Here is a 55,478-nt window from a genome sequence, read left to right on the forward strand (position 1 = left end):
CGGCGTGCGCGTCGAGAGCGGCGGCGCGGGTGACGGTCAGCTCGGTGATCCGCAGCGAGAGGCCGGTGCCAGGGGGAGGCGCCAGCAGGTGCCGGCCCGGCCACTCCTGCACCCGGACGAGCGCCGGCCCGAGCACGACGAGGAAGGCGGCGGAGAGCACGCCGGACAGCGCCACGACCAACGCGCCGGTGAGGTCCGTGACCTTCGAGAAGATGTTCCAGAAGAGGAAGGTGGGAGTGTTGTCCGAGGGTGGCAGCACGTAGTACCAGAACGGGTAGGTCGTGTTCTGCAGCATCGTGGCCGGCAGCGCGATCGCGACGAACCCGATGGCCAAACCGGCTGTGGCGTGCAGCGGCAGCCAGGCCAGCTCACGTCGCACGGCCACGTCGCGCAGCGCGGCGCGCGTCTGCTGCGGCACCGCGTCGGGGGCGAGAACGTCGAGCCGGACCCGTTCCCGGTTCGCGACCGACCGCAGCGTGCGCAGGGCGGAGGGCACCAGGAGAATGCCGGCACCGACGCAGCTGAGCAGCCCGACCACGCCGATCCAGACGAGGACGGCCAGTGCGAGCAACGCCGTGCCGAAGCCGCCGAGGAGGCGCGCGATGGCATCGAGTGTCGACCGCAGTCGTTCCCGCACCTGTGCCATGCCACCTCCCTGCCGGACCTTATCCGATCGACACAGCCGAAGTCGGATTCAGGTCGACCTGCTGTTGTGGACGATCCGCTGGGGCGTGAGCAGCTCGGTCACCGGGGTGGCACCGCTACTTCTGTTGTCCAGCAGGCTGGATTGTCGACCTGGATGGGGGTGAACAGACTGAGGCCGTTCGATGTGCGCAGGATCGACATCCGCGCGGAATCTAGGAGTGGCTGCCTTGTTCAAATCCTCTTCCCAGCGAGATCGGCCTTTTTCGCCGCGGTATCGCCGTGTGACCACCGTGGCGGCAGTCGCGGTCGCGGCGGGCAGTCTCGCGTTCGTCGGCCCGGCCCCGATCACCCAGGCCGAACCTCGCCGCGATGCGATTCAGCAGGGCTTGGACAAGATCGTCGGTACCGACCGGCACCCTGGAGCGCTGGCCGCTGTCCGGGACCAGCACGGCCGGACCCGCCACTACACGGCCGGGGTCGGTGATCTGCGGACCGGTAGCAAGGTACCGGCGAACGGCAGGGTGCGAATCGGCAGCGCCAGCAAGATGTTCGCCTCTGTGGTCGTACTGCAGTTGGTGGGGGAGGGCAAGGTGGAGCTCGACGCATCGATCGAGAAGTACCTGCCGGGCCTGGTGCGGGCCAAGGGCGTGGACGCGAACAAGGTCACGGTCCGCCAGCTGCTGCAGCACAACAGCGGCCTGCCCGAGTACACCGAGTCGTTGTTTCCGGAAATGGGCGACTTGCTTCCGTACCAGCACGTCTACCTCGAACCGCGGGAACTGCTCGACCTGGCGAACGCCAGGGTGGACGGCAAGCCCGCCGGCAGCGGCTGGTCCTACAGCAACACGAACTACGTCCTGGCCGGGATGATCGCCCAGCGGGTCACCGGTCGCCCGTTCAACGAGCTGGTGACCACCAGGGTGATCGAGCGGATCGGTCTGCGCGACACGTACGCGCCCGAGGTCGGCGAGCAGGACATCCGCGGCCGGCACCCCCAGGGCTACCAGCGCAATCCGGTGACCGACGAGCTGCTCGACTTCACGCAGATGGACCCGAGCTGGGGCTGGGGGGCCGGCCAGCTGATCTCCACGCCTGGTGATGTCACCACCTTCCTGAGTGCGCTGCTGGGCGGGAAGCTTCTCGAACCGGCCCAGCTGGCCCAGCTGCGCACCACCATCCCGACGGACGCGACGGACCCGAAGTCGGGCCAGGGCTACGGACTCGGCATCTTCAGCATCCCGTTGAGCTGTGGAAAGGTCGCGTGGGGCCACGGCGGCGTCATCCCGGGTTACGCGAACGACAACGCGGTCACCGATGACGGCCGCGCGGTAACCATCGTGGTCACCGCGACGCAAGGATCGGTGAAGGACAAATCCGTCGCCGCGGACCGGGCCGCGCTCTTCGACGCCGCACTCTGCGCGAACTGACCCCTGGGCAGAGCACAGGCAGCTTCCGCACTGGGAAGCCACACAACGGCAAGGGCTCGGGTGGGTGCTCAACGCATCCGCCCGAGCCCTTGCCGCACGTGCGTCTCCGCGGGATCCGGCCGGCCGGGGCGTCGATGGAGGTGGTGCTGGCTGTACCAGAGTTGTGCAGCGCGGGGGATCGTCGGGAGCCGGGGGCCGCGGCAACACTATGGGTGTCAGCGCGAACGTCCAATTTGGAGAGTGTCTTTTGTTACAAGGTCTGAGTCGCCCGGCCGGAACCAGCCCGGGCCCAGCGCGTCGTCGTCGTGGTGTGGTCGTGGCGGCAATCGCGGCGGTGGCGGTTGCCGGTATCGCGGTGAGCTCGGCGGCCTCGGCGGCCTCGGCGGATGCGTTGAAGGAGAAGTCGACGCCGGTTCGCGACAAGTCGCTGCAGGCGGGCCTGGAGGAGTTGGTCAAGGACGGAACTCTGCCGGGGGCGCTGATGTCGGTGCGGAACCGGGACGGCCGGGTGGTGAACTACACCGCCGGGGTGGGGGACATTCGGACGAAGTCGAAGGTGCCGACGGACGGCTACGTGCGAATCGCCAGCAGCACCAAGATGTTCACCGCGGTGGCGATCCTGCAACTGGCCGGAGACGGCAAGCTCGCGCTGGACGACACGGTGGAGAAGATTCTGCCGGGTGTGGTGCGGGGTACCGGTGACGGTGCGGCGGTCGATGGCCGGAACATCACCATCAGGCAGCTGCTGAACCACACCAGCGGGATGACCCAGGCAATGCCCCTCATGCCCAGGGGAATCCTGCCGATCAAGGACCGGTACTTCGACGCCAGGGAGTTGCTCGACGCGGCGTTGACGCAAGCACCGGCGGTCGCTCCGGGACAGGACCGGGCGTTCAAGTACAGCAACGCCGGCTACGTGCTGCTGGGCCTGGTGGCGCAGAAGGCGGCGGGACGGCCGCTCGCCGAGGTGATCACGGATCAGATCATCAACCGGATCGGGCTGAAGGAGACGTACTACCCGGGACCGGGCGACCGCGAGATCCGTGCGCCACACCCGCAGGGTTACCTGCCGCCCACGGACGACGAGGGCAAGGAGATCCCCGGTGAACTGATCGACATCACCCGGTTCGACCCGTCGATCGCCGGCGCTGCGGGGCAGATCATCGCCACCCCGAGCGACGTGAACAAGTTCCTCGTCGCCCTGCAGACGGGCCGGCTGCTCAAGCCCCGCGAGATGGCGGAGATGCGTCAGACGGTCGATGCGTCCGCCATTCTCCCGGGATGGCGCTACGGTCTGGGTCTCACCGAGATCCCGCTCAGCTGCGGAGGCGTGGTGCGCGGCCACGGCGGCGACGCCGACGGTTTCCAGAGCCGCTCCGCGATCACCCCCGATGGCAGGGCGGTCACCATCGTCGCGACGAACGACGGAGCTCGCATCATGGAAGTTCTCACCTTCTTCGACAAGGTCCTGTGCGCCACGAAGTAGAAGCCGTCCTACCTGAACACCCTCACCGGCCGATGCGATGGAGGAACCACCGCACCGGCCGGTGAGCTTTGTCGGAACGACCCGACGACGCTCATTCGGACCGGGACGACGCGCGTCGGCTCGACTCCTGCTCAGCTGCGACCGCAAACCTCGTGCTCAAACGCCTCGACGAAGCCGCGCTGTCCACGCTGCTGATCGCCATGCCCGAGGGCGACGGCCACTACCTCCTCGACATGGTCGAACAGCTCCAGGCCCTCCTGGACATCGCCAACTGGAGCACAACTGGAGCACGGTCCGGCGCTGGGTGAAATAGGGTCTTGGGTTTGCTCCAGGTCCGGCGAGTTGACCGACCCGACGGGCGCGGTGGTGACTGAGATCGCCCCTGCGAACCGGACACCCTGATCCCGGACACTGCTCTGGGGAAGGGTGTCCTGGTGTCACGTTCGTCGAAGTTTCCCGAGCAGTTCCGCGAGGACGCGGTCGAGCCGGCCCGGTCCTCGGACCGGCCGTTGCGGCACGTCGCCCGGCGTCTCCGCGAGCGAACAGGAGGAGTTGCGGGTGCTGCGCAAGCGTGTAGCCGAGCTGGAGAAGGAGATCCTCCGCAAGGCAGCCGCCTATTTCGTCAAGGAGATGGGTCGTTGACCCGCAGCTACCGGTTCATCTCCGAACACCGCGCCGTCTTCGGCGTCGCCCGGCTGTGCCGAGTCCTGGACGTGCGTCGTCCTGGCTTCTACGAGTGGCTGGCCGCCGCGCCCGCGCCCGCGCGCGCCGAGCAGGCTGCCGACGAGCGGCTCGTCGGGGACATCACCGAGGTCCACGCCGGGCACCGCGGTGCCTACGCTCGGCCGAGGATCACCGCCACGCTGCGCCGCCGCGACCGGCGGGTCAACTTCCGAACCACGATCACCGATCTCGGCGCGCGACCGTCGGTAGGCCGAGTCGGTTCGTGCTACGACAACGCAGTCGCCGAGTCGTTCTTCGCCACGCTCAAAGCCGAGATCGGCACCACCGTGTGGGCCACTCGCGCCGACGCCCGCAGCGACGTGTTCTCTACCTCGGCTACTACGACCCCGACCGTCTACAGTCGACACTCGACCACCGAACACCCCACGAAACCCGCGTCAGCTGTCGTCAAGGCCCGCCCTCGTGGCATGACCCCGGTGTCCGGTCTTTGGGGGCAACCTCACGAACCAGTATGCCGCCACCACACCTGTACAGCCGACAGGGACAACCACCCCATGCTTCAACGGACGAGTCAAGCCCGTCTCTCCCTGTGTACGACCAAGGCAACTCCGCTCATCGGCATGGTCGGATGTTCGTCCAGCGCGTACTTATCTTGGGTGGGTGAGCCGGAAACGGGCGCCGCCGAGGTGGTCTGTGGCACGTGGATGGCTTTGGCCAGTTGGCCGGCGCGGCGGGGACAGCAGCGGAGTTTGCGGAGGATGCGCCAGGCCTTGAGCTGGGCGTTGGCGCGTTCGCCGGGGCCGCGGAGGCGGGCGTGACAGGTACGCGGTGCCCAGAGCTGCACTCGAACGTGTGATTTTCGCCGATCAGTACATGCGTGGTTCCTTCGGCGGTACCCCGGAGTTTCTGAAAACGATCGTCCGGAGGAGATGACATGGATACCGCGAAGCGACTCGTGGCTGTTCTCGTTCTCGGCGCAGCCCTCGCCGGAGTCCCAGTGGTTTCGGCGCTCGCCGACGGCGCTGCGCCGCGCGCTACGACGGTGGTGACGGCTCAGGACGACAACAACGACGACGACAGCAGCGGCAACTGGGGTTTGCTGGGCCTCCTCGGTCTGCTGGGCTTGGCAGGCCTGGCGGGACGGAAGCGGAACCAGGTCACCGATCGCACCATGGGCCGGTGACCCGAGCGGAGCCAGTGGAAGCGAGAGTCGGTCATGCGCTTCGGCAACACCCAGGTCGAGTTCTTGGGTGGCCGCGCGGGATGCCTGACGACGCTGATCATCTCCGTGGTGCTGTCGGTCCTGCTCACCGTTCTGCTGAACGCCGTGCTGTGACGGGTGATCCGAGGTGGGCGGCGTGCCTTCCACCCTTGGGCGCCTGCCCGTCGCGGTCACCCACCCGATCCGGCGTCTGACGGTGAGGCCTCGGGCGGAGCGGAGTGGCATGCGCGGTTGACGCGGAAGCCCACCGGCGGGATCAGCAGCTCGGACCCTTGAGCAGCCACAACGGAGTTCTCATGCTGTGTGGTCAGGTCCACGATTCATACAGCACACGAATCGCCCGCCTACCTGCGCAGACAGGTAGGCGGGCGATTCGTGTTTTGTCTGTCCGGCGAGAACTGTCGTGGCCCGACGTGAGCAAGGCGCGGAGGCCGCGAGGCTCATCTTGGTTCTGCGCCGGCTTGGCTCAAGGCTCGTGAGGTGTACGACGTGACGTCCAGACCAATAGCGGATCCGGCTGACGACGGTGCGGCCGAGGACGTGAAGGTCGGCGAGAAGGCGAAGTGGCCGACGCCGAAGGACGGAGGCGGCTGCACGCTGATGATCCTCGACGTCAACGCCGTGCTGATCTTCGAGAGCAAGCCCTCGTACAAGCCAGCGCCGAGATCGGAGCCGTGTCGGGGGCCGCTGCGTGAGCTCGCGAAGTCGTTCTACGACGCGGTGCGGACGCGGTAGCACGCCAGGGCTGGTGCGTGCGCGACCGAGGGGCCGGGGATGACCCGGAACGTCGGGCTCGAAGCGTTGGACCCTGATCAGGCGGAGCTGGGTGATCTGCTGGCCTGGCACGCGTTCGCGATGGCGGTGCGGAAGGCCGAGAAGCCCGATCGGGAGGCGATTCCGTTCGACGGGTGGGTCGCCGACCTGCGCCTGCCCGATGCGGGATACGGCCCGCGTGAGTTCTGGGGTGTGCGCCGGGACGGTGAGTTTCTGGCGACGGTTCAGGTGTACCTGTTGGAAGGCGAGAACGACCAGGTTGCTCGGACGAGCATCACGGTCGCCCCTGGCTGGCGGCGTGCGGGCGTTGGCACTGCCGTCCTGCATCTGCTGCCGCTGTTGGAGGCGCGCGGCAGGACTGTTGTCGAGGGGTGGGACGTGCCCGTCCCCGCCGGGTACCGGGTGGTGGAGTGGTCCGGTGAGGTGCCGGAGGAGTTGGTGGGCTCGTTCGCCCGCGCTCTCACCGCCATGCGTGACGCGCCGATCGGTGAGTCTGGTGTGGTGTTTCCGGTGTGGACTGCCGTCGGGGTCCGGGAGGCGGAGGCGGAGCTGCGCGCCAGCGGTATCGGTCGGCGCGGTGTGCTTGCGGTGAACGAGGCCACGGGTGAAGTTGCCGCGTTGACCCTGTTGGACTTTTATCCGACGTTGCCCAGTCGGGGTGTTCAGCGGGACACCGTGGTGGTCCCCTCCGAGCGCGGTCGTGGGCTCGGGTTGTGCGTCAAGGCCCGGATGCTGCGGTGGCTGCGGGAACAACGGCCGGAGATCGACCGCGTGCACACCGGGACCGGCAGCGACAACGAGCACATGATCAGGATCAACCACCTGCTCGGCTACCGGACGCCCCAGGTCTCCGTCGCCGTCAACGCGAAGATCTCCGACCTGCATAGCGCGAGACCGCAGTTCTGATGGCGGCGGCATTTCGATACTTCGTTGATGTATTTCTTTGATGGATCGGTCGGTGGTCGATTAGTTATGGAACAAACCGGCTGGTCGAGTTTGCTGGTCGGCGTGGAATGCTTCACTCGATCGTGTGACACCGGCGTGTTCATGGGGTGGCGGGGGATAAGAAGTAACGACGGCGGGTGCCCTTTCGATGTGGGTGACTGCACGATTGGGTGGTCAGTGTGGCCGGTTACCCGTTCTGTGATGTCGAATTGACTCGGAGTGACTTCTGATACGCGATCATCTGGCTGCGTTCGGAATGTTGCCTTCGCGGTCGGCCGGGTCTTTATCCGGTCACCGTCGAGATTTTCCGGATGATCGGCGAAGGGGTGCTGGAGATCGCCTCGCCGGACGTGTCGTTCAGCTTTTCGCGTGAGGGCTGGCTTCGTTGCGCCCTCGGGCAGAACTGTCGGAGGCAGGGCGCTCCGTATGAACCGTTCAGCCTTTCCTGAACAGGAAGGAACAGCAGTGGACTACGACGCCCTGGTCGCCGAGTTGCGGCAGCTCCGGGAGAACGTCGCCGGGGTCACCGACACGGTGATAGCCGCGTCCGACGGTATTCCGATCATTTCCGACGTGGCGAAGAGCGTCGACCCCGCGCACATCTCCGCGCTCGCGGCCGCCGATCTCGGCATCGCGCGCCAGGCTGCGGAGGTGATGGGTCTGGGCAAGCTCAGCCAGACCGTGGTGTTCGGCAACAAGGGCTACATGGCCGTGTACGCCATCGGCCGGATGTCGTTGATGGTCGCGCTGGGGGACAAGGGGCTGAACCTCGGGCGCCTGCTCCACGAGTCCCGGCCCGCGATCGAGCGGATCGAGTCGATCCTGACGCCTTAGCGCGCCGTCCGCCGAACGAAGTAGTGGTCGCAGCACATGTCCATCCTCGGTTCATTGCGCTCGTCAATGACGTCTTTGTGGGGACTTGTCCGAACGCGGCCGGGGCACGAGCGGTCCGCCGTGTCGCCTCGGCCACCAGTTGACGTAGGGAAGTGGAATTTGATGAACATCGATACCGCGCTCAAAGAGGCCATGTCGATCGGCGGCGCTGTCGGTGTCGCGCTGGTCGACTACGACAGCGGCATGTCCCTCGGCCACGCGGGCGGAGGTGACTGGCTGAACCTGGAGATCGCCGCGGCCGGCAACACCGAGGTCGTGCGGTCGAAGCTCCGCGTCATCCAGACCCTCGGGCTCAGCGACAGCATCGAGGACATCCTGATCACGTTGCACCGCCAGTACCACCTCATCCGGCTGGTCGCGGCCGGGACCGCCACCCCGGGCCGCGCTGTACGCGCGGTCGCACGGCCTGGTGTGACCAGGCCGGGAGGTAGTGTCGTCCGGTGGGAAAGATCGTCCGCATCGGCGTGTTCTACGACGGAACGTGGTTCGCGTACCTCAGCGACTTCTACGCGACCGCGCACCGCAGGGCCGCGCGGATCGCGTTGGACGGCCTGCACGACGCGCTGCGCTGGTACGTGCACCGGGAGACCGGGCTGCCGCTCGACGAGTGCGTGGTCGCCGAGGCGCACTACGCGCGGGGCCGCATCGAGACGCCTGCCGTGTCCTTCGACGCGGCGCTGACCGCGGCCGGGATCATCCGCCACGACCTGCCTCTCGTCGGGGGCAAGGAGAAGGGCGTCGACGTCCACCTCGCGCTGGAGGCGTGGGACCGGGCCATGTCGGTGCCGCTGGACTGGGTCGTCCTGCTGACCGGGGACGCCGACTTCACCCCGCTCGTGACACGGCTGACCGAGCGCGGTGTGCACGTGGTCGTGCCGGTCGTCGACGTGCGGGTCGTCGACAAGCCGCCGGCCTGGACCCCGCGGACCGCGGCGCCGTTGCGGGCCGCCACGCCGTTCACGCCGGGGTTCGACGCGCTGTTCGACCCCGCGGACAGGGCCGGCTACCCGTTGCGGCGCGCGTTCGTGCGGTCCGCCGAGGCCGTGGCGTCGCCGGTGGGATCACCTCGCGGACGCCGGCGAGGAACGGTCGCCAGCTGGAAGTCGGGTCAGGCGCACGGGTTCATCACCGACAGTCGCGGTGGTTCCTGGTTCGTTTCCCGCGACGATCTCCCACAAGGGCTGACGCTGTTGTTGGCGGGCACTCCCGTGTCGTTCACGGGGTCGCCCGTTCCGTTGGCCGGCAGGAAGTACCCGAGGGCCCAGGCCGTTCGCCTGGACGACTTTCCGCGCGCCTGACAAACCGGTGGCGGCCGGTGTCAGCGGAATGTCAGCGCCGGTCGCGATCCTTCATCTCACAACGAAGGATCTCCCTGCACGAGTAAGGGCTCACGGGTGCTGAAGAAATCTGTTTTTGTGGTGATGATGGGTGCGCTGATCAGCGCATCTTTCGGTGCGGGGGCGGCCAACGCGGCGACTGCGCGCAACGGTGCCTGCGAGTCGGGTGAGTTCTGCCTGTACTACAACAGCGACCAGGCCGGTTCGGTGTCCGACTTCGACACGTCGATCTCCGACTACGGCGACGACCAGCCCAGCTGCTACGAGTTCAAGAGCGCCGGCAACGGCCAGGGCCTGTGCGTGAAGAACAACGCCGCCGCCGTCTGGAACCGCACCAGCAGCTCGGTGACCGTGTACTTCAACAGCGGCTACGCCGGTCCGCACCAGACGGTCGCGGCCGGTGCCAAGGCCAACCTGAACTCGGACCTCAAGAACGAGAACGCGTCCCACAAGTTCGCCGACAACGGTGGTGGCGGCGGTGGTGGCGGCACGTACGCCGCTCCGCCCAGCAACCCGAACCCGTCCGCGGCCGCCCGCGCGCCGCAGGCCACGGCCCGCACGCAGTTCGTCGACGACCAGATCGCCCGCCTGACCGGCGAGAAGGACTGCTGGGTCGGCGACTACCGCAGCTACGAGCCGTCGACGAGCAACCACAACACCGGCAACGCGCTCGACTGCACCATCTCCAACGCGATCGGGTCCTACCCGTCGGCGTCGCAGAAGGAACAGGGCTGGAAGCTCGCGCGCTGGGTGCAGAAGTACGCGTCGCAGCTCGACGTCCGGTACGTGATCTGGCAGGGCAAGATCTGGAGCGTCGCCCGTTCGTCCGAGGGCTGGCGCGATTACACCGCGGGCAGCGGTGTGACCGGCGGTCACTACGACCACGTGCACGTCTCGATGCAGAACCCGTACGGCGACTGATCGACATCGTGTGATCGAAGGTGGGCAGCGAATTCGCTGCCCACCTTTCGTCGTTTCCGGCGTTCACCTTCGTCGGTGGAACGAGCGACTTCCGCGGCTCACCTGACGCCCCGATCGCGATGTCCTTGCTGGGAAACGAATGGGGTTCGTTGTGAGGAAACTGTGGCTGGTGCCCGTTGTGGCGGCTTTGGTCATATCGGGCGGAACTGCCGCCGGCGCTGCGGACAAATCGGTCGTGCGGACCGAATTCGGTGCCGTGCGGGGAGAAGTCAGCGGCGGTACGAGGGTGTTCGAGGGAATTCGTTACGCGGCGCCCCTGGAATGCCAGCGTGACCCGTCGACTACCGGCTGCGGATCTTCGGGTTCTTCGGGATGCCGGGTCTCGCGGGCTCCGGGACGTTCGGGCTGTGAGACCAGCAGGCGGCGTTGCGGTGGGTGCGCTCCACCATCGGCGCTTTCGGCGGGGACCCGCACAACATGACGCTGGCGGGTCAGTCCGCCGGTGCGATGAGCGTCTGCGCGCAGCTCACCCCGCCCTCTGCGGCCGGGCTGTTCGGCAGGGCCGTGATGCGGAGCGGGTCGTGCGGGACCGCGGCTCTCACCGGTACCGCCCGCGATGCCGCCGGGTGCACGCGTCGGACCTGTGGGACTTCTACGACCTCGGCGGCAACGCGCCGAAGTTCAGCCCCGCCCAGCGACGGCTGTCGGAGTGGATGATCGACCGCTGGGCCGCGTTCGCCCGCGGCGGGGATCCGGGCTGGCCCGGATCCACCACGGGACGGCCGCACGTCCAGTCGCTCGCACCGGACGCCGTGGGACCGTCGGCCTGGCGGCGGAGCACCACTGCGGGTTCTGGGCTCAGGAACGCAGGTCGTGAACCATCAGTGAGGCCGCGAGCAGCCGGACGTCCGCGGGGTCGGCGGGGTTGTAGCCGGTGAGCTCCGTGACGCGGCGCAGGCGGTAGTTCAGCGTGTTGCGGTGCAGGTGCAGCTTCTCGGCGGTGCGGTGGCGGTTGTGGTCGTTGTCGAGGAACTCCCGCAGCGTGTGCAGCAGGTCGGGGTGCTCCGCCAGCTTGTCCATCACGCGGGCCAGGCGCTTGCGGCCGGGGCCGGGGCGGCACAGCTGGTACTCGAGCAGCACGTCGTCGAGGACGTACGCGCCGGGCGGGCGGCCGAGCCGCTGGACCAGCTCGGCGATGTCGGCGGCCTGCCTGGCCGCGGTGGGGACGTCCTCGCGGCTCTCCGCGGCGGCGATCCCGCCGACCAGACCGGTGCCCGCCGCCGTGTGCAGCCTGCGGACCAGGTCGGCGGCGTCGGCCAGCTCCTGCTCCACGGTCTCGGCCGACGTGGGCAGCAGCACGGTGCCGCCGTCGTGGTCCAGCGCGGACAGCGCGTGCTTCGGCAGCTCCGCCCGCAGCCGCCGGACCAGCGCGTGGGCGGCGAACCTCGCGTCCGCGGCCTCGGCGGGCGGGGGCAGGGCGACCCGCACGGCGAGGACCACGTGGTGGTTGGACAGCTCGAGACCGATCCGCTCGGCCAGCGGCTCGGCCTCCCTGCCGGTCAGCAGCGCCGCGACCAGCGCACGGCCCGCCTCCCGTCGTTCGGCGTGCAGGGCCTGCTGTTCGGTGAGGTAGGACGCGGCGACGGCGGGCACCGCGACGCTCAGGTACTGCAGCAGCGCGGGCACGGTCGCCAGAAGGTCGTCCACCTCGTCCTTTTCCGCGACGTCCGCCATCGCCGACCACCCGACGAGCGCGGCGACGTGGTACGTGCTGAGCACGACGTCGAGCGGCACGCCCTGCTGCGCCCTGCGCACCGCCGTGGCGATCTGGTCGGCGAGCTCGTCGGCCGCCGGTGGCCGCTGTTCCCGCAGCGCCCGCAGGAACACCTGCAGGTTGCGGGTCACCGCCTCGGTGATCTCCCGGTCCACGAGCTGGTGCGGCAGCTGCCGGTAGGCGGCGGACCTGGTGAAGAACGCCTCCAGCACCTTCTCGGCGATGCCGGGGATCTGCGTCGCGGCGCGCTCGTACAGCGGTGCCAGCGGGTCAGGGGTTCGAATGTCGACCACCGGCAGAGGTTGGCGCACGGGGGCGGCGCGGTGCCATCGCCCGAAGCGGTCGTCTTCGGTGAGCGGTGTGCACGAAAAGAGCGACTCCGCGTTGTGCACCTGCCCGAAAAGTTTGACCTGATCGAGTGACGGACGGCGAGCGCGTCATCCCCGTTCGTCAGAATCGGCAGCTCACCAGGTAGGGGCGGAGTGACTTGGCACACCACGCGAGCAGCGTCCAAGAATGCATGAAGTCGTTGTTACGACGGGGCTTTCAGCGGTCCGTCGTGCAAGACCGGATGACGTGCGTCAACGCCGTCATGTTCCGCAGGGTGTGGCAGGGCACCAACGAGACGGTGCTCGCCTACTCGGAGTCGGAGGCGCTGGCCTACCGGGTCCGCCAGGAGGACGTGGACCCGGCGGACCCGTTCGTCGTCGATCCCGACCACGCGTTGTGGCAGCGCGGCGGTGAGTTCCTCGACGTCGCGGGGGAGCTCCTCGAGCTCCCCCCGACCCCGGAGCACTCCCGGTTCGCGACGGGCTGAGATCAGCCGGTCAGGAACTGGTCGGGGCGCAGCGCCCTGCCGACGACGCGCGTGTCCCCGATCGAGCCGTAGAAGCCCTGGCCGTACTTCAGCGCGAACCCGGTCGCACCGATCACGAACGGTTTGCCCTGGGTCGTGATGCCCCTGGACTCCTCCGCGGCGTTGCGCGCGATCTTGGCGCCGTCGACGTACATCGTGGTCCGCCGTCCGTCGTTGACCACCGCGACGTGCGTCCACCGGCCGACGGGGATCGCGTGGCTCCACGAGGTGGGGTCGGCGTCGCCGGGCACGGGGTAGACGACGAACTGCAGGAACCGCTCACCGGACACGTTCAGGCTGCAGGTCGGCTCGTCGTCGGACCAGCCGCTGTGCTTGCCCGCGTCACCGGCGCGGCCCTCCCAGCTCAGCACGCCCATGAACGCGTGGTCGCCGACGAACGGGCTGGGCAGCTTGAGGAACGTCTCGATGGTGTAGCCGGACTCGAACTTCGCGCTGGTGATCGGCGCCGCGGCCGACGTGCGCAGGATCGCGCCGCGGTCGGGGCCCTTGCCGCCGCCGAAGAACAGGCTGGCGTGCGCCGGCTGGTCGTCGTGGTGGTCGCGCGACCAGGTCAGCACGTCCGGAGCGCTGGAGTGCAGGTGCTCGACGGTGAGGTCGTTGCCCTTGCCGGTGAGGTCGCGGACGACCGCGCCGGGTGCGACGGGGCCCTCGGCGGCGGACGGCAGGCCCTCGGCGTCGAAACGCCAGTACGCCACCGTGTCCCTGGTCAGGACGGCACGCGCGGGACGGGGTGCGGGCAGGGGCCGCGGGAACCGGGTGCGGAAGTCGATCTCGACGGTGAACCTGTCGATCTCACCGCTGAGCTCAGCGGTCTCGGCCTCCGGCAGGGTGTTCCGCCTGGTCAGCAGCCACGGTGAGAACGTCTCGACGTCGATCACGCCGCGCGCCAGGTCGAACGAGTAGAACCGGACCATGCCCGCGCCGCCGTAGTAGCGCTCCTGGTAGTTCGTGATGTGCAGGTGCACGGGGTTGCCGTGGTCGTTGGTCAGCGTCGTGCGCCCGGACGGCCAGTAGTGCCCGTTGAGCGTGAGGAAGATCTGGTCGTTGTGCCGGATCAGCCTGTCCCAGAGGAACTGCCCGTGGCCGGACAGCACGGCCTGCGGGCTGTCGCTGACGAGGTCGTGCGTGGTGAGGATCGTCGGCAGGTCCTTGTGCTGGTCGAGCACGCCCTGCGCCCACTCGACGCCCTTGTCCGACACCCGCCAGTCCAGGGCCAGCAGCAGCCACTCGCGGCCGCCCGCCTTGATCACGTGGAAGGTGTTGTAGCCGCCGGGGGAGGCGCCGCCGAACGTCTTCATCCGCCTGAACCGGTCCGGTCCGAACGTCCGCGAGTACGGCGTGGGCCCGCGCTGGTCGTCGGTGCCGCCCGGCACGTCGTGGTTGCCGGCCAGCACGCTGTACGGGAGCTGGCCGCCGATCACGCCGAACACCGAGTCGGCGGTCCGCATCTCCTGCTCGGTGCCGTGCTCGGTCACGTCCCCGAGGTGGGCCAGGAAGACGATGTTCGCCTCGCGCCGCCGCTTCACCAGCGACCGCAGGGCCTCCCGGACGGGTTCGGGGTCCGAGCCGCCCTCGTCGAGCAGGTACTGGGTGTCCGGCAGCACCGCGATCGTGAACCGCTGGTCGTCCGGGCCTGGACCCGGCGTGGCCCCGGCGGTTCCGGTGCTGCCCAGGAGCGCGGCGGTGGCGGGTGCGGCGAACGCGGCCTGCAGCAGCGTGCGGCGCCCGATCTCTGACTGTTCGGCCATGCGGGCAGCATGTCCGGCCACATCGGACTGGAGGTTGACGGGAACGGGAACACGCGCTGAACACTGCGAGAGCGCTCTCAGCTCTGCCTGCGCACCATGTCGCGGATCCAGATCGGGGCGAACGGCGACGTGCAGTTCGGCGGCGTCGGGTAGTCCTCGAGGACCTCCAGCCGTTCGCCGATGCCGATCGCACGGGCACGCAGGTCCGGGTGCTCGATGCCGATCTGCGCCAGGCAGTGGTTCATCGCCCACTGCAGGCGTTCGGGAGCGTCCTTCATCTCCTCCTCGATCTGGTCGAGCAGTCCCGGCAGGTCGAGACCGTCGGGCTTCTTGGCCACGCGGTCGATCGTCAACGCCCACCCGGCGCTCGCGACCACCGGGTCGGGGTCGGAGAACCACGTCCGGCGGAGGTCTTCGGCGTGCGCGCTCTTCTTCACGACGTAGTTCACGAGCCAGTCGTGGACCTTGGGACGGCGGGCCTCGCGCAGCATCACGTCGAGCTCGTCGCGCGTGAACGCCTTCGGGCGGCAGATCAGCAACGCCAGCAGGCGGGCCGCGGTGTCACCGGTCGCCCACAGCCCGGCCGCCAGGTCCTGCTGGGTCTTGAGGCGCTTGGCGACAGCGCGCAGCTTGCCCAGGTTCACGCCGTGGTCGTCGCCGTGCTTCTCGTTGACCGCGCGTGCTCTCGGGTCCTCCAGCGCGGCCAGTTCGGCCATCACCTCGGCCACCGCGGTGTCTGCCACCTGTCCGACCTCCCGTTCGCCACCGGCAGCCTACGAGTCGTTCAGTGCGGCGACCACGGGACACTGCTCCTGAACGCCGTTGGTGGCGACGTCGAGCAACGCCAGCCGCACGCGTTCCAGGTCGTGCATCCGCTGCTCGATCTCGGCGACCTTGCCGGTGATCACGTCACCGAGGTCGCCGGGTGCCGTGGACGCGGACAGGATCTGCTCCACCTCGGTGAGGGTGAAGCCGAGCCGTTGGGCGCGGCGGATGAACTTCAGGCGCCGCAGCGCTTCCCGGTCGTAGTGGCGGTAACCGCCGCGGGTGCGGGCGGTCGGGACGACGAGGCCGCGGCGCTCGTAGAACCGCACGGTGCTGATGCCCACCCCGGCGGCACGGGCCAGTTCGGATATGCGCACCACGGCAAGCTACCTCCGGACCAGCGCGCGCAGCTGGGCCGCGCCCCAGAACAGCTCCAGCACCAGGAACGCCACCAGGACCTCCGGCTGCCCGCTCTGCAACGCCCAGACGAACCACAGGCTGAACAGCGCCCTGCCGGCCGTGTCGATGCCGATCAGCAACGGCTCCGGGCGCCGCCAGCGGGCGATCGACCACATCACCACCACCGTGCCGAACAACGTGGCGAACAGGAGTGCCGGTGTGTCCCCGTTCACCCCCAGCAGGTCCATCGCCGGCCCGGCGGTCCACGGCGTCACGAACGCGATGCTCGCCACGAAGTCGTACAGCGCACCTGCTCTGCCCCACCGGGTCACGGCGGACTGGTCTCTCGTCATGGCCGTCACGATGGGCCCTGCACCGTGGTGCAGGGTCAAGCTGACATTTGTCACGCCGGCCCGGTGACTGCGCCTCACTACTGGCGACCGGCCCGTTCGACCAGGCTCAACGCATGGAAACGGTGCTCGAAGTGCGCGGGGCGCGGCACAGCTACGGTGCCACGCGAGCGTTGGACGGGGTCGACCTCGACGTCGGCGCGGGGGAGTGCGTGGCGCTGCTCGGGCCGAACGGCGCGGGCAAGACGACGCTGGTGAACATGGTGATCGGGCTGCTCCCGGCCGGGGAGGGCACGGTTCGCGTCTGCGGTGGCGATCCGCGCGTCGCGGCGACCCGCCGGCAGCTGGGGGTGGTGCAGCAGTCGCTCGGGTTCCCGAACACGGTGAGGGTGGGCGAGCTCGTCACCGGTGCCGCGGTGCGTGCGGGAGTGCCGAGGTCGGCGGCCGGGCCGGTGATGGCCGAGCTGGATCTCACGGACCTGGCCGGGCGTCGGGCGTCGAAGCTCTCCGGCGGTCAGAAGCAACGGCTGCAGCTCGCCATGGCGCTGGTGGCCGATCCGCGGCTGCTGGTGCTCGACGAACCGACCGCGGGCCTGGACCTGCCGGCCCGCAGGAGGTTCTGGCAGCTGCTCGCGGAACGGCGTGAGCGGGGGACCGGCGTGCTGATCACCACGCACCTCATCGAGGAGTCGTCGGCCGTCGCCGACCGCGTGGTGGTCGTGGAGAGCGGGCGCGTGCGGGCCAGTGGCACGCCGGACGAGCTGGTGGCGCGGCTGCCCGACCGCACGGTGATCGCGCGGACGGCGTGGGACAGGGCGCGGCTCGAAGCGCTTCCCGGCGTGGTGTCGGTGCGGATCGACGGCGAGCACGTGCACCTGGGCACCCGCACGCCCGAGGCGTTGCTGCGGGTCTGGCTCGCGCAGGACCCCGGACTGACCGGCCTGCGGGTCGAGAGCGCCGGGCTGGAAGAGGCAGTGGCCGGTCTGATGGAGAGGGGTGCGGCGTGAACGCGAAGGTCTTCGGCGTGGAGCTCGCGGACGAGCTGAGGGGCATCATGCGCGAACCGGCCGCGTTGTTCTTCTCGATCATCATGCCGGTGGCGTTCTTCGCGCTGTTCGTCTCGCTGTTCGGGAAGTTCAGCAGCGGCGGGGTGTCGGCGGGGACCACGATGCTCGCCACGTTCGGCGCGTTCGGCGTGATCTCGGTCGTGCTGATGAACCCCGGCATCGGCGTCGCGGCCGATCGCGAACGCGGCTGGTTGCGGGCCAAGCAGGTCTCAGCGGTGCCGATCGGCGTGACGCTGGCGGCGAAGGTGGTGGCGGCGCTGCCCTACGCGGTGGGCGTGCTGCTCGCGATGACGGCGACGGCAGCGGTCACGGGGGCGCTCGACGCGCCGTTGCCCGCGGTGCTGCGGGTCCTCGCCGTGCTGATGCTCGGCGCGTTGCCGTTCGCGTTGCTGAGCCTCGCGATCGGGTTCCAGGTGGGGTCGGGCGCCGCCGCCGCGGTGCTCAACGCGATCCTGATCCCGTCGGCCGTCCTGTCCGGGCTGTGGATGCCGCTGGAGATCATGCCGGCGTTCTTCGCCGACGTGGCGCGGTTCCTGCCCACCTACCACCTGGCACGGCTGGCGCTCGCCCAGCTGACCGGCGCGCCCGCGCTGACGCACGTGCTCTTCCTGTCGGGCACCGCGATCGTGGCCGCGGCGCTGGCCGCGGTGTCGTATCGTCACGCGCGGTCATGAAAAACGTCACCGGTATCTCCCGCTGGTTCCACCTGCTGTACCTGGGGAACCTGTTGTGGTCGCCGATCTTCGACCCCGGCACCGACTGGGTGGACTGGGCGCTCGTCGCCGTCGTGGTCGCGGTGTTCGTCCCGATGTACGTGCTGTCGTGGCAGCGACCGTCGCTGGTCCGCTGGTGGTGCCTGGTGCCCACGGTGGTGCTGGGCGCGCTCGTGACGCCGTTCAACACCGGTGCCGCGGTGCTCTTCGTCTACGCGGCGGCGTTCGCGGGCCTGGCGGAGTCGCGGCGGGCGGCGATGCGGTGGTTCGTCGGCCTGTCCGCGTTGATCTGCCTGTTCACCGTGGTGTCGACGGTGCCGATGCCGTACCGGCTGTGGGGGCTGCTGCCGTCGCTGGTCTTCCTGTGGCTGGTGGGCGTCGTGCAGGTCGAGTGGTCCGAACGGGAACGCGACGCGGCCGAGCTGCGCATCCGCACCGCCCGCGTCGAGCACCTCGCCACCCTCGCCGAACGGGAACGCATCGCGCGTGACCTGCACGACCTGCTGGGCCACACGCTGACCGCGATCATCGTGCGCGCCCAGCTGGTCGCCGCCGACCCGGCTCGCGCGGCCGAGGAGGCGACGGAGATCGAACGCACGGCCCGCCTCGCGCTGGGGGAGATCCGCGACGCCGTCAGCGGGTGGCGCAGTGCGAGCCTGGAGACGGAGCTGGAGGCGGCTCGGGCGGCGTTGACGAGCCTGGGGGTCGAGGTGGTCGTGCGGCGGGACGAGGGCCTGGTGATCGTCGGCTCCACCGAGCACGAGCTGGCGCTGGCGTTGCGGGAGGCCGTGACGAACGTGGCCCGGCACGCGCACGCGTCGACCTGTCACATCGGGATCGAGGCTCGTGAGGGTGAGCTGCGGGTGGTGGTGGCGGATGACGGGATCGGCAGCCGCGGGCCCGAGGGCAACGGGCTGACCGGGATGCGCGAACGGATCGCGGCGCTCGGGGGCCTGGTGCGGCGGACCGGGTCGGCCGGCACGACGGTGACGATCGCGGTGCCGTTGCGGGTGGCGACGTGATCAGGGTCGTGCTCGCCGAGGACCAGGCGATGGTGCGCGGCGCCTTCGCCCAGCTGCTCGACCTCCAGCCCGACGTCACGGTCGTCGCGACCGCGGGCGACGGCGTCGAAGCCCTCGCGGCCGTCGCGGAACACCGGCCGGACGTGCTGCTCACCGACATCGAGATGCCGGGCAGGACCGGTCTCGACGTCGCCCAGGAGCTCCGCGGCCGGGGCGACGCCACGCGCGTCCTGATCATCACCACGTTCGCCCGCAGCGGGTACCTGCGCCGAGCGATGGACTCGGGCGTGGCGGGGTACGTGCTCAAGGACGCGCCGATCGCGGACCTGGTCTCGGCGTTGCGCCGGGTGCACGCGGGCGAACGGGTCGTGGCGCCGGAGCTCGCGATGGCGGCCTGGGACAGCGCGGACCCGCTCACTCCGAGGGAGCGCGAGCTGCTGCGCGAGGTCACGACCGGTGCGAGCAACGCCGACATCGCCGTCAGGCTGAACCTCGCCGAGGGCACGGTCCGCAACTACCTGTCGACGGCGATGGCGAAGCTGGGCGCGCGCAACCGGTCCGAGGCAGCGAACACCGCCCGGGACCGCGGCTGGCTCTAGACAGCGGCGCGGCGAGCGGCCCGGCGGCGGGCGATCGTCGGCAGGAACCACATGTAGACGCCGGTTCCCATGAGGACGAACAGCGGCAGCAGCGGCACGTACGACACCCACACCACCGAGCTGTCCACGGTCAGCGCGACCGCCGTGAACACGACCGTGGCCATGAACACCATGCTCACCACGCGGTGGAACTGGCGGATCCCCTTGGTGCTGCTCATCTTCCTGTCCTCACTGTCGTCCTGGCGATGAGGACGACGGTAGGAGCGGGAACCCCGGCGGTGCTTCTCGATTCCTGACCGGTCCGGCACCGCCGGGAGTCATGCCTGAAGATCTCCTGACGTGAGGTGTCGATTCCCGGCGCCTCCCGTTCGACGCACTGATGACAGCAAGCGCGAACACCGAGGAGAACCAGATGCGCACCCTCATCGCCACCGCCTTCGTCTCCCTCGACGGCGTCGTCGAAGCGCCCGGTGGCGAACCGGGTCACCGCAGCGCCGGCTGGACCTTCAAGGACATCGAGTTCGACGAGGCGGCCTACGAGATCAAGGGCCGCGAGCAGGAAGAGGCCGCGGCCATGATGATGGGCCGGGTCAGCTACGAGGCGTTCTCCCCGGTGTGGCCGACGCTCGACTACTTCCCGCGGTACAACGTGATGCCGAAGTACGTCGTGTCCACCACGCTGGAGGAGGACCAGCTCGTCGACAACTGGGGCGACATCACGATCCTGCGCTCGCTCGACGACGTGGCCGCGCTGAAGGAGACCGAGGGCGGCCCGATCTCGGTCCACGGCAGCGCGACGCTCAACCGCGACCTGTCCGACGCCGGCTTGATCGACCGCTACCACCTGCTGGTGTTCCCGGTGCTGCTCGGCGCGGGCAAGCGGATGTTCAGCCAGACCGACAAGGACAAGCAGATGCTGAAGGTCGTCGAGAGCGAGACCTACGCGAACGGCGTCCAGAAGCTCGTCTACGACGTCGTGCGCTGAAGCTCCGGCTCCGCCACGGCTTTCCGCACCGGTGTCAGCTGCACCAGCACGATCGCTCCGATGAGGACCGCGGCGCCGACGAACTGGAGCAACGACAACGTCTGGCCGAGGAACACGTACCCGAGGACCGTCGCGACGATCGGGCTGCAGAAGCCGAGGAACGACAACCCGATCGCGGGCACCCTGTCCGTGCCGCGGAACCAGACCGAGTAGCCGAAGAGCGAGCCGAGCACGATCAGGTAGCCGAAGCCCAGCGCGTTGGTGCCGGTGATCGTGCTCGGCAGGCCTTCGAGCAGGAACAGCGCGGGCAGCAGCACGAGACCGCCGGCGGTGAGCTGCCAGCCGGTGAACAGCAGGACGTTGACCGGGCGCTGCCACCGTTTCGTGAGCACGATCCCGGACGCCATGCAGATCGCGCCCCCGACCGAGGCGAGCACGCCGACGAGGTCCAGCTGCGCGGTGGCCTTGAGGACCAGCAACGCGACACCCGCGGTGGCGGCGACGCAGGCGAGGACGTGGGGCAGCCGGATCCTGTCGCCGAGCACCAGCGCGGCCAGCACCAGCGTGATCACCGGCTGGACCGAGCCGACGAGGGCCGCCACACCGCCGGGGAGGTGGTAGGCGGAGACGAAGAGCAGGAAGAAGAACGCGCCGATGTTGAGCGTGCCCAGCACCAGGGCCCGCCACCACCAGATCCCCTTCGGGAGGACCCGTCCGAACAGCAGCAGGACCAGGCCCGCGGGCAACGCGCGGACGACCGCGGCGAGCAGGGGCCGGTCCGGCGGCAGCAGCTGCGTCGTGACGAGGTAGGTGCTGCCCCAGATCATCGGCGCCAGCGCGGTGACCGCCGAGTCGGCCAGCACCCGGTTGCCCCTCATGGCTTCCCCCGTCACTCGTCGGTGCCGAAGAACCGGTCGCCGAAGTCGCCGATGCCGGGCAGCATGTAGGCGTCCGGGGTGAGCCCTTCCTCGATCGCGGACGTCACGATCCGCACCAGCGGGTAGCGCGAGCACACCGCCTCGATGCCCTCCGCCACCGTGATGAGGGTGACGAAGACGATGTTCTCCTCCAGCACTCCCCGGTCGAGCAGCACCTGGATCGCCGCGTTGGCAGTGCCGCCGGTGGCCAGCATCGGGTCGAGCAGCAGCACCTGCCGTGACGCGATGTCGTGCGGCAGGTTCGAGTAGTAGAGCTTCGGCTGCTTGGTGTCCTTGTCCCGCTGGATGAGGATCTTGCCGATCCGAACTCCCGGGACCACCGCCCGCAGGCCGCCCTCCATGCTCTCGCCCGCCCTGATGACCGGGACGGCGACGAGCTTGTCCGCGAACCTCAGGCCGTGGTAGGTCGCGCCGATCGGGGTGGTGACGTCGTGCTCCTCGAACGGCAGCAGGTCCAGGCCTGCCTCGACGAGCAGCCGGATTATTCGTTCGGTGTAGAAGACGAAGTCCTCCCGCGAGGCGTCGCGGTCGCGGACGACGGTGTGCAGTGCGCGTAGCTGTCTGGTCTGCGGCAACAGGTGCACGTTCTTCTCGAGGTACGCGTCGATCGAGGTCACGAGCACTCCTTCACGGCCGCCACGACCCCGGCGAACGAGTCGACGAGCCAGGTGGGGTTGGCGCTGAGCAGCTGGTCGACGCTGTGCACGCCGTAGGTCACGCCGACCGACGACATCCCGGCGCCGTGCGCCATCAGCACGTCGTGCGTGGTGTCGCCGACCATCACGGCGTTCCGCGCGGCCACACCGAGCTTCTCCAGCACCACGAGGCCGGACTCGGGGTCGGGCTTGGGCTTCGAGACCTGGTCCGCGCCGACGACCACCGCGAACTCCTCGCGCAGGCCGGCCGCGGTGAGCAGCGCCTCGGCGTTGCGGATGAACTTGCTCGTCGCGACGGCCAGCAGGAAACCGTCCTCCCGCAACGACTGCAGCCCGTCGAACACGCCGGGGAACACCAGCTGCGTCGCCATCGGCAGCACGATCTTGCGGAACGTCGACTGGTACAGCTCGACGCACGTCGTGACCGCCGGCTCGTCCTCGGAGGCGCCGAGCACCTTCGCGAACGCCGCCGGCAGCGGCAGCCCGATGGTCCCGCGGATCGTGCCGGAGTCCGCCGTGGGCAGGTCGAGCTGGGCGAACACCGCGGCGAACGTCGTGATGATCCCGCGCGGGGAGTCGACGAGCGTGCCGTCCAGGTCGAAGATCACGCACCGGCTGCTCATGAGGAGTACTCCTTCGCGTGCGCGACGGCGAGCTCGGCGGCCACCTCGGCGGTGCTGACCAGCACCGCCTGGTTGGCCTTCGCGGACCGTCCCTCCGTGGCCCTGTCGACGGCGCGCATCAGGTACTTCGTGATCGCCTGACCGCTCACGCCCTCGCGTTCCGCGCGCCCGACCGCCTCGGTGATCACGGACTCGACCTCGTCGCCGTCGATCGCGTCCGCGAGCCTGGTCGGGGTGGTGACGAGGAACGAGCCGGGGTTGCCGACCGCCCAGTGGTTCTCGATCGCCCTGGCGAGCACCGAGGCGTCGTCCACGCGGTGCGGGCTGCGGAAACCGCTGGAGACGCAGTAGAACGCGGGGAAGTCGTCCGACCGGTAGGCGACGACCGGAACGCAGTGCGTCTCCAGGAACTCCAGCGTGAGCCCGAGGTCGAGGATGTTCTTCGCCCCCGCGCACACCACGGCGACCTTGGACCGGGTGAACTGCACCAGGTCCGACGAGACGTCCATCGTGCGCTCGGCGCCGCGGTGCACGCCGCCGATTCCCGCTGAGGAGAAGAACTTCAGCCCCGCGAGCTCGGCGGCGATCACCGACGACGCGACCGTCGTGGCGCCCATCCCACCGCGTGCCAGCACGATCGGCAGGTCCCGGCTGCTGACCTTCGGGATGCCCGGTGTCGTCGCGAACCTCTCGATGTCGTTCTCCGAGAGGCCGACCAGGATCCTGCCGTTGTCGATGCCGATCGTGGCCGGCACCGCGCCACCCGCGCGGACCGCGTCCTCGACCCGGCGCGCCGTCTCGGCGTTGTCGGGGTAGTCGAGGCCGTGCGTGATGACGTTGGACTCCAGCGCCACGACCGGTTGCCCGGCCGTGATCGCCTCGCCCACTTCCTCGCTGTACACCAGGGGAATGTTCATCTGCGCCTCAGTAGTCCGGGGTCTTGTGCAGGAGTTCCTTGCGTCCCACGATCTCCGGCCCGTAGACCCGGTCCTGCCACTCCTCCTGCGCGACCGGCTCGACGGCGATCGACACCACGCCCTCGTCGCAGCCGAACGCCTTCGTCACCGCCTCGGTGATGCCGGCGACCAGCTCGGCCGACTGCTCGCCGGTGAGCTGCTTCGGGAAGTGCTTGATGGTCACGTGTGGCACGGGAGCCTCCTCACGACTGGTTCGCCGCGATGGCGAGGGTGACGGCCTTGGTGACGGCGGCGATCAGTTCGGACATCTGCTCGTCGGACAGCAGCACCGGCACGCGGGCGACTTCCTGCTGCACCGCTCCGCGCCGGTCCATCGACGCCAGCAGCTCGTCGATGTCGGGCTCGCGCAGGAGGCTGTAGTGGTCGGCCTCCAGCTCGACGACGACCGGGTCGGTGACGGAGAAGCCCTCGCTGCCCTCGATGAACGAGTAGTCGTCGCCCCGCGCCTTGAAGATGGTGAGAGGCGCCTTGATCGTGCGCTCGGCCAGCTCGCTGAAGGTGTACTTGAACGAGAACGTCTCCGTGACGATCCGGATGATCCGCCGCACGAGCTCGCTGTCGAGGTCGCGGAACTCGCTGCTGATGAACGCCGCGAAGCTGTCCTCGTCCTTCGCGATCTCCAGGCACCGGGCGAGCTTCGGGTCCGTGATGCTGCCCGCGAACACCGAGAACAGGATCGTGACGAACGCGCTGTTGTCGTACGACGCCTCGTCGCTCGCCCGGTCCGAGCGCACCTTCGGCGATCCCGGGGCGATCAGGAACAGGTTCGCGACCTCGTGACCGGCCTGTTCGAGCTGGTAGGCGGTCTCGAACGCGACCCGCGCGCCGAAGGAGTAGCCCCACAGCGTGTACGGGCCCTCCGGCTGGATCTCCCTGATGGCGTCGAGGTCCGCCTCGGCCATCTCGCGGATCGTGCGGTACGGCGTCTCGCCCTCGTTGATGCCGTGGGCCTGCACGCCGTAGAACGGGCGCTCGGACCGGCTCGCCAGCGTGCGCAGGTTCATCGGGTAGCCGCCCAGGCCGGGCCAGCAGAACACCGGCGTCGCGTCGCCGCCTGGCTGCAACGGGACCAGCCGCGAGACCGGCCCGTCGTGCAGGCCGTCGACGCGGCGGGCGAGCTGCTCGATCGTCGGCGACTCGAAGAGGACCTGCAGCGGGAGGCTGGTGCCGAAGTCCTTGTTGATGCGGTTGACCAGGCCGACCGCGATCAGCGAGTTGCCGCCGGTCTCGAAGAAGTCGTCGTGCGTCGAGACGGTCTCGCGCTTCATCAGCTTCTTCCACATCTCGCTGATGCGGCGCTCGGTGATGGTGCGCGGCGCGATGAACGGCCGGTCCTGGTCGTCGACGTCGGTCTTGTCCGACGCCTCCAGGGCCTTGACGTCGATCTTGCCGTTGGCCGTGACCGGGAGCCTGTCGAGCACCACGACCTTGTTCGGGATCATGTAGTCCGGCAGGAAGTTGACCAGGTCGTCGCGGATCAGCTCGGCAGGGCCCTTCATGTGGACGACGTCTTCCTTCATGCCGGGGCTGCGGCGCTGGTCGTAGGAGACCTTGCCGCCCAGGAAGAAGTACGACGGGCCGTCGCTCTCGCCGATGTCCTTCAGGATCCCGCAGATGCGCTTGGCCGACGGGAGGTCGTTGTTCGACTTCGAGCTGTAGCCGGAGGACATGAAGCCGAGGTCGACGTCGTTGGCGGACAACCGGTGCATGGTCCGGCCGAGGTCGATGTAGCGCCGCCACAGCTCCGCCGACCGGGCCACGGCGCTGACGCCGAAGCTCGCCCGCTCGTACACCGCCTGGTTGATCGCGATGACGTGCTTGCGCAGCACCACCTCGTCGGACAGCCGCTCGAACTCGCCGTCGGCGTACCGGTACAGGCCACCGGGCAGGCCCGGGACGCGGCCGGCGTGCGTCTGCAGGTAGACGTCGACGTCGTCCTCGCGCGGACCGGTGTAGGCGCAGAGCTCGAACGTGCCGAGGTAGTAGTCCTCCTCGGGGACGTCCAACAGCCCCTTGGTCTCCGGCTTGAACGCGGACGCGGTGATGTCGAGGCCGTAGCCCGGCAGGATCTCCTCGAAGAGGCCGAGCATGTGGCCGGTCTCGATCTCCAGCACTTCCTGGATGTTGTTGAGGTACACCGCCTCGATCGCGGCCTTGTGCCCGATGAAGTGCAGCTTCGCCTGGGGCTCCGCGCCCTCGTCGAGCGAGGAGATCAGCACGAGCTGGTGGCGCAGCGGGTGGTAGTAGTACAACCCCGCCGGCAGGCCCGCGATGTGGTGCAGCTCCAGGTAGAGCTGGGTCGCGTAGAGCGAACCCGGTGAGGCGTAGCCGTACTTCGGCAGCAGCCGCTGGTCGCTGAAGTGCGCGCCGAAGTAGCGCAGGATCTCGCCCAGCTCGCTGAACCGGACGTCCTTCGGGTCGTGGGACCCGGCGCCGATCGGCTTGCGCTCCAGCAGCCGCGCCAGGTCGGAGTCGGTGACCTGGCCGCCCTCGTAGAAGCGGTACGACTTGCGCGAGAAGACGACCTTCCGCTGCAGGCACGAGGCTTCCTCGCCCGGCAGCTCGACCGTCTCGCGCCCGGCGAGGTCGTCGCGCACGCCGGGGTTCGACAGCTGCGCGCGGACCTGCAGGCGGCTCGCCTTCGACTGGTGGTGCGCGCCCGCGTTGCCCTGGTCCATCAGGGCTGCTTCCTTGGGGTTCAGCTCGACGCACGCGATCAGGTTCTGGAACCCGGTGCGGTCGTCGGACTTCACGATGACCGCGGCGTTGCGCACCCAGTCGTGGGTCTCGATGGCGAGCCGGATCTCGTCCAGCTCCACGCGGTAGCCGCGCAGCTTGACCTGGCTGTCCGCGCGGCCGGCGAACTGCACGGTGCCGTCGAGGTTCTGCGTCACCAGGTCACCGGTGCGGAACATGCCGTCCACGAACCGTTCCCGCGTCAGCTCCGGCTGGTGCAGGTAGCCGCGGGCCACCTGCACGCCGCCGATGTAGAGCTCGCCGATCTCGCCGGGCGTGACGAGGTCGCGGTTCGCGTCGAGCACCAGGTAGGTGGTGTTCGCGACGGGCAGGCCGATCGAGATGGAGTTCGGCGCCTCGGCCAGCTCCGCGGGGTCGACCACGTGCGACGACGAGTTGATCGTCGTCTCCGTCGGCCCGTAGAGGTTGATGAGAGCGGTTGCGGGCATCGTGTCGACGAAGCTCTGGGCCAGCGTGCGGGACAACGCCTCGCCGCCGCTGAAGACCTGCCGCAACGACGTGACGGTGTGCAACTCCTCCGTGTCGATCAACGCCTGCAACAGCGTCGGCACGCACTGCAGCGTCGTGACACGGTGCTCGCGCATGGTCTCGATCAGCATCTCCGGGTCGCGGTAGATGCCGGGGCGTCCCATCACGACGGTGCTGCCGACCGCGGGGCTCAGGATCTCCCACTGCGCCGCGTCGAAGCTCATCGGCGTCTTCTGCACCACGCGCTTCGTGCTGTCGATGGAGTGCGCGTCCTGCAGCCACAGCATCTGGTTGACGATGCTGCGGTGCTCGATCATCACGCCCTTGGGCCTGCCGGTGCTGCCCGAGGTGTAGATGATGTAGGCGAGGCTGGTGTCGGCGGGGGAGAAGCCGTCGTCGAACGCCTCGTCGCAGTCGTCGAGCGTGACGATCCGCGTGGTGCTCGGGGCGAGCTCGGAGAGCCGTTGCTTCAGCGCCGGCTGGGTGACGACGACCTTCGTGCGCGAGTCCTCGATCATGTACCGGAGGCGCTCCTCCGGGTACTCGGGGCTCAGCGGCAGGTAGGCGCCGCCGGCGCACAGGATTCCCCAGGCGCCGACCACGAGGTCGAGCGACGGTTCCACGAACATGCCCACGCAGTCGTCCGCGCTGATGCCGAGTCTGCGCAGGTGTGTGGCCAGCGCCGAACTCTGCTCGAAGAGTTCGCCGTAGGTGATGCTCTCTTCGCCGAAGACGACGGCTGTGCGATCGGGTTGAACCTCGACCTGCTTGCGCAGCAGGTCGGGTAGGCAGCCGCCGTCCACTTCAGCTTCGTGCGACATCTCAGAAATCCCCCAAGCGGTCCGGGCGTGAGCAGGTGTGAGGGCGTTTCGGTTTAGTTGAAGAACGTATGAGCGATGGCTCGAAACCTGCTGGAGCGAACTACCCGGTTCTCAGCCGAGGAGGTCTACCAGAACAGCCTTGAGGCGCAACGGATTCCTGTCAGGTGGGAATGCTGGTTGGGCCTCGAACGGTTGCCGGTCCGTCCACAGTGGTGTTGGGTGGACGCCAACTTCGAGGGCGGGGCCACGAGGATGAATCTGCTTCAGTACGTCGCCGATCGCTGGGACCGGTTGTCGATGCAAGCCTTCCTGCACGTCAGCGCGGTGGTGCAGTGCACCGTCCTGGCGGCGGCGCTCGGCGTGGTGATCGGTGTCGCCGTCTACCGCAGCCCGGTCGGATCCGCGCTGGCCACGGCGTTGGCGAGCACGGTTCTCACCATTCCGTCGTTCGCGTTGCTGGCGTTGCTGATCCCGGTCTTCGGGCTCGGCGCGGACACCACGGTCGTCGCTTTGGTGCTTTACGCATTGCTGCCGATCGTGCGGAACACCGTCGTCGGACTGGCCGGGGTGGACCCGGCGGTCAGCGACGCCGCCAGGGGCATCGGGATGAGCCGGATGGGCGTGCTGACCAGAGTCGAGCTGAGACTCGCGTGGCCCGCCATCCTGGCCGGGATGCGCGTGGCCACGCAGATGCTGATGGGCATCGCGGTGATCGCGGCCTACGCGAAAGGACCCGGTCTCGGTTCCGAGGTGTTCTCCGGGCTCGCCAACGCGGGCAGCGCGAACGCCGTGAACCAGGCCCTCACCGGGACGATCGGCGTGGTGGTCCTCGCCCTGCTGCTCGACGGCGTCTACGTGCTCGTCGACCGTCTCACCGTCTCGAGGGGCGTCCGTGGCTGAAGAAGGCATCGAGATCCGGCTGGACCACGTCAGCAAGCGCTATCCGGGGCAGAAGGCGGCCGCCGTCGACGACTTCTCGATGGTCGTGCCCGCCGGGAGGATCGTGGTGTTCGTCGGGCCGTCCGGGTGCGGCAAGACCACGACCATGCGGATGATCAACCGATTGATCGAGCCGACGTCGGGCACGATCACGATCGGCGGCGAGGACGCGCTGCGCATCGACCCGGACGACCTGCGGCGCCGCGTCGGGTACGCGATCCAGCAGGCGGGGCTCTTCCCGCACTTCACGGTGGCCCAGAGCATCGGGATCGTGCCGGGGCTGCTGGGCTGGGACAGGAAGAGGATCGCGGCCCGCGTCGAGGAGATGATGGACCTCGTCGGGCTCGACCCCGGTGAGTTCGCCGGCCGCTTCCCCCGCCAGCTCTCGGGCGGGCAGCAGCAACGCGTCGGCGTCGCACGGGCGTTGGCCGCCGACCCGCCGGTGCTGCTGATGGACGAGCCGTTCGGCGCGGTCGACCCGATCACCCGCGGCCACTTGCAGGACGAGCTGCTGCGGTTGCAGGGCGAGCTGCACAAGACGATCGTGTTCGTCACGCACGACTTCGACGAGGCCGTGAAGCTCGGGGACAAGATCGCCGTGCTGGGCGAGCGGTCGACGATCCTGCAGTACGACACCCCCGACGCGATCCTCGCCAACCCGGCGGACGACACGGTGGCCGGGTTCGTCGGCGCCGGCGCGTCGCTGAAGGCGCTGACGCTGACGCGGGTGAGGGACGTCGAGCTCGGCCAGGCGGTGACCGCTCGCGCCGACGCTGATCCGTCCACCGTGGAACTGGGTGATGAGCGGTTCCTGCTCGTGCTCGACCGGCGCGACCGGCCGGTGCGCTGGGTGCAGCGCAACGACCTCGAGCGCGCGTCGTCGCTGGAGAACATCGGCCAGCCGGTGCTGGACTCGGTGACACTGCAGTCGACGCTGCGCGACGCCCTGGAAGCGATGATCACCGAGGGCGGGCGCGCGGTCGTCACCGGGAACCGCGGCGAGTACGTCGGCACCCTCGACCTCGCGACGGTGACCGAGGTCGTGCAACGGCTGCGGGCGACCGCGTGACGGCCGAGCGGATCAGGTTCTGGGCGCAGCCCGTCCTGGTGCTGCTGATCGTCGGCGGCGTGCTGGCGTGGGTGTTCGGCGGTGAGCTGAGCGCGACCGAGAAGAGCACGCTGAACGCGTCGTCGTTGCTGACGGCGCTGCGCGACCACCTGGCGATGACGGTCGTGGTGACCGCGATCGTCGTGGTGGTCGCGGTGCCGGCGGGCGTCGTCGCGACCAGGCCGTGGGCGCGCTGGCTCGCCCCGGTGTTCCTGGCGGTCGCGAACGTCGGCCAGGCCGCGCCGGCGCTGGGCGTGCTGGTGCTGTGGTTCCTGTTCACCGGCGCGTCGGGCGGGCTGTGGGTGGCCGCGCTGCCGCTCGCGTTCTACTCGTTGCTTCCCGTGCTGCGCAACACGATCGTTGGCCTGCAACAGGTCGATCCGTCCCTTGTGGACGCCGGGCGCGGCATCGGCATGTCGTCGTCGGGGGTGATGTGGCGGGTCGAGCTCCCGCTCGCGGTCCCGCTCATCCTCGCCGGCCTGCGCACCTCGCTGGTGCTCGCGGTGGGCACGGCGACGTTCGGGTTGTTCGTCAACGCCGGCGGCTTCGGGCTGCTGATCGACACCGGCTACAAGCTGAACCTGACCAAGGTCCTGGTGACCGGTTCGGTGCTGGCGGCGGCTCTCGCGCTGCTGGTCGACTGGGCCGGCGCGGTGATCGAGCGGTGGTTCGGTCCGAAGGGGGCGCGATGAAGAGGCTGGTTCCGGTCCTGGTGCTGCTTCTGGCCGGATGCGGCCTCGACCTGAACTCCGCGTTGCCGTACGAGGTCCTCCCCGGCTCGATCCAGCTCGACCAGTCGTTGCGGGGCGTCGAGATCACCGTGGGGTCCAAGGACTTCACCGAGAACATCCTGCTCGGGTACATGGCGGAGATGGCGCTGTCCGCGGCGGGGGCGGACGTCGTCGACCTGACCGACCTGAAGGGCTCGCAGACCGCGCGGCAGGCCCTGCTCACCGGCGAGATCGACGTCAGCTGGGAGTACACCGGCACCGGCTGGATCAACTACCAGGGCAACGAGCTGCCGGTGCCCGGCGGTGAGCAGGCGCAGTACGACGCCACGAAGAAGGCCGACCTCGACCGGTTCGGCGTCGAGTGGCTCGCCTACTCCCCGCTCAACGACCAGTACGCCTTCGCCGTCACCGAGGCCTACGGTGCGCGGCACGGCCTCAGGACCACGTCCGACCTGGCGGCGTTCCTCGCGCAGAACCCGGACCAGGCGGTGTTCTGCCTGGAGACCGAGTTCACCAGCCGTCAGGACGGTTTCCCGGCCGCGCAACGGACCTACGGCCTCCCGGCCACCGAGGTGAAGAACTTCGGCATCGGCACGATCTACTCGGCCGTCGCCGGCGGCACGTGCCCGGTCGGCGAGGTGTTCACGACCGACGGACGGATCGCCGCGCAGAAGCTGCGCGTGCTGGAGGACGACAAGAAGGCGTTCCCGCAGTACAACGTGGCACCGACCGTGCGGGCCGAGTTCCTCCGGCGGTATCCGCAGATACGTGGCCCGCTGGAGACCGTGAGCCGCGCGCTGACCAACGACCAGATGATCGAGCTGTGCCGTCGGGTCGACGTGGACGGAAGGGACGCGGGCGTGGTCGCCAGGGACTGGATGGTGGCCAAGGGGTTCATCAGGACGGACTGACGACCGTCATCCACTTCGGACGGCCGAGAGCGCGATCCCGTACAGCCGCCGCAGTTCGTCGAGGTCGCCACCGTCCTCGCCGAGCCAGGCGGTGGTGGCCGCGTCGAGGCACGCCAGCGCGGTGGCCACGATCGCCTCGCCGCGAAGACCGGCGGGCGCGTCACCGGTGCCGACGCGGCGTTCGACCTCCGGCGCCAGGACCTGTTGCCAGCGCAGGTGTTTCTCCAGATGGCCCGCCCGCAGTGAAGGGCTGGTCATGCACAGCTTCGAGATCTTCACGCCGCGTTCCGGGTCCACGTGCGTGGTCAGCGCCGAGAAGGCGTGTCCCAGCGCGTCCCAGATCGGCTCGTCGTCGGGACGGGCCCGCAGCGCCTCCAGGATCAGCGGCCCCTGCTCGGCGAGGTCGCCGAAGACGATGTCCTCCTTCGTGCCGAAGTAGCGGAAGAACGACCGCCGGGATATCCCGGCCGCGGCCACCACCTGGTCGACCGTCGTCTCCTCGAACCCCTGCTCCAGGAACAGCGCCAGCGCGGCGTCCGCGACCTCTTCCTGGACGCGGCGCCGGGTGCGGTCCCAGAGACGTTCCGACATGCCCTCCAGCCTAGCGTCATGGCGCCATCGCGACATTTGATGCTAGCTTGGCACTCGATGCCAAGGAGGCCTTGAAGTGACAGTCGACTACCGAGGAGCGCGCGTCCTCGTCACCGGCGCCAGTGCCGGGATCGGCGCGCAGTTCGCCCGAGAGCTCGCCCGCAGGGGCTCTGACCTGGTCCTCGTCGCTCGCCGAGCGGATCGCCTGGAAGCGCTCGCCGCCGAGCTGAAGGGCGTCGAGGTCACGGTGCTGCCGTGCGACCTCACCGAACCGGGTGCCGTCGCGGGGCTGGCCGCGGAGCTGCGGAAGCGGGACCTGAAGCTCACCGGGCTGATCAACAACGCGGGCTTCGGCACGTACGGGCCGTTCGCCGAGGAGGACGTCGAGAGGCTGCGGACCGAGATCGCGCTCGACATCTCGGCGGTCGTGGAGCTGTCGAGGACGTTCCTCGACGAGCTGGTCGAGGCCAGGGGGATCCTGGTCAACGTCGCGAGCATGGCCGCGTACCACCCGACGCCGAAGATGGCCGTCTACGGCGCGGCGAAGGCGTTCGTGCTGAACTTCACCGAGGCGTTGTGGACGGAGCACCGCCGGGCCGGTCTGAAGGTGCTCGCGCTCTCACCCGGCGCGACCAGCACCGAGTTCTTCGACGTCGCGGGGGAGCAGGCTTCCGCCGGTGCGCGGCGGGTCCCGCCGGAGCTGGTGGTGGAGACGGCGCTGCGGACGCTGGACCGGCGCAACCCGCCGCCGAGCATCGCGGTCGGCAGGGCGAACCGGCTGATGCTCTCCGTGAGCAGGTTGCTGGGCAGGCGTCAGGCCGCGGTGGTGATGGGGGCGGTCACCGCGACGTGATCACGAGTGCTCGCGGTCGGTGTGGCCCAGGGACCGCTCCGGCGCCACCCGGTCGCGCACCAGCCGCTTGAGCACGGCGAGGTCCGGGAAGCCCTCCTGCTCCTTGCGCGACCACAGCGTCTCGCCGTCGAGCCGGACGTCGAACACGCCCCCGGTGCCGGGGACGAGCGCGACCTCGCCCAGTTCGGTCGTGAACGTGGTGAGCAGCTCCTGCGCGGTCCAGCCGGCGCGCAGCAGCCACCGGCACCGGGTGCAGTACTCGATCTCCAGCCGTGGCGTTCTCACGCCTGGGTCCTGGCAGACGCCCCGGCCCGGCTCGCGTCCTTGCCCCAGCTGGCGAGCAGCTGCAGCGCCTCGGCGGACTGGGTGCCGGGCTCGGCGTGGTAGGTGGTGAGGAACAGCGACGGCTCGCTGGGCATGCGCAGCGTCTCGTACGACAGCGTCATCTCGCCCACGAGCGGGTGCCGCACCAGCTTCGTGCCGAAGCTCTTCTCCTTGACCTCGTGCGCGGCCCAGAGCTGCCGGAACAGCTCGCTGCGCAGCGACAGCTCGCCGATCAGCGCGGCCAGCTCCGGGTCGTCGGAGCAGCACCCGGCGTCCAGGCGCAGGAAGGCGACGACGTCGGCGGCCTTGGTCTCCCAGTTGACGAAGAGGTTCTGGCACTCGGGCCGCAGGAAGATCATGCGCGCCCAGTTCCGGTCGCGCGGCGCCAGCTCGCCCCAGTCGCCGAACAACGCCGCGGCCATGGGGTTCCACGCGAGGATGTCGCAGCGGCGTCCGCCGATGTAGGCGGGCACCGCGATGCCGTCGAGCAGGTGCCGCAACGCGGGCCGGAGCGGGGAACGCTGCTCTTTTTTCTTCTTGTGCGGCTTGCTGCGCGTGAGGTTGTTCAGGTGCTCGCGCTCGGCGTCGTTCAGCCGCAGCGCGCGGGCGATCGAGTCCAGCACCTCGGCCGAGACGTTGTGACCGTTGCCCTGCTCCAGCCGCGTGTAGTACGCGACGGAGACGCCCGCGAGCTGCGCCAGCTCCTCACGGCGCAGACCGGGCACGCGGCGGGTCCTGCCGTACTGCGGCAGCCCGACGTCGTCGGGGGACAGGCGAGCCCGGCGGCTGCGCAGGAAGTCGCTCAGCTCGGTGCGCGGATCGACGGTCATGGGTCCGAGTATCCCCGCGCCCAGGACGTCGTGCCTGCTACTGCCAGTGGTACGCACGGCAGTCGTACGAAAACCAGGTGCCTGGGTGGACCTCTCGAACCGGGGCAGTGTCGTCACCGACACGACGAAACGAGGAGAAACCTGATGAGCACCGTCGCTGCCTACGCCGCTCCGGCACCCAAGGCACCGCTGGAGCGCACGACGGTCGAGCGCCGGGAGGCCGGGCCGCACGACATCCTGATCGACATCAAGTTCGCCGGCATCTGCCACTCGGACATCCACCAGGTCAACGAGGGCTGGGGCGAGGCGATCTTCCCCATGGTCCCCGGCCACGAGATCGCGGGCGTCGTCGTCGAGGTCGGCTCCGAGGTCACCCGTCACGCCGTCGGCGACCGTGTCGGCGTCGGTTGCATGGTCGACTCGTGCCGCGAGTGCGAGTTCTGCCTGCGCGGGCTGGAGCAGTACTGCGCGAACGGCAACACCATGACCTACAACGGCATCGATCGCCGCGGTGACGTCACCTACGGCGGCTACTCGCGGCAGATCGTGGTCGACGAGAACTACGTCGTGCGCATCCCGGACGGGCTGCCGCTCGACGTGGCCGCGCCGCTGCTGTGCGCGGGCATCACCGTCTACTCGCCGCTCAAGCACTGGGGCGTCGCTCCCGGCAAGAAGGTCGCCGTCGTCGGTCTCGGTGGGCTCGGCCACATGGGCGTCAAGATCGCCGCCGCGCTCGGCGCCGAGGTGACCGTGCTGTCGCAGTCGTTGCGCAAGAAGGACGACGGGCTCGAGCTCGGCGCCCACGACTACCGCTCCACCAGCGACCCCGCCACGTTCAGCGAGCTGGCGGGGAAGTTCGACGTGGTCCTGTCCACGGTCTCGGCCCCGCTCGACTTCGGCGCCTACCTCGGGCTGCTGAGGACCGACGGCGCGATCGTGAACGTCGGCGCGCCCGAGGAGCCGATCTCGCTGAACCTGTTCCGGCTGCTCGGCGGTCGCAAGACGCTCGCAGGGTCGATGATCGGCGGCATCGCGGAGACCCAGGAGATGCTGGACTTCTGCGCAGAGCACGGCCTGGGCGCGGAGATCGAGCTGATCTCCGCCGAGGAGATCAACACCGCCTACGACCGCGTGCAGTCGAGCGACGTGCGGTACCGGTTCGTGATCGACGCCGCGACGATCTGACGGGACGGTCTGCCGTGCGCGCTCACCGAGGCGGGCACGGCAGACCGTGGTCGTGGCTCCTGACGGCCCCCGCGATCACGGTGTCGAGCTGCACGAGAGTCTCCTGCAACTCCTCGATCTGCCGCAGCACCGACGACCGGTGACCGTGCAGCTTCGTGAGCACCTGCGGCGATGCGATGCCCGTCGCCATGCACGGCAGCATCTCCAGGATTCCCGAGCTGGAGATCCCGGCGGCGTAGAGCTGCTGGATCAGGCGCACGCGGCTGATGGCGTTCTCCGTGTAGCGCCGTTGCCCGCTCTCACTGCGTTCGGCTTCGAGAAGCTTCTGCTCCTCGTAGTAGCGCAACGCGCGCACGCTCACGCCGGTCCGTTCCGCCAGCTCGCCGATTCTCATGAGACCTCCGCCACAAAAGCTATCTCTGACGTCAATGTCAGGTTTCTAGCCTAGCTCTCATGCTTCTCAGCAGTTACCGACTCGGAAACCTGACCCTCCCGAACCGCCTCGTCATGGCGCCGATGACCCGCTCACGGGCCGTGGACGGCAAACCGATCGCGGAGACGGCCACCTACTACGCCCAGCGTGCCACCGCCGGCCTCATCGTCACCGAAGGCGTGCAGCCCAACGCGGTCGGCCAGGCCGGTCCGTTCATGCCCGGTCTGCACACCGACGAGCAGGTTGAGGCCTGGCGCGTCGTCACGGACGCCGTGCACGTCAACGGTGGCCGGATCTTCGCCCAGCTCATGCACGGCGGCCGCATCGGCCACCCCGACGTCGCCGGGCACCACCCCGTCGGTCCGTCGGCGATCTCCTCCGGCACCGAGGTGTTCACCCCCACCGGTATGGCGCCGGCACCGGTTCCCCGCGCGCTCGAGACGGCGGAGGTCGCCGAGCAGGTCGCGGCATTCGCCGACGCGGCCCGCAGGGCGGTCGAGGCCGGATTCGACGGCGTGGAGCTGCACGGCGCCAACGGGTACCTGATCCAGCAGTTCCTGTCCTCCAGCGCCAACCAGCGCACCGACGGCTACGGCGGCTCGACCACCGGACGCATCCGGTTCGCCGTCGAGGCGGTCGAGGCCGTCGCGGACGCCATCGGACCGGAGCGCGTCGGCATCCGGCTCTCCCCCGGCGGCCAGATCCAGGGCATCGTCGAGGAGAACGTGCCCGTGCTCTACGGCGAGCTGCTGAAGGCGTTGCCGGACATCGCCTACATCCACGTCATGGTCACCGCGGACGACGAGGTGCTGATGGGGCTGCGCAAGGCGTGGCCCACCGCGTTCATCCTCAACCCCGGCGGCCAGATCGGTCCGGACGAGAGCACGCGCGAGCAGGGGGAGCGCTGGCTCGCCAACGGCGCCGACCTGATCAGCTACGGCCGCGCGTACCTCGCCAACCCCGACCTCGTCGAACGGTTCCGGCTCGGCCTGCCGCTCGCCGCCACTCCCGGCCGGGACACCTGGTTCCAGACGCCCAACGGGTACATCGACCACCCGAGCTATCAGCACTGAAGCGCGCGCAACAGGTGGTCGACGAGCCGTTCGAGGTAGTCGGGCTCGACCTCGGCGCGTCGCACCGACAGCCGCCAGTAGACCGGTGCAGCGACCAGGTCGAGCGCGATCTCGAGGTCGAGGTCCGGCGGTAGCTCGCCCCGGTCGACCGCCCGCTGCAACGTCACGGCGCCGAGTGCGCGGCGCGGTCCGCCGATGGTCCTGGCGATGGCCTCGGACAACGCCGGACTGCGGACCGCCTCGGCGGTGAGGTCGGGCAGGATCGTGGCGAACCGCGGGTGGGTGAGCCAGTCGTGCACCGCCGTGACCGTCGCGAGCAGGTCGCCGCGCAACGACCCGGTGTCCTCGACCTCGGCCAGTGGCACGGAGAACTCCGACAGCGCCGCGACCACCATCTCCTGTTTGGACGGCCACCGCCGGTAGAGCGCGCTCTTGCCGACCTCCGCGCGTTTGGCCACCGCCTCCATCGACAGCCGCCCGTAGCCGGTCTGTGCGAGCTCGTCGAGAACGGCCTCGGTGATCGCCTTCGTCACCTGCGGCTGCAGGACGGCGGCGCCGGTGGGGGTGCGCTTGGTCATGGCGCACATCATAGGACTGGACGAGACGGTCCCGTCCCGCCTAATGTTGTGGACGGGACGGGACCGTCTCGTCCATTTCTTTCGGAGGACATCCGTGGACCTCATCCCGAGGGCTTTGCAGCTGCTGCTCGACAAGGACATGATCGGTTTCGCCGGGCTGTGGGCGGAGGACGGCGTGGCGGAGTTCCCGTTCGCCCCGTCCGGCTGGCCCTCCCGGGTCGAAGGGCGCGCCGCGGTCGAGGACTACGTGCGCGACTACCCGAAGATGTACGACATCAAGGCCCTCCCCAAGCAGGTCGTCCACCAGACGACCAACCCGGACGTCGCCATCCTCGAGTTCGACGCCGAGGGCGTCGTGGTGGCGACGGGCGAGCCGTACCGGTACTCCTACATCGTGGTCATCGAGACCCGTGACGGTGAGATCGTGAGCTACCGGGACTACTGGAACCCGCTGAACCTGCACGAGTGGAAGTCGTGACCACGCTGGTCATCGGCGGCACGGGCACGACGGGCAGCCTGCTCGTCCCGCTGCTGCCCGACGCCGTGGTGGGCACCAGGAAACCGGTGCGGCCGGGCCAGGTCCGTTTCGACTGGGACGTGCCCGCGACGTTCGACGGCGCGTTGGACGGTGTGCAGAGCGTGTACCTCATCCCTCCGGTCGGGGTCGTGGACCCGGCACCGGTGGTCGAGTCGTTCCTCTCGCGGGCGCGGTCCGTGCGGCGGGTGGTGCTGCTGAGCTCGTCCGCGGTGCCGGAGAGCGCCACGGGAATGGGCGCTCTTCCCGCGCTCGTGCGCGCCATGCCGGAGTGGGCGGTGCTGCGGCCGTCGTGGTTCATGCAGAACTTCACCGGCGATCACCCGGTCGCGGCGGGGGTGCGGTCCGGTGAGATCGTCACGGCCACCGGTGACGGCAGGGTCGGGTTCATCGACGCCGCCGACATCGCCGCGGTGGCCGCGCGTGCGTTGACGGATCCGGTGCCGCACAACACCGATCACCTGATCACCGGTCCCGAGGCGCTCAGCTACGCCGACGCCGCCGCGATCATCACCGACCTCACCGGCCGTGCGGTCCGGCACCGTTCGGTGAGCACGGCCGAGATGACCGACCGGATCGCACTGGCCGTGCCGGCGGAGTTCGCCGCGCTGCTCGCCGGTCTCGACGAGGACATCCGCGGCGGTGCGGAGGACCGGGTCACCACGACCGTCGAGGACGTGACGGGCCGGCCCGCCCGGTCGTTCCGCGCCTTCTTCCAGGACCACCTCAGCCGGTCGTGAGACCGGGGCTCACCCCAGGTCGCCGCACGGAACGCTGAAGGACCAGTCCGCGGGCTCGTGCTCCAGCCGTGCCTCCGGTGCGCCCGCCGCGCACCCGGCACGCGCCTTCGCGACGCTCTCGTCCCACGGAACGCCCTTCAGCACCGGCGACGTCTCCTGCAGGTACCAGAAGATGCTCACCACCACGAAGAACATGACCAGGTAACGACTCCCGCCCACCACCGCGCGGGCCCAGGTGGGCGCCGGAGTCTGGTCGAGGCCTGCGAACATCGCGGTGAACAGGAACAGGCAGGGCGCGATGCTGTACCGCTGCCCGGCCATCACGACGCCGGGCTGCTGCGCCTGCAAGACCCCGGACCAGTTCAGCAGCAGGCACGCGAGGATGACGACCACGCTGAGCACGGCCGTCGTCAGGACGAGCGTCCGCCCTGCCCGGTTCCCGAACCTCAGCCCCGCCGCCATCGGCACGAGGGCGACGAGCAGCGCCGCGATGATCACGAAGTTGCCCATCGCGGGGTAGAGGTCGTCGAGCTTCTCGGACCCGGCGAACGCCACGACCGGCACCCGCAGCAGGCTCGCGAGCAGCACCTGCACCGGATCGGCCTCGTCGTGCGAGTACGCCGTCCTGGTCGAAAGGGCCACCGTCACGGCCTGCACGACCAGACCGCCGAGGAACGCGAGCGGCACTTCCTTGCGCGGAAGGAACAACCGCACGAGTGCGATCGGCGCCAGCACGAGCACCAGCGGGCCGGTCAGGGCGGCGAGGAGGACGAACAACGCGACCGGAACGCGCGGAGCGTTGCGCCACAACAACGCCCAGAAGACGCCGTAGAACAGGAACCAGTGCAGGTTCGACAGGTTGTCCAAGGTCTCGGAGTTGCCTGCGGGCAGCACGATCACCAGCGCTGCCAACGCGAACCGCAGCGGCGTCGACTCGATGTACGCCTTGGACCCGGCGAACGCGATCAGCGCGACCAGTGCCCGCAGTGCCGCGGCGGTGACGGCGAACACGGCGGCGGTCCACTCGATCGGCAGCACCGCGGCCACCTCGGCGACCAGGCGCGGCACCGTGTGCAGGTAGCCGTCGTACGGTTCGACCAGGTTGCGCAGTGCCGGGAACCGCAGCGCCTCGGCCGCGAACACGGCGCCGTCCTCGGCCCACAGGTGGTCGAGCCGGGCCCAGCCGGCGGGGATGAGCAGCAGGAACGCCATCGAACCGAGGAAAGCGGCCGCCATGCCGAACCACGCTCGTTCGTGCGGCGGCTCCGCGGGCAGCGGGATGACCCTCTCCGCCAACTCCGCCGAACGGTCGCCAGTAGTCGTCATCCGAGCCCCCAAGTCCGATTCGACACCGGGCACGCTACGGGTCAGCTCATCAGGCGTTCGTAGCGGTCCCACTGCTCCCTGGTCACGACGGTGACCTCCGAGGAGTTGGACTGCGCGACCTCGAGGGAGCTGATGACCACGAGCTTGTCGCCGACGAGCAGCCCCGCCAGTCCGTCCGGCCCGAGCACCGCGGGCGCGGCCGCCGGAACCCGCACCGCGACCTGGAACGAGTCGACGATCCTCGGCCGCCACGCGATCACACCGCGCGCGTACTTCGCCGCGGCCGACCCGCGTTCGAACCGCACGACCTTGCCTTTGACGACCACGTCGGCGGTCCGTTCGGGCGAGGGCACCGAGTAACCGTCGAGCACCTTCGCCTCGTCCGGCGTCGCACACCCGTTGAGGCCCAACGCGTCGATCCCGAAGTGGCGGATGTTCGTCGGGGCACCGGAATCGCTCGACGTGGCGCGAAGGACGTCGATGGCCACCTTGTCGCACGGACCCCCGGCGTGGACCGGCGCGTGCCCCTCCGGCGTGCGCACCAGACCGGGACCTTCCTTCCAGACACCGGGAATCACCACGGGCTCGTACGGGTGGCGGGTGAACTCCTTGTTCCAGAACGTGATGGTGGTGCCCTCGTCGGTGGAGTGGGCGATCGCGAACGCCGACGCCGCGTCGATCCACATCCAGTCCGCGCTGAACGCCTCGACGACGGACCGCGTGCGGGCCTCGTTGGTCTTCCGCACCGGCTTGAAGCCCTGCGGGCTCAACGTCTCGACACCCCTGGCGAACAGCGGGTCCTTCGACCGCAACACGTACTGCCCCGCGCCGTTCGTGGCCCCCGCGAACCCGGTGGTGTCCGTGAACAGCAGGTACACCCACCCGTCGAGGTAGATGGCCGACTGCTGGCCCGTGCCGTAGGTGTTCTCGCGGATGATGTCGCCGGACGATCCCAGAATCGCCTGACCACCGTTGGCCCGAGTCCAGCTGACGCCGTCCTTGCTGGTGGCGACACCGACGGAGCTGCCGTTGGCGTGGTCGTCCCTGCTGGCGCCCGTGTAGTACATGAAGTAGGTGTCGCCGATCTTGACCAGCGACGGGTCGCACGTGTGCATGGCGTCGAAGCTGCCGCCACTGCCCGAGAACACGGGATGAGCCGTGGTGAACGGTCCGTCAGCCGCAGGGCCCTCGCTGTAGAGGATGTCGTCCCCACTCGGCGCGGCGACGCCCATCTGACTGCACCACCAGGTGCGGACCTTGCCGCCCTCGGCCATCACGGCGGGCGCGTAGTTGTAGACCGCGTCACCGACCCCGGCGATCACCGTGCCGGCGCTCTGCCTGCCGTTCTCGACCGCGAGCTTGAGCTTGTCCCTGAGCGGCGGCGGCGCGTTCGTCTCCGCCGTCGGCGCCGGTTGCGAGGCGGGCTTGCCCACCGGGTCGCCGGCCGCTTCGCTGGTGCACGCCGTGACCGCGCCGAGGAGCGCGAGCGCAGCGAGTAACGCGAGAGGTCGGCGTCTCAGGGGCACCCGACCATCATAATGATCAACTCCTCCGTCCGGGTGAAGTCACTCCGCGACTTCGGATTCATTGCGGGTCAATGGGTTCCGCTGTGCGGTCAACTCGCCGGTGGGTGCTCGCGCACCGCGCACCTGCGGCGGAACCAGGCGAGGAACCGTTCCGGGTCGCCGTCCTGCCGGAGCGCGGACGCCGCGCCGGTCAGCGGGAACATCGCGGCGTGCGTGCGCGCCCGTTCGTATGATGCGGGCCGGACGCGCTTGACCAGCGGCCAGCCGAAGCCGGCGAAGGCGGCCGCGTCCAGCGCGGGGTCGCCGATCGCGTTCGTCTTGGGTGAGCAGCGGGAACACGCGTTCGCTGATCGAGCCGGCGACTCGTGCTTGTCCCGCGTGCCGCGGTGGTTCGTCCAGCAGCGCAGCAGGTTCGGTATCCGGCTCGACGTCGGCCAACGCGTCATGGACCTCGCAGACGGCCTCGTCGCTCGCGGTCTCCGCTTGTTCGGTCTCCGACTGTTCGCCCGGCAGGTACGAGATTTCGCCCGGCGGGTACGGGATGACGACGTGAGCTTCACCTAGCGGCAGGCCGAGCCGGTCCTCGATGATTTCCGGCACAGTGAACGGCACACCGAGCCGCCCGATCCGTTCGAGCGCCCTTGCGTGCCTCCGCGCCGGGTGTGCGGAGCAGGTCGTCGATCATCAGCTGCCCAGGTAGCGGACGACGGCCAGCACGCGCCGGCTCAGGCCCGCCTCGCCGCTGAGACCGAGCTTGTCGAAGATCGCGTTGATGTGCTTCTCGGTGGAGCTCAGCGAGACGTGCAGGGACTCGGAGATGCGGGTGTTCGTGAGGCCCTGCGCCATCAGTTCGAGAACGGTCTTCTCCCGCGCCGTCAGGGTTTCGAGCGGGTCGACGTGGGAGGTCCTGGTGAGCAGGCGGCGGACGACCTCCGGGTCGAACGCCGCGCCGCCCGCCGCGACGCGGTCGAGGGCCTCCAGGAACTCGTCGACCTGGGCGACCCTGTCCTTGAGCAGGTAGCCGACCTTGCCGCCGGTGCCGGTGATCAGTTCGGTGGCGTAGCGGTTCTCGATGTACTGCGACAGCACCAGGACGCTGACGTCCGGCCACCGCTCGCGGATCTGCAGGGCGGCGCGCATGCCGTCGTCCTTGTGGCCGGGCGGCATGCGGACGTCGGTGACCACGATGTCCGGCTGGTGCTGTTCGGTGGCCCTGAGCAGTTCCGGGGCGGTGCCGACGGCGGCCACCACGTCGTGGCCCTCCTCGGCCAGCAGGCGGACCAGGCCCTCGCGCAGCAGCGTCGAGTCCTCGGCCAGGATCACGCGCACGGCACCCTCGCGAAGATCCTGGTGGGACCGCCGGGCGGGCTGGTCACCTCGAAGTCGCCGTCCACCGCCTTGACCCTCCTGGCGAGCCCCGACAGCCCGCTGCCAGCGGGGTCGGCGCCGCCGATGCCGTCGTCCCACACCATGATCGAGATCTGGTCCTTCGCCGGCCACATCGAGATCTCGACGACCGACGGGCCCGCGTGCTTGGCCGCGTTGGTGACGGCCTCGGACACCACGAAGTAGATCACCGTCTCCAGCGCGGTGCCCGGTGACGACTCCAGCTCGTTGTTGATCTCGACCCGCACGCTCGACCGCTCGGCCAGCACCTCGAGCGCCGCGTCCAGCCCCGCGTCGTCGAGCACGGCGGGGTAGACCCGCGTCGCCACCTCCCGCAGTTCGTCGATGGCCTCGCCCGCGGTGTCGTGCGCCTGCCGCAACAACGCCTGGAGCTGCTCCTCGCCCTGGGTGCGCCGAGCCCGCCCGATCAACATGCCGAGCGCGACGAGCCGCTGCTGGACACCGTCGTGCAGATCCCGCTCGATCCGCCGCCGCTCGTCGTCGATGGCCTCGATGACCTCGGCCCGAGTGCTCGTCAACTCCGCAACCCGTTGCCGCAGCAGCGTTTGCTGACTCCGGCCGAGCATCGTCGTGGCGAGCCACCGGTCGAGCACCGCCACCCCGCTGACACCGGCGAGCGCGCCGAAGATGAGCAATGTCCCCGGCACCGCCGCCACGAGGATCAGCTGCGTGTCGACGACGTCGCCGTCTTTCACCAGCCCCCACTCGCCGTCGAAGAGCCACGCGGTGACCATCGACAACGCCGTGACGAGGTACAGCATCAACATCAGCAGCACGCCGGCGCCCAATCCGGCCACGAGCCACCGCACGCCGAGATAGCGCCGGCACCGCCGAGGCGTCAACGGATCAGCGTCGGCCGCATCGCCGTACCGGGCGATCCGGAACAGCTCGACCTCGGTCATCCTGACAACGCCGAACCCGAGCACCGCCGCCCCCAGCCCGGGCACCGCGGTGAACGTCCCCACCAACACCCCGTAGAGCGTCCGGAACCACCTCCGCACCAACGCCCCGGCGCTGAGCTGCTCATCCTGGTGCACAACCGCCACCGTAACGGCCCTCCGGCACCCCGGCATTGCGGTTTACCGTAATCCCGGACTGCGGTTTCCCCCAGGATTCTCGACGGGTTACCTCATGGTCCGGGCCCTTCCTTCTTCTTAGCGTTGACCTCGACCTTTTGTCCCGTCATCGAGGGGGAACCAATGCTGGCCGAGTGGGCGGTAGACCTGATGGAATCGCTGGGAGGCGTGGGCGCGGCCGTGGTCGTGGGCCTCGACAACCTGTTCCCGCCGATCCCGAGCGAACTGGTGCTGCCGCTGGCGGGCTTCTCCGCGAGCAAAGGCGTCTTCAGCCTGCCCGCAGCCCTGTTCTGGACCACTCTCGGCTCAGTGGCAGGCGCCGTCATCGTCTATTTCGCGGGCATGCTCCTGGGCCGCGCCAGAACCCGAAACCTGGTGGCCCGCATCCCGCTGGTCAGGGTGTCCGACTTCGACAAGACCGAAGCCTGGTTCACCCGCCACGGCACCAAAGCCGTGTTCTTGGGAAGGATGGTCCCGCTCTTCCGCAGCTTCATCTCACTGCCCGCAGGCGTCGAACGCATGAACTTCCCGAAGTTCCTGATCCTCACCACACTGGGCAGCCTGATCTGGAACAGCTTATTCGTGGGCGCGGGCTACGCACTCGGCGAGAACTGGCACCGCGTCGAGTCCTATGCCGGCGTCTTCCAGAAGCTGGTGCTGGCAGCGGTCGCCATCGCCATTGCGCTCTTCGTCGTGACCAGGCTGCGCCAGCGCTCGAAGGGAGACCCGGAAGCCACAGCGGTCCTGCCACGCGTCAGGCGATAACGCAACACCGTTGACCGCCGCGCACGACAAAACGCGATGCCGACGGAAAACGGCCCGGCGCGGTACTTGCCGGTACGCCCCGAAGTGGCGATGCGAAGCGAGCCGGACAGCCCCATGAACCGCCGGGAAGCGGTGTACCCCAATCGCTGTCGACGCGAAGCGGCGATGAACCCCACCGCGTCGACACTGCCTGAGCAACCACGCTGGAACGCGACCCGCTCGGCGAAGGTGACCCCTCCGCTGGAACGCCACCCGGCTAACGCAACAAGACCCGCAACGCAAAAAAGCACCCCCAGGCCAAGTAGGCCTGGGGGCACCCGAAAACAAGTCGAACTCAGACGTCGTACCGGTCGGCGTTCATGACCTTGTTCCAAGCGGAGACGAAGTCCACCACGAACTTCTCCGAAGCGTCGTCGCTGGCATAAACCTCAGTAACAGCGCGAAGCTCGGAGTTGGACCCGAACACCAGGTCGTTGCGGGTGGCCGTCCACCGGACAGCACCGGAGGCGCGGTCACGCCCCTCGAAGTTCTCCTGGTCCTCGGTGACCGACTTCCACTCCGTCTCCATGTCGAGGAGGTTGATGAAGAAGTCGTTGGTCAGCGTCTCCGGCTTGGCGGTCAGCACACCGGCCGTGGAACCGCCGTGGTTGGCGCCCAGCACGCGCAGGCCACCGACCAGCACGGTCATCTCCGGGGCCGACAGGCCGAGCAGGTTGGCCCTGTCGATCAGCAGGTACTCCGAGGGCAGCGGGGTCGCCTTGCCGCCGAAGTTGCGGAAGCCGTCGACGACGGGCTCCAGGACGGCGAACGACTCGGCGTCGGTCTGCTCCTGCGTCGTGTCGACCCGGCCGGCGAGGAACGGCACCTCGACGTCGTGGCCGGCTGCCTTGGCGGCCTGCTCGATCGCCGCGGCGCCGCCGAGGACGATCAGGTCGGCCAGCGAGACCTTCTTGCCGCCGGTCGCGGAGCTGTTGAACGCCTCCTGCACGCCTTCCAGCGTGCGCAGGACCTGGGCGAGCTGGTCGGGCTCGTTGACCTCCCAGCCGCGCTGCGGCTCGAGGCGGATGCGGGCACCGTTGGCGCCACCGCGCTTGTCGCTCTGGCGGAACGACGAGGCCGAGGCCCACGCGGTCTTGACCAGCTGCGAGACCGAGAGACCGGTCTCCAGGATCTTGGCCTTCAGCGAGGCCACGTCCTCGGCGGAGATCAGCTCGTGGTCACGGGCCGGGAGGGGGTCCTGCCAGATCAGCTCCTCCTGCGGCACCAGCGGGCCGAGGTAGCGCTGGATCGGGCCCATGTCGCGGTGGGTCAGCTTGAACCACGCGCGGGAGAACGCCTCGGCGAACGCCTCCGGGTTCTCCAGGAAGCGGCGCGAGATCGGCTCGTAGATCGGGTCGAAGCGCAGCGCCAGGTCCGTGGTCAGCATCATCGGCGTGCGGTTGAGCGTGCCGTCCTCGGGGTCCGGCACCGTGTTGGCGCCCTCGCCGTTCTTCGGCTTCCACTGGTGGGCGCCGGCGGGGGACTTGGTGAGCTCCCACTCGAAGCCGAACAGGTTCTGGAAGAACAGGTTCGTCCACTGGGTCGGCTTCTGGGTCCAGGTGACCTCGAGGCCGGAGGTGATGGCGTCACGGCCCTTGCCGGTGCCGTGCGTGCTGATCCAGCCGAAGCCCTGCGTGTCCATGAGCGAGCCCTCGGGCTCCGCGCCGACCAGCGACGGGTCGCCGGCGCCGTGCGCCTTGCCGAAGGTGTGGCCGCCGGCGATGAGCGCGACGGTCTCCTCGTCGTTCATGCCCATGCGGCCGAACGTCTCGCGGATGTCGCGGGCGGAGGCCAGCGGGTCCGGGTTGCCGTTCGGGCCCTCGGGGTTGACGTAGATGAGGCCCATCTGGACGGCCGCGAGCGGGGACTCCAGCTCGCGCTCACCGCTGTAGCGGGTGTCGCCGCCGAGCCACTCGGTCTCGGGGCCCCAGTAGACGTCCTCGTCCGGCTCCCACACGTCGTTGCGGCCGCCGGCGAAGCCGAAGGTCTCGAAGCCCATGGTCTCCAGGGCGCGGTTGCCCGTGAAGATCATCAGGTCGGCCCAGGAGACCCTGCGGCCCCACTTCTTCTTGACCGGCCACAGCAGACGGCGGGCCTTGTCCAGGTTGCCGTTGTCCGGCCAGCTGTTCAGCGGGGCGAAGCGCTGCATGCCCGCTCCGGCGCCACCGCGGCCGTCGTACGTGCGGTACGTGCCCGCGCTGTGCCACGCCATGCGGATCATGAACGGGCCGTAGTGCCCGAAGTCCGCCGGCCACCAGTCCTTCGACTCGGTGAGCACGGCGTCGACGTCGCGCGCCAGCTCGTCCAGGTCGACGGTCAGGAACTCCTTGCCGTAGTCGAAGTCACCACCTAAGGGGTTGGCCTGGACCGGGTGCTTGCGGAGGATCCGCAGGTTGAGCTGCTTGGGCCACCAGTCACGGTTGCCGCCTCCCTCCGTGGGGTGGCTGCGGCGGCCGTGGGCGACCGGGCAACCGCCGGCCTCCTCCTCGTTCAGGTCGCTCAGCTTGGCGTCAGTGCTGTCGGACACAGAATTCCTTCCGGGTGTTCAAGAACTTTTCGCGGCGGTCGTGCACTCGGGGCAGGTGCCCCAGTAGATGACCTCGGCCTCGTCGATGACGAACCCGTGATCGTCGGATGCGTCCATGCACGGTGCGTGGCCGACGACGCAGTCGACGTCGGCGATGGCACCGCAGGATCTGCAGACGATGTGGTGGTGGTTGTCCCCGACACGGGCCTCGTACCGCGCGACCGAGCCCTGGGGCTCGATGCGGCGCAGCAGACCGGCTCCTGTCAACGCGCGGAGCACGTCGTAAACGGCCTGGTGGGAGACCGCGCCGAGGTTCTGACGCACGACACCGATGATCGAGTCGGTGTCGGCGTGCGGATGGGTGTGCACCGCGGACAGCACAGCTATCCGGGGAGCCGTCACCCGCAGGGACGCTCCACGCAACATGCGCTCGAAGTCGGAAGCCGTGGGCACGACACCTACCCTGCCGTCTTTTCTGGAATGAGTCAAGTTAATGAATGATGCAAATCACTCGGCCGGTCATCGCCGCACGGCGGACATCGCGCCTGCCAGTCGCCGGACGCCCTCGACGAGCACGTGCTCAGGTGCTCCGCCGTAGGTCAAACGGAGAAAACCGCCCGGCGGTTCAGCGGCGAACCAAGCCCGTCCCGGGAACACGACGACGTCACGTGCCGCGGCTGCCGTCGTCAGTTCCAGGTCGTCGACGCCGTCCGGCAGCTCCGCCCACAGGTGCAGGCCGCCCGACGACCTCGCGACCCCGAGTTCCGGCAGGTGCTCGCCGACGGCGCGTGCCAGAGCGTCGCGCCGGGCCCTCAAGGACTGCTGGAGCGTGCGCAGGTGGCGACGCCAGGCGGGGGACGTCACGAAGTCGATCGCCGCCTCCTGCAGCGGTCCCGCGACGTACAGGTCCTGGCGCGACCGGGTGTTCTTCAGCCGGGTGCCCGCCGGTCCGCGTGCCCCGATCACGGCGACGCGCAGGCCCGGTGCGGCCACCTTGGTCAGCGAGCGGACGTAGACGACGTGGCCGTCGGTGTCCTGCGAGGCGAGCGTCGGCGGCGCGGTGCCGTCGATCGTGAAGCCGCGCGCCCAGTCGTCCTCGACGAGGAACGCGCCGACGCCGCGCACGATCCGCATGACCTCGGCGCGGCGCTCGTCGGACAGCACGGCGCCGTGCGGGTTCGCGTGCAGCGGCTGGCAGTAGAAGAGCTTCGCGCCCGTCCGTTCGAACGCGGCCTGCAGCAGGTCCGGCCGCACCCCGTCCTGGTCCGCCGGCACCGGGACGACCTTGAGCCCCGCGTCGCGCGCGGCGGCGATCGCGCCGAGGTAGGTGGGCGACTCGACGAGCACGGCGTCACCGCGGTCGCCGAGCCCGCGGAACACGGTCGCGAGCGCTTCCTGAGCGCCTGCGCACACCGTCATGTCGCCGCCCCTGAGCTCGCCGCCCGCCTCCTTCGCGAACCACGCGCGCAGCTCCTCCTTGCCCTCGACCGGTACGCGTCCCCACGCGGCGGGCCGGCGCGCGGCCCTGATGAGCGCGGCGCCGAGCGCCTCGGTCGGTTGCAGATCTGGGTCGAGGTACCCGCTGGTCAACGGGATGGCCTCGGGCTTCGGCACCGCGAGGAGGTTCGCCACCAGCTCCTCGCCCGGCCTGCCCTCGCCGAGCGCGACGGCCTGCCACGACAGGTCGTGGGCGGAGGTCGTCGTGCGCGGGGCGACGAAGCTGCCCCGGCCCGGCCGCACCTCGACGAGCCCTTCGGCGGCGACGCGCTGGATGGCCTGCTGCACCGTCGCGGGTGAGGCCCGATGCCGTGCCATCAGGTCGCGCACCGAGGGCATGCGGTCTCCCGCGCGACCCGCACGTGCTGTCGCTCTCAGCTCCTCGATAACGCGGACGGCTGCGTTATCCTCATTCATGAGAGTCAAGAGTAACGTTATCGTGCCAGCGGGGGTAACACTCGGCGCGCTGGGCGTGCTGGGGTTCAGCTTCTCGCTCCCGGCGACCCGCCTGGCAGTGGCCGGACTCGACCCGTGGTTCGTCGCGTTCGGACGCGCGCTCGTCGCCGGTGTCCTCGCGATCGCCTACCTGGCGTTATCACGTGCGCCGCTCCCGTCGGCAACGCAGGTGCGCCGCCTGGTCGTCGTCGCCGTGGGCATCGTGATCGGCTTTCCGCTCTTCACGTCCCTGGCCCTCACCACCCAGACTTCGGCCCACGGCGCCGTGGTGATCGCCGTGCTGCCCATGTCCACGGCGATCTGGGCGGTGCTGCGCGCCTCCGAACGCCCGCCGCTCGCGTTCTGGCTCTCCAGCGGCGCGGGCCTGCTCGCGGTCCTCGCGTTCGTGGCCACCGGTGGCGGTTTCTCCGGCTCGCTCGGTACCGCCGACGTCTACCTGCTCATCGCGGTCGTGTTGTGCGGCCTGGGATACGCCGAAGGTGGCGCGCTCTCCCGTGAACTGGGCGGCGCGCGGACCGTGTGCTGGGCACTGGTCGTCTCGCTGCCCGTGACCATTCCGATTTCCTTGTACACAGCGGACTTCTCGCGCTCCACGCCCGTGGTATGGGCCAGTTTCGCCTACGTGGCACTGATCTCGATGTTTCTCGGCTTCTTCGCCTGGTACGCGGGCCTGGCGGCGGGTGGGGTGGCCAAGATCGGTCAAATCCAGCTGGCGCAACCGATTCTGACCCTCATGTGGTCGGCGCTGGTCCTCGGTGAACCGGTCGGCTGGCCGGCTCTCGCGACCGCCGCGGTCGTGCTCGTGTGTGTGGTGCTGACCCAACGGAACCGTGTCACAGCGCCGACAGCGCAACCCGTGCGCTGACCCTGCGCTGACCCTCAAGAATTGTCAGACCCTCCTGCCATCCTCGAACCATGCCGATCGAGGTGGCGAGCAAGCGCCGCAAGGTGCAGCGTCCGGACGCGGTGGTCATCGACGTGACCTCCCGCGGTCCCGACCCGTGGGTGCGGTTCAGCCCGTTCTACCCGCACGGCGACATTCCGGTCCCGCTGTCGCCGGGTGTCACGAGCGCGTCCGTCGAGGGCCTCTGGCAGGCGTTGAAGGTCTTCGAGAACGCCGACGTCGACCCGTCGAAGCTGGGCGTGACGTCGATGAAGGGCCTCAAGCGCACGGTCCGGCGCTTCGGCCCGGTCCGCGGCCACCGCGCGGGCCTGGCGAGCGACCGCCTGCTCGACTACCGCACAGCCCGGCAGGAGATCTACTCACCCGCCTACCGCTGGGTTCTGGAGAACCGTCTGCGGGACGAGCTCGCACGGCTGCACGAGCTGGCCGAGTCGTCCGACGTCGTGCTGCTCGACTACACGACGAACGGCGACGTCGAAGACCTGAGAACGCCGCTGTCCCACGCGGCGCTGATAGCCGAACACCTGAGGAGGCCGTTGAGGATTTGACCGATTTATACTGCGTGCCTTCGGCTTTGGGGGTCGGTAGTGGCGACATCGGACAGACAGCTCTTCAAGATCGTGGACGCGCTCGCCGAGGTGAAGCGCTCCTCCGGTCAGCAGTACGACACGTTCCGCGTGCGGGGCAAGGTGTTCGGCTACTACTGGCCGCGCACGCGGACGGTCGGCCTGAAGCAGACGCTGTCCGAGCAGCTGGCGCTCGTGGCGGAACGGCCCGACGTGTTCGAGGTGCAGTTCACGGCGGGCGGGTTCGGCTGGGTGGTCGTGCACCTGGAGGGCGTCGACGCCGACGAGCTCCGGGAGCTGGTGTTCGAGGCGTGGCGGCTCTCGGCGCCGGAAGAGCTCGTCGCCCAGGTGCCGGACCTCGCGCGATGACGAGGTGGCGCGAAGGTCGACACCGCGCCGACGCGCTGCTCAACGCCGAGATGGTGGGCATGTAGGTCGGTTCGGTGCGTGCGGACCGGGTCAGGGCCTGCGCAGGGCCAGCGACGAGCCGTCCGCGAACGTCAGCCTGACCACCGGTCGCGCCGGCAGGCTCTGGCCGGCGTACGCGTTCTCCATCGACCGCACGGCGCCGCGCGGGATCTCCGCGAACGTCGTGAACACGCTGGAGGGCTTGGCCTCGAACAGGTGCGTCGGGTAGACGACGGCCACGCGCTGGTCGCTCACCGCGAGTCGTGCGTTGCCGCGGCTGAAGGCGAAGTGGTCTGCCAGCTGGACCGCCGCGCACGACGCCGCGGGGGCCTCGACCCAGTAGCCGAGCGTCGGGTCGTCGATCCAGTCCGGCGGTGACGGCGGCGCAGGCAGGGGCCACCGGAGCTTGTCCAGCTCCAGCGCGGGCATCGGGCCGGCTGGGGTCCAGGGGACGTGCAGGGTGCCGCCGACGACGCCGCCCACGTAGCCCACGATCGGGGGCAGGCCGAGCACCAGGTGTTCGCCGGGACGCAGCCAGAACTCGGTCAGCTCGCGGACGACCACGTCGTCGTCGGCCGGGGCGGGGGAGTCCAGCAGGAACTCGACGCCCGAGCCGTCGGTGAACGTCACCCTGCCCGGTTCGGCCGCGGCGATCTGTGCGCGCGGGAACTCGAGGACGACCTCGAAGGCGGGTGCGGTCACGGGTTCGCCCTCGACGTGCTCGCCGTACTTCTTGCGGGTGTCGGCGAGGATCTTGCCGACCTCCCTGCCGAACCCGATCGCCTTGCCCAGGAACGACTTCGAGGTCTCGGCCGGGGCAGCGGCGGCGCGCTCGGCGACCACCAGCCGCTCCGAGGTCAACGCCCACAGGCGCTCGACGCGCTTGCCCGGTTCGAACCGCGACAGAGCGGAAGCGGCAGAAGAGCGCGGGGAAGGGCCGAAGACCAGGTGGTCGGCGGCGGGGGCCTTGTCGTCGCCGGTGTCGCCACCGCCGCCGAGCACGGTCAGGGCCAGGTCGCCGACCCCCCGGCCCATCGCAGACACACCGCGCGTGAACAGGGAACGGCCCGGCGCGCCGAGCTGGTCGAGGCCGTCCACGGCGTAGTAGAACGTCTGCCGGTACATCGCCCAGACCAGGTGCTCACCCGCCCGGCAGAGCTGCTGCCGGGCGATGTGGCCGGGGCCGAGAGGCGCCGAGAAGATCACTCGTACTCGAATCCCCGGTTCACGGCGTCAGCACGCTCCTCGTCGGAGGACGGGTCCTGACCCTTGTTGTAGCCGTACTTGATGCCCTGCTCGACGGCGATGCCGGGAGCGTTCTCCATGACGCCGTTGGTGATGGCGGTCGGCACGTGCGAGGTGCCGCTCAGGCCCGCCATGCGCAGACCGGCCTCGGTGAGGTTCGTCGTCAACGCGTCGGAGCCCTGGCCGTCGACGCCGAACCGGCCGGCGAAGCGGTTGCCCGTCTTGGACGCCATCGTCGCCGGGTCCGCCTTGGTGACGATCTTGGCCAGCGGGTTGGCGTCGATCTTGCGCATGACCCACTTCTCGGCCATGTTGCCCTCGCGCAGGCCCTCCGCCTTCTCGACGAGCTTCTTCAACGGTCCCTTGCGCAGCGCCTGCAGCAGGTCCTCGAGCTTGTCGATCAACGGCTTGAGCTTGCCCAGCAGCTGCTTGACCTTCATGCCCAGGCGCGCCATCGTGCCGCCGACCTGGGCGGTGGTGGTGACGCCCGCGGCGGCCATCGAGGCGCCCGCGGTGATCCACGAGGCGGCCAGCGCGGCCAGCCACTCGATGATCAGGCCCATGACCAGCTCTTGCAGGATGTCGATGCAGATCTCGACGAACGCGTCGAAGAGGTCGGCGGCGAGCTCCAGCATCTGCTGCAGACCGCGGATCTCGTTCGCGAACGCCTCGGCGCCCACGCCGAACTCGTCCATCTGCTTGCGGAACTTGTCCGCCGCCTCGCCGGTCCACGGCTGCGACGTCGCGGTGGCGCGGTTCTTCTCGTGCTCACCCGCCTGCTGCACCCAGTCGGCGACCTTGCCCCAGCCGGTGCCGGTGCTGCGCATCTGCTCGGGGTCGCCGATCGCGGGTTCGAGCACGAGCTCGACGATCGGGCTGATCACGATGCCGATGAGGAAGCCGAGGCCGTTGTCGATGAACGACTGGCCGGGGCTCATCACGAACTGCAGCTGCTCCATGCGGGCGTTGACCGCGGCGATCGCCACGTCCGGCGGGCTCGAAGCCCGCGAGATGTCGCCGCTCGTGCTCGCCCACGAGCTGCCGTAGCCGGCGTTCTGCTCGAAGTCGCCCTTGCGGTTGGCGTCGCCCGCGCTGGTGAGGTCTCCCAGCGAGCCGGGGCCGCCACCGGAGCCGAACTTCTGCAGCCCCTGGTGGATCGCGTCCTCGACGTCGCGGTAGGTCTGGGCGGTCTGCTCGGTGCGTTCCGCCACGCCCTCCAGGAAGCCCTTGGCCTTGGTGGCCATGTCCTGGCATTCCTTCAAGCCCTCAAAGTACTTGAACGCGAGCAGCTCGCCGAGCGGGCCGAAGCAGTCGTCGCTCACGCGTGCCTGGTCGAGCAGGGTCGCCAGCTGTCCGAAGTGGCCTGCGGCCTCCGCCGAACCGTGGCTGTGCGCCGTGAGCGCACCGCCCTGCACCTGGAATCCCGTCATGCCCCCATCACCTCAGGATCGAGTTGCCGCCGAAGTCGTCGTCATCTGAGACCGGCGCGGGCCTCGGACGGTTCCCCGGTGCGGGCCTCGACACAGGAGGAGGTGGCATGTGCCGCGGCGGCATCGGCGGCTGCACCTGCTGGGGCGGCATCGGCTGCTGGGGCGGCGTGTCCGGCATCACCACGCCCGAGTGCGCGTTGAACGCGTCCTTGAAGCGCTCGGCCTGGTCGCCCAGGACCGGCGCCACGGTGTCCTGCAGCACCTGCGCGGCCTGCTGCGTCGCCGCGCGGATCGTCGCGAGGATCTCCTGCTGCAGCTGCGTGTGGCTGTACTTCATCGCGGTGGGGCTGAGCTGCAGCCCCAGCACCGCGCCCGACGGCGCGACGGTGACGGTCACCGAGCCGTCGGCGCTGCGGGCCTGCCCGCGCAGGTCCGAGATCTTGTCCTTGAGCTGGCCCGCCTTCGCGGCCTGCTCCTGGAACGCGCGGATCTTCTCCTCCAGCTGTGCCCTTCTGTCCGGCACGGCGACCCCTTCCCCAGTTCCCTGCAAGGTCGTCACCACGCTAGCAACCGGAGCAGGCACGCCTGCGGCGATCAGCGGAAGAGGAGGCGCGTGATCTCCGTGTCGGTGGCGCGGCCCTCGTCGTAGCCGCCCTCGCCCTTGAGGTTGTTCATGATCGCGATCGTGTACCGCTCGTCCGGTCCGATGAACCCGACCGAGTTCATCACCCAGCCGCCGTCCTCCTCCGACCAGCCGTTCTTCGTGCCGGAGTCCGGTCCCCAGACGCCCCACTGCTGCTCGGGACCGACGTCGCGCATCTGGCCGACGATGTACGCGCGGTCCTCGGCGGGCACCTCGTCCAGGACGTAGTTGATCAAACGGTCGAGGTCGTTCGTCGTGCACTTCTCGAAGCCCCAGTAGGGGAATGCGGTGGTATATCCCTTTTGGGCGGTCAGCTCCGTCATGCCGTACCTGCCGAACGCCGCGTTGAACGTCGTGCCGTTGTAGCGCTTCCAGAGCGTGTCCGCCGCGTCGTCGTCGGAGCTGTGCAGCATCGCGGTCATCAGCCTGCGGTCGTCGGCGGTCAGCTTGATCTTGCCGGCGCGGTGGCGCTCCAGGAGGTTCACGACCATCGCCAGCTTGATCGTCGACGCGGTCCACGTCATGTCGGCCGCGTTGCTGTTGCGCCAGGTCGCTCCGGCCTTGCGGTCGCGCAGCACGATGCCGACGGTGCCCGGCCTGGTCTCCGCGTACGCCTGGGCCGCCTTGATGCGCTTCTGGAAGTCGCACTCGAACCCGCTGTCGGGCATCGGGCACAGATCGGGCACGCGTGGTGCTGCGGCCGGGGTGTGCTGCTGCGTGCGGGCGTTGGCGGGAGGTTCCGCTGTCACGGCATGACCGCACGCCGTGAGCGCAAGCGTGCACGCAACAAGGATCGGACGGAGCATGGGCCGCACGCTAATGGGTCCGATCGGAGGTAGTCGACCGCCATACGGCCTCCGCGCGATCATGTAAAAGATGTTTGACATGGTGTCCGGTTCGCTTTACTTTAGTGATGTCAGGTTTCTTTGACATCGGGAGCGGGACGTGGCGTTCGAAG

General features: G+C 69.3%; 60 protein-coding genes and 3 pseudogenes (1 of these 63 running past the window's edge). 31 read left to right on the forward strand and 32 right to left on the reverse strand.

Translation table 11 applies throughout. The features are described from left to right. Positions 1-646: sensor domain-containing protein (locus tag VM306_RS16650; RefSeq protein ID WP_325515900.1), on the reverse strand; the 646-nt coding region annotated here is incomplete at its 3' end. Positions 647-935: 289 nt separating this feature from the next. Between VM306_RS16650 and VM306_RS16655 the strand changes: the two genes are divergently transcribed. From VM306_RS16655 to VM306_RS16665, 3 genes are all read left to right on the forward strand, one after another. Beyond that, positions 936-2,072, forward strand: a complete 1,137-nt coding sequence (locus tag VM306_RS16655; protein ID WP_325515901.1) for a serine hydrolase domain-containing protein — start codon at positions 936-938, stop codon at positions 2,070-2,072. 208 nt (positions 2,073-2,280) lie between these two features. After that, positions 2,281-3,558: a serine hydrolase domain-containing protein gene (locus tag VM306_RS16660; RefSeq protein ID WP_325515902.1), complete on the forward strand. Its 1,278-nt coding sequence runs from the start codon at positions 2,281-2,283 to the stop codon at positions 3,556-3,558. A gap of 152 nt (positions 3,559-3,710) precedes the next feature. Continuing rightward, positions 3,711-3,866 (forward strand): hypothetical protein, encoded by a 156-nt coding sequence (locus VM306_RS16665; RefSeq protein WP_325515903.1) that lies wholly within the window; start codon positions 3,711-3,713, stop codon positions 3,864-3,866. A gap of 1,055 nt (positions 3,867-4,921) precedes the next feature. Here VM306_RS16665 and VM306_RS16670 read toward each other — a convergent pair. Continuing rightward, a pseudogene (locus VM306_RS16670) lies at positions 4,922-5,059 on the reverse strand (IS5/IS1182 family transposase); the annotation flags it as partial. 117 nt (positions 5,060-5,176) lie between these two features. Between VM306_RS16670 and VM306_RS16675 the strand changes: the two are divergent. The 8 genes and pseudogenes from VM306_RS16675 to VM306_RS16710 form a co-directional block, all read left to right on the forward strand. After that, complete coding sequence (locus tag VM306_RS16675; RefSeq protein WP_325515904.1) at positions 5,177-5,425, forward strand: WGxxGxxG family protein; 249 nt, start codon at positions 5,177-5,179, stop codon at positions 5,423-5,425. 528 nt (positions 5,426-5,953) lie between these two features. Continuing rightward, positions 5,954-6,199 (forward strand): hypothetical protein, encoded by a 246-nt coding sequence (locus VM306_RS16680; protein ID WP_325515905.1) that lies wholly within the window; start codon positions 5,954-5,956, stop codon positions 6,197-6,199. A gap of 39 nt (positions 6,200-6,238) precedes the next feature. Further along, a complete protein-coding gene (locus VM306_RS16685) occupies positions 6,239-7,144 on the forward strand; it encodes a GNAT family N-acetyltransferase (protein ID WP_325515906.1) in 906 nt (301 codons plus the stop codon). A gap of 504 nt (positions 7,145-7,648) precedes the next feature. Next, entirely contained in the window at positions 7,649-8,017 is a 369-nt protein-coding gene (locus VM306_RS16690; RefSeq protein ID WP_325515907.1) for a roadblock/LC7 domain-containing protein, read from the forward strand. 162 nt (positions 8,018-8,179) lie between these two features. After that, positions 8,180-8,434: pseudogene (locus VM306_RS16695) on the forward strand (hypothetical protein); the annotation flags it as partial. A gap of 83 nt (positions 8,435-8,517) precedes the next feature. Beyond that, positions 8,518-9,375: an NYN domain-containing protein gene (locus VM306_RS16700; RefSeq protein ID WP_325515908.1), complete on the forward strand. Its 858-nt coding sequence runs from the start codon at positions 8,518-8,520 to the stop codon at positions 9,373-9,375. 96 nt (positions 9,376-9,471) lie between these two features. Then, a complete protein-coding gene (locus VM306_RS16705; protein WP_325515909.1) occupies positions 9,472-10,335 on the forward strand; it encodes a peptidase inhibitor family I36 protein in 864 nt (287 codons plus the stop codon). Positions 10,336-10,671: 336 nt separating this feature from the next. Continuing rightward, positions 10,672-10,920 (forward strand): annotated as a pseudogene (locus VM306_RS16710) (carboxylesterase family protein); the annotation flags it as partial. A gap of 67 nt (positions 10,921-10,987) precedes the next feature. Here the strand turns inward: VM306_RS16710 and VM306_RS16715 are convergent. Together VM306_RS16715 and VM306_RS16720 are read right to left on the reverse strand one after the other, a co-directional pair. Then, on the reverse strand, positions 10,988-11,179 hold the full coding sequence (locus tag VM306_RS16715; RefSeq protein ID WP_325515910.1) for a hypothetical protein: 192 nt from the start codon (positions 11,177-11,179) through the stop codon (positions 10,988-10,990). A gap of 14 nt (positions 11,180-11,193) precedes the next feature. After that, complete coding sequence (locus VM306_RS16720) at positions 11,194-12,402, reverse strand: helix-turn-helix domain-containing protein (RefSeq protein WP_325515911.1); 1,209 nt, start codon at positions 12,400-12,402, stop codon at positions 11,194-11,196. A gap of 278 nt (positions 12,403-12,680) precedes the next feature. On the opposite strand from VM306_RS16720, the gene VM306_RS16725 reads away from it, so the two are divergent. Then, positions 12,681-12,926 (forward strand): hypothetical protein, encoded by a 246-nt coding sequence (locus VM306_RS16725; RefSeq protein WP_325515912.1) that lies wholly within the window; start codon positions 12,681-12,683, stop codon positions 12,924-12,926. Positions 12,927-12,928: 2 nt separating this feature from the next. Here VM306_RS16725 and VM306_RS16730 read toward each other — a convergent pair whose 3' ends face one another. The 4 genes from VM306_RS16730 to VM306_RS16745 form a co-directional block, all read right to left on the reverse strand. Then, on the reverse strand, positions 12,929-14,734 hold the full coding sequence (locus VM306_RS16730) for a LamG-like jellyroll fold domain-containing protein (protein WP_325515913.1): 1,806 nt from the start codon (positions 14,732-14,734) through the stop codon (positions 12,929-12,931). 77 nt (positions 14,735-14,811) lie between these two features. Further along, on the reverse strand, positions 14,812-15,450 hold the full coding sequence (locus VM306_RS16735) for a DNA alkylation repair protein (protein ID WP_325515963.1): 639 nt from the start codon (positions 15,448-15,450) through the stop codon (positions 14,812-14,814). Positions 15,451-15,507: 57 nt separating this feature from the next. Beyond that, a complete protein-coding gene (locus tag VM306_RS16740; protein WP_325515914.1) occupies positions 15,508-15,876 on the reverse strand; it encodes a MerR family transcriptional regulator in 369 nt (122 codons plus the stop codon). Positions 15,877-15,885: 9 nt separating this feature from the next. Continuing rightward, entirely contained in the window at positions 15,886-16,251 is a 366-nt protein-coding gene (locus VM306_RS16745) for a hypothetical protein (protein WP_325515915.1), read from the reverse strand. A 113-nt stretch (positions 16,252-16,364) separates the two neighbouring features. Between VM306_RS16745 and VM306_RS16750 the strand changes: the two genes are divergently transcribed. From VM306_RS16750 to VM306_RS16765, 4 genes are read left to right on the forward strand one after another with little or no spacing between them, the layout of a single operon-like run. Then, complete coding sequence (locus tag VM306_RS16750; protein WP_325515916.1) at positions 16,365-17,255, forward strand: ABC transporter ATP-binding protein; 891 nt, start codon at positions 16,365-16,367, stop codon at positions 17,253-17,255. Continuing rightward, a complete protein-coding gene (locus VM306_RS16755) occupies positions 17,252-17,989 on the forward strand; it encodes an ABC transporter permease (protein WP_325515917.1) in 738 nt (245 codons plus the stop codon). The genes VM306_RS16750 and VM306_RS16755 overlap by 4 nt, the downstream gene beginning before the upstream one ends. Then, complete coding sequence (locus VM306_RS16760; RefSeq protein WP_325515918.1) at positions 17,986-19,050, forward strand: sensor histidine kinase; 1,065 nt, start codon at positions 17,986-17,988, stop codon at positions 19,048-19,050. Before VM306_RS16755 ends, VM306_RS16760 begins: the two co-directional genes overlap by 4 nt. Further along, positions 19,047-19,649 carry a response regulator transcription factor gene (locus VM306_RS16765; protein ID WP_325515919.1) on the forward strand — a complete coding sequence of 201 codons (603 nt, stop codon included), beginning with the start codon at positions 19,047-19,049 and terminating at the stop codon, positions 19,647-19,649. The genes VM306_RS16760 and VM306_RS16765 overlap by 4 nt, the downstream gene beginning before the upstream one ends. On the opposite strand, the gene VM306_RS16770 is transcribed toward VM306_RS16765, so the two are convergent. Then, on the reverse strand, positions 19,646-19,867 hold the full coding sequence (locus tag VM306_RS16770) for a hypothetical protein (protein ID WP_325515920.1): 222 nt from the start codon (positions 19,865-19,867) through the stop codon (positions 19,646-19,648). The two genes, VM306_RS16765 and VM306_RS16770, sit on opposite strands and share 4 nt — an antisense overlap. A gap of 194 nt (positions 19,868-20,061) precedes the next feature. On the opposite strand from VM306_RS16770, the gene VM306_RS16775 reads away from it, so the two are divergent. After that, positions 20,062-20,634: a dihydrofolate reductase family protein gene (locus VM306_RS16775; RefSeq protein WP_325515921.1), complete on the forward strand. Its 573-nt coding sequence runs from the start codon at positions 20,062-20,064 to the stop codon at positions 20,632-20,634. On the opposite strand, the gene VM306_RS16780 is transcribed toward VM306_RS16775, so the two are convergent. Genes VM306_RS16780 through VM306_RS16805 form a run of 6 tightly spaced genes read right to left on the reverse strand, consistent with a single transcriptional unit; the run spans position 20,616 to position 27,874 of the window. Continuing rightward, positions 20,616-21,512, reverse strand: coding sequence for an EamA family transporter (locus tag VM306_RS16780; RefSeq protein ID WP_325515922.1), 897 nt, complete (start codon positions 21,510-21,512; stop codon positions 20,616-20,618). The two genes, VM306_RS16775 and VM306_RS16780, sit on opposite strands and share 19 nt — an antisense overlap. An 11-nt stretch (positions 21,513-21,523) precedes the next feature. Further along, positions 21,524-22,189, reverse strand: a complete 666-nt coding sequence (gene upp / locus VM306_RS16785; protein WP_325515923.1) for a uracil phosphoribosyltransferase — start codon at positions 22,187-22,189, stop codon at positions 21,524-21,526. After that, the gene (locus VM306_RS16790) at positions 22,186-22,851 is read right to left on the reverse strand and encodes an HAD family hydrolase (RefSeq protein ID WP_325515924.1); all 666 of its coding nucleotides are present in this window, start codon (positions 22,849-22,851) and stop codon (positions 22,186-22,188) included. The genes upp and VM306_RS16790 overlap by 4 nt, the downstream gene beginning before the upstream one ends. Then, on the reverse strand, positions 22,848-23,768 hold the full coding sequence (locus VM306_RS16795; RefSeq protein WP_325515925.1) for a pseudouridine-5'-phosphate glycosidase: 921 nt from the start codon (positions 23,766-23,768) through the stop codon (positions 22,848-22,850). Before VM306_RS16795 ends, VM306_RS16790 begins: the two co-directional genes overlap by 4 nt. A 7-nt stretch (positions 23,769-23,775) precedes the next feature. After that, positions 23,776-24,000 (reverse strand): tautomerase family protein, encoded by a 225-nt coding sequence (locus VM306_RS16800; RefSeq protein WP_325515926.1) that lies wholly within the window; start codon positions 23,998-24,000, stop codon positions 23,776-23,778. A gap of 10 nt (positions 24,001-24,010) precedes the next feature. Further along, positions 24,011-27,874, reverse strand: a complete 3,864-nt coding sequence (locus VM306_RS16805) for an amino acid adenylation domain-containing protein (protein WP_325515927.1) — start codon at positions 27,872-27,874, stop codon at positions 24,011-24,013. 252 nt (positions 27,875-28,126) lie between these two features. Between VM306_RS16805 and VM306_RS16810 the strand changes: the two genes are divergently transcribed. The 4 genes from VM306_RS16810 to VM306_RS16825 are packed head-to-tail and all read left to right on the forward strand — an operon-like array spanning position 28,127 to position 31,563. Beyond that, positions 28,127-28,774 carry an ABC transporter permease gene (locus tag VM306_RS16810; protein WP_325515964.1) on the forward strand — a complete coding sequence of 216 codons (648 nt, stop codon included), beginning with the start codon at positions 28,127-28,129 and terminating at the stop codon, positions 28,772-28,774. Continuing rightward, on the forward strand, positions 28,767-29,882 hold the full coding sequence (locus VM306_RS16815) for an ABC transporter ATP-binding protein (RefSeq protein ID WP_325515928.1): 1,116 nt from the start codon (positions 28,767-28,769) through the stop codon (positions 29,880-29,882). The genes VM306_RS16810 and VM306_RS16815 overlap by 8 nt, the downstream gene beginning before the upstream one ends. Continuing rightward, positions 29,879-30,613: an ABC transporter permease gene (locus VM306_RS16820; protein WP_325515929.1), complete on the forward strand. Its 735-nt coding sequence runs from the start codon at positions 29,879-29,881 to the stop codon at positions 30,611-30,613. Before VM306_RS16815 ends, VM306_RS16820 begins: the two co-directional genes overlap by 4 nt. Continuing rightward, positions 30,610-31,563, forward strand: a complete 954-nt coding sequence (locus VM306_RS16825; protein WP_325515930.1) for a glycine betaine ABC transporter substrate-binding protein — start codon at positions 30,610-30,612, stop codon at positions 31,561-31,563. Before VM306_RS16820 ends, VM306_RS16825 begins: the two co-directional genes overlap by 4 nt. Before the next feature lie 6 nt (positions 31,564-31,569). Here the strand turns inward: VM306_RS16825 and VM306_RS16830 are convergent, their stop codons facing one another. After that, complete coding sequence (locus VM306_RS16830) at positions 31,570-32,154, reverse strand: TetR/AcrR family transcriptional regulator (protein WP_325515931.1); 585 nt, start codon at positions 32,152-32,154, stop codon at positions 31,570-31,572. Between the two features lie 76 nt (positions 32,155-32,230). Here VM306_RS16830 and VM306_RS16835 point away from each other — a divergent pair, with 76 nt between their 5' ends. Beyond that, the gene (locus tag VM306_RS16835) at positions 32,231-33,007 is read left to right on the forward strand and encodes an SDR family oxidoreductase (protein ID WP_325515932.1); all 777 of its coding nucleotides are present in this window, start codon (positions 32,231-32,233) and stop codon (positions 33,005-33,007) included. Here VM306_RS16835 and VM306_RS16840 read toward each other — a convergent pair whose 3' ends face one another. Further along, positions 33,008-33,292, reverse strand: a complete 285-nt coding sequence (locus VM306_RS16840; RefSeq protein ID WP_325515933.1) for a SelT/SelW/SelH family protein — start codon at positions 33,290-33,292, stop codon at positions 33,008-33,010. Continuing rightward, complete coding sequence (locus VM306_RS16845; RefSeq protein WP_325515934.1) at positions 33,289-34,161, reverse strand: helix-turn-helix transcriptional regulator; 873 nt, start codon at positions 34,159-34,161, stop codon at positions 33,289-33,291. Before VM306_RS16845 ends, VM306_RS16840 begins: the two co-directional genes overlap by 4 nt. Before the next feature lie 144 nt (positions 34,162-34,305). Between VM306_RS16845 and VM306_RS16850 the strand changes: the two genes are divergently transcribed. After that, a complete protein-coding gene (locus VM306_RS16850; protein WP_414672394.1) occupies positions 34,306-35,346 on the forward strand; it encodes an NAD(P)-dependent alcohol dehydrogenase in 1,041 nt (346 codons plus the stop codon). A 22-nt stretch (positions 35,347-35,368) separates the two neighbouring features. On the opposite strand, the gene VM306_RS16855 is transcribed toward VM306_RS16850, so the two are convergent. After that, a complete protein-coding gene (locus tag VM306_RS16855; protein ID WP_325515935.1) occupies positions 35,369-35,740 on the reverse strand; it encodes a MerR family transcriptional regulator in 372 nt (123 codons plus the stop codon). A gap of 59 nt (positions 35,741-35,799) precedes the next feature. Between VM306_RS16855 and VM306_RS16860 the strand changes: the two genes are divergently transcribed. Continuing rightward, entirely contained in the window at positions 35,800-36,852 is a 1,053-nt protein-coding gene (locus VM306_RS16860; RefSeq protein ID WP_325515936.1) for an alkene reductase, read from the forward strand. On the opposite strand, the gene VM306_RS16865 is transcribed toward VM306_RS16860, so the two are convergent. Then, on the reverse strand, positions 36,843-37,430 hold the full coding sequence (locus VM306_RS16865; protein WP_325515937.1) for a TetR/AcrR family transcriptional regulator: 588 nt from the start codon (positions 37,428-37,430) through the stop codon (positions 36,843-36,845). The genes VM306_RS16860 and VM306_RS16865 overlap by 10 nt on opposite strands. A 94-nt stretch (positions 37,431-37,524) precedes the next feature. Here VM306_RS16865 and VM306_RS16870 point away from each other — a divergent pair, with 94 nt between their 5' ends. Continuing rightward, positions 37,525-37,908, forward strand: coding sequence for a nuclear transport factor 2 family protein (locus VM306_RS16870; RefSeq protein WP_325515938.1), 384 nt, complete (start codon positions 37,525-37,527; stop codon positions 37,906-37,908). Next, entirely contained in the window at positions 37,905-38,705 is an 801-nt protein-coding gene (locus VM306_RS16875; protein ID WP_414672396.1) for an ergot alkaloid biosynthesis protein, read from the forward strand. Before VM306_RS16870 ends, VM306_RS16875 begins: the two co-directional genes overlap by 4 nt. A 9-nt stretch (positions 38,706-38,714) precedes the next feature. Here VM306_RS16875 and VM306_RS16880 read toward each other — a convergent pair whose 3' ends face one another. From VM306_RS16880 to VM306_RS16900, 5 genes are all read right to left on the reverse strand, one after another. Next, a complete protein-coding gene (locus VM306_RS16880; RefSeq protein ID WP_325515940.1) occupies positions 38,715-40,031 on the reverse strand; it encodes a hypothetical protein in 1,317 nt (438 codons plus the stop codon). A 41-nt stretch (positions 40,032-40,072) separates the two neighbouring features. Then, on the reverse strand, positions 40,073-41,557 hold the full coding sequence (locus VM306_RS16885; protein WP_325515941.1) for a beta-xylosidase: 1,485 nt from the start codon (positions 41,555-41,557) through the stop codon (positions 40,073-40,075). A gap of 39 nt (positions 41,558-41,596) precedes the next feature. Further along, complete coding sequence (locus VM306_RS16890) at positions 41,597-42,157, reverse strand: hypothetical protein (protein WP_325515942.1); 561 nt, start codon at positions 42,155-42,157, stop codon at positions 41,597-41,599. An 84-nt stretch (positions 42,158-42,241) separates the two neighbouring features. Then, positions 42,242-42,886: a response regulator transcription factor gene (locus tag VM306_RS16895; RefSeq protein WP_325515943.1), complete on the reverse strand. Its 645-nt coding sequence runs from the start codon at positions 42,884-42,886 to the stop codon at positions 42,242-42,244. Continuing rightward, the gene (locus VM306_RS16900) at positions 42,877-44,001 is read right to left on the reverse strand and encodes a sensor histidine kinase (protein WP_325515944.1); all 1,125 of its coding nucleotides are present in this window, start codon (positions 43,999-44,001) and stop codon (positions 42,877-42,879) included. Before VM306_RS16900 ends, VM306_RS16895 begins: the two co-directional genes overlap by 10 nt. 162 nt (positions 44,002-44,163) lie before the next feature. On the opposite strand from VM306_RS16900, the gene VM306_RS16905 reads away from it, so the two are divergent. Next, complete coding sequence (locus VM306_RS16905; RefSeq protein ID WP_325515945.1) at positions 44,164-44,805, forward strand: DedA family protein; 642 nt, start codon at positions 44,164-44,166, stop codon at positions 44,803-44,805. A gap of 334 nt (positions 44,806-45,139) precedes the next feature. On the opposite strand, the gene katG is transcribed toward VM306_RS16905, so the two are convergent. The 3 genes from katG to VM306_RS16920 all read right to left on the reverse strand — a co-directional run bounded on the left by katG (position 45,140) and on the right by VM306_RS16920 (position 49,285). After that, positions 45,140-47,371 carry a catalase/peroxidase HPI gene (gene katG / locus VM306_RS16910; RefSeq protein ID WP_325515946.1) on the reverse strand — a complete coding sequence of 744 codons (2,232 nt, stop codon included), beginning with the start codon at positions 47,369-47,371 and terminating at the stop codon, positions 45,140-45,142. Positions 47,372-47,389: 18 nt separating this feature from the next. Next, the gene (locus VM306_RS16915) at positions 47,390-47,824 is read right to left on the reverse strand and encodes a Fur family transcriptional regulator (RefSeq protein WP_325515947.1); all 435 of its coding nucleotides are present in this window, start codon (positions 47,822-47,824) and stop codon (positions 47,390-47,392) included. A gap of 66 nt (positions 47,825-47,890) precedes the next feature. Further along, positions 47,891-49,285, reverse strand: a complete 1,395-nt coding sequence (locus tag VM306_RS16920) for a PLP-dependent aminotransferase family protein (protein ID WP_325515948.1) — start codon at positions 49,283-49,285, stop codon at positions 47,891-47,893. Positions 49,286-49,307: 22 nt separating this feature from the next. On the opposite strand from VM306_RS16920, the gene VM306_RS16925 reads away from it, so the two are divergent. The 3 genes from VM306_RS16925 to VM306_RS16935 are packed head-to-tail and all read left to right on the forward strand — an operon-like array spanning position 49,308 to position 51,163. Continuing rightward, on the forward strand, positions 49,308-50,189 hold the full coding sequence (locus VM306_RS16925; protein WP_325515949.1) for a DMT family transporter: 882 nt from the start codon (positions 49,308-49,310) through the stop codon (positions 50,187-50,189). A gap of 50 nt (positions 50,190-50,239) precedes the next feature. Next, a complete protein-coding gene (locus VM306_RS16930; RefSeq protein WP_325515950.1) occupies positions 50,240-50,776 on the forward strand; it encodes a DUF6939 family protein in 537 nt (178 codons plus the stop codon). A gap of 39 nt (positions 50,777-50,815) precedes the next feature. Continuing rightward, positions 50,816-51,163: an MmcQ/YjbR family DNA-binding protein gene (locus tag VM306_RS16935; protein WP_325515951.1), complete on the forward strand. Its 348-nt coding sequence runs from the start codon at positions 50,816-50,818 to the stop codon at positions 51,161-51,163. Between the two features lie 90 nt (positions 51,164-51,253). Here VM306_RS16935 and VM306_RS16940 read toward each other — a convergent pair whose 3' ends face one another. From VM306_RS16940 to VM306_RS16955, 4 genes are all read right to left on the reverse strand, one after another. Then, the gene (locus tag VM306_RS16940; RefSeq protein WP_325515952.1) at positions 51,254-52,408 is read right to left on the reverse strand and encodes a hypothetical protein; all 1,155 of its coding nucleotides are present in this window, start codon (positions 52,406-52,408) and stop codon (positions 51,254-51,256) included. Then, positions 52,405-53,877 (reverse strand): WXG100 family type VII secretion target, encoded by a 1,473-nt coding sequence (locus VM306_RS16945; protein WP_325515953.1) that lies wholly within the window; start codon positions 53,875-53,877, stop codon positions 52,405-52,407. The genes VM306_RS16940 and VM306_RS16945 overlap by 4 nt, the downstream gene beginning before the upstream one ends. A 7-nt stretch (positions 53,878-53,884) precedes the next feature. Beyond that, complete coding sequence (locus VM306_RS16950) at positions 53,885-54,400, reverse strand: YbaB/EbfC family nucleoid-associated protein (RefSeq protein ID WP_325515954.1); 516 nt, start codon at positions 54,398-54,400, stop codon at positions 53,885-53,887. A 71-nt stretch (positions 54,401-54,471) separates the two neighbouring features. Continuing rightward, positions 54,472-55,269 carry a tat pathway signal sequence gene (locus VM306_RS16955; RefSeq protein WP_325515955.1) on the reverse strand — a complete coding sequence of 266 codons (798 nt, stop codon included), beginning with the start codon at positions 55,267-55,269 and terminating at the stop codon, positions 54,472-54,474. Positions 55,270-55,465: 196 nt separating this feature from the next. On the opposite strand from VM306_RS16955, the gene VM306_RS16960 reads away from it, so the two are divergent. Then, positions 55,466-55,478: the 5' portion of a hypothetical protein gene (locus VM306_RS16960; protein WP_325515956.1), read on the forward strand. 410 nt of this gene lie beyond the right edge of the window; 13 of the gene's 423 nt are visible here — the first part of the coding sequence; the start codon lies at positions 55,466-55,468; the stop codon falls past the right edge of the window.

The sequence above is a fragment of the Lentzea sp. genome (assembly GCF_035525475.1).
Lineage (GTDB): Bacteria > Actinomycetota > Actinomycetes > Mycobacteriales > Pseudonocardiaceae > Lentzea.

Excerpts from the sequence above, each read along its gene's own strand:
- VM306_RS16660 (WP_325515902.1), top strand. The coding sequence starts at position 2,281 with ATGGGTGTCAGCGCGAACGTCCAATTTGGAGAGTGTCTTTTGTTACAA.
- VM306_RS16675 (WP_325515904.1), top strand. The coding sequence starts at position 5,177 with ATGGATACCGCGAAGCGACTCGTGGCTGTTCTCGTTCTCGGCGCAGCC.
- VM306_RS16685 (WP_325515906.1), top strand. The coding sequence starts at position 6,239 with ATGACCCGGAACGTCGGGCTCGAAGCGTTGGACCCTGATCAGGCGGAG.
- VM306_RS16725 (WP_325515912.1), top strand. The coding sequence starts at position 12,681 with ATGACGTGCGTCAACGCCGTCATGTTCCGCAGGGTGTGGCAGGGCACC.
- VM306_RS16730 (WP_325515913.1), bottom strand. The coding sequence starts at position 14,734 with ATGGCCGAACAGTCAGAGATCGGGCGCCGCACGCTGCTGCAGGCCGCG.
- VM306_RS16735 (WP_325515963.1), bottom strand. The coding sequence starts at position 15,450 with ATGGCCGAACTGGCCGCGCTGGAGGACCCGAGAGCACGCGCGGTCAAC.
- VM306_RS16745 (WP_325515915.1), bottom strand. The coding sequence starts at position 16,251 with ATGACGAGAGACCAGTCCGCCGTGACCCGGTGGGGCAGAGCAGGTGCG.
- VM306_RS16750 (WP_325515916.1), top strand. The coding sequence starts at position 16,365 with ATGGAAACGGTGCTCGAAGTGCGCGGGGCGCGGCACAGCTACGGTGCC.
- VM306_RS16760 (WP_325515918.1), top strand. The coding sequence starts at position 17,986 with ATGAAAAACGTCACCGGTATCTCCCGCTGGTTCCACCTGCTGTACCTG.
- VM306_RS16770 (WP_325515920.1), bottom strand. The coding sequence starts at position 19,867 with ATGAGCAGCACCAAGGGGATCCGCCAGTTCCACCGCGTGGTGAGCATG.
- VM306_RS16775 (WP_325515921.1), top strand. The coding sequence starts at position 20,062 with ATGCGCACCCTCATCGCCACCGCCTTCGTCTCCCTCGACGGCGTCGTC.
- VM306_RS16780 (WP_325515922.1), bottom strand. The coding sequence starts at position 21,512 with ATGAGGGGCAACCGGGTGCTGGCCGACTCGGCGGTCACCGCGCTGGCG.
- VM306_RS16790 (WP_325515924.1), bottom strand. The coding sequence starts at position 22,851 with ATGAGCAGCCGGTGCGTGATCTTCGACCTGGACGGCACGCTCGTCGAC.
- VM306_RS16795 (WP_325515925.1), bottom strand. The coding sequence starts at position 23,768 with ATGAACATTCCCCTGGTGTACAGCGAGGAAGTGGGCGAGGCGATCACG.
- VM306_RS16805 (WP_325515927.1), bottom strand. The coding sequence starts at position 27,874 with ATGTCGCACGAAGCTGAAGTGGACGGCGGCTGCCTACCCGACCTGCTG.
- VM306_RS16810 (WP_325515964.1), top strand. The coding sequence starts at position 28,127 with ATGAATCTGCTTCAGTACGTCGCCGATCGCTGGGACCGGTTGTCGATG.
- VM306_RS16825 (WP_325515930.1), top strand. The coding sequence starts at position 30,610 with ATGAAGAGGCTGGTTCCGGTCCTGGTGCTGCTTCTGGCCGGATGCGGC.
- VM306_RS16830 (WP_325515931.1), bottom strand. The coding sequence starts at position 32,154 with ATGTCGGAACGTCTCTGGGACCGCACCCGGCGCCGCGTCCAGGAAGAG.
- VM306_RS16845 (WP_325515934.1), bottom strand. The coding sequence starts at position 34,161 with ATGACCGTCGATCCGCGCACCGAGCTGAGCGACTTCCTGCGCAGCCGC.
- VM306_RS16850 (WP_414672394.1), top strand. The coding sequence starts at position 34,306 with ATGAGCACCGTCGCTGCCTACGCCGCTCCGGCACCCAAGGCACCGCTG.
- VM306_RS16855 (WP_325515935.1), bottom strand. The coding sequence starts at position 35,740 with ATGAGAATCGGCGAGCTGGCGGAACGGACCGGCGTGAGCGTGCGCGCG.
- VM306_RS16860 (WP_325515936.1), top strand. The coding sequence starts at position 35,800 with ATGCTTCTCAGCAGTTACCGACTCGGAAACCTGACCCTCCCGAACCGC.
- VM306_RS16865 (WP_325515937.1), bottom strand. The coding sequence starts at position 37,430 with ATGACCAAGCGCACCCCCACCGGCGCCGCCGTCCTGCAGCCGCAGGTG.
- VM306_RS16880 (WP_325515940.1), bottom strand. The coding sequence starts at position 40,031 with ATGACGACTACTGGCGACCGTTCGGCGGAGTTGGCGGAGAGGGTCATC.
- VM306_RS16905 (WP_325515945.1), top strand. The coding sequence starts at position 44,164 with ATGCTGGCCGAGTGGGCGGTAGACCTGATGGAATCGCTGGGAGGCGTG.
- VM306_RS16920 (WP_325515948.1), bottom strand. The coding sequence starts at position 49,285 with ATGAATGAGGATAACGCAGCCGTCCGCGTTATCGAGGAGCTGAGAGCG.
- VM306_RS16930 (WP_325515950.1), top strand. The coding sequence starts at position 50,240 with ATGCCGATCGAGGTGGCGAGCAAGCGCCGCAAGGTGCAGCGTCCGGAC.
- VM306_RS16945 (WP_325515953.1), bottom strand. The coding sequence starts at position 53,877 with ATGACGGGATTCCAGGTGCAGGGCGGTGCGCTCACGGCGCACAGCCAC.